The sequence below is a fragment of the Massilia sp. 9I genome (assembly GCF_902506415.1).
Taxonomy (GTDB): Bacteria; Pseudomonadota; Gammaproteobacteria; order Burkholderiales; family Burkholderiaceae_D; genus Telluria.
The window spans coordinates 3,256,622-3,314,292 of sequence record NZ_LR733275.1 but is presented as its reverse complement, the minus strand read 5'-3'; the positions used below and the strand labels follow the sequence as shown (position 1 = coordinate 3,314,292).

The window sequence follows — 57,671 nt, the reverse complement described above, 5'->3', positions numbered from 1 at the left end:
CGCGCTGCAGTCGCAGCTCAAGGCCGAAGCTGCCCAAAAAGCGGGCAAGTTCAAGGACGAGATCATCCCGGTCGAGATTCCGTCGAAAAAAGGCCCGACCATCTTCGATACCGACGAATATCCGAAGCACGGCTCGACCCTGGAAGCACTGTCCAGCCTGCGCCCGGCCTTCAACAAGGAAGGCACCGTCACCGCCGGCAACGCCTCCGGCATCAACGACGGCGCCGCCGCCGTGATCATGATGAGCGCCTCCAAGGCCAAGGAACTCGGCCTGACCCCGCTGGCGCGCATCAAGGCCTACGCCTCGGCCGGCCTGGACCCGTCGATCATGGGCATGGGCCCGGTCTCGGCTACCCAGCTGTGCCTGAAAAAGGCCGGCTGGACCCACCAGGACATCGACCTGATGGAAATCAACGAGGCGTTTGCCGCCCAGGCCATCGCGGTGAACAAGGAAATGGGCTGGGATACGTCGAAGATCAACGTGAACGGCGGCGCGATCGCGCTGGGCCACCCGATCGGCGCCTCCGGCTGCCGCGTGCTGGTCAGCCTGCTGCACGAGATGGTGCGCCGCGACGCCAAGCGCGGGCTGGCCAGCCTGTGCATCGGCGGCGGCATGGGCGTGGCGCTGGCGGTCGAGCGCGACTGAGGTCTGCAGGGGCAGCCGGCGCGGCTGCCTTGTTCTGAGCGAAGTGAAGACAATAAAACTGGAGAAGACAATGGCACGAGTAGCATTGGTAACGGGCGGCATGGGCGGCCTGGGCGAAGCGGTGTGCATCAAGCTGGCCGCCTTGGGTTACAAGGTTGTCACGACGTATTCGCCGGGGAACAAGAAGGCGGAAAGCTGGCTGGGCCAGATGAAAGAGCAGGGCTTCGACTTCCGGGCCTATCCCTGCGACGTCTCGGACTACGATTCGGCCCAGGCCTGCGTGCGCCAGGTCGAGCAGGAAGTCGGCCCGGTCGACGTCCTGGTCAACAACGCCGGCATCACCCGCGACATGACCTTCAAGAAAATGGACAAGCCGAACTGGGATGCGGTCATGAAGACCAACCTGGATTCCGTGTTCAACATGACCAAGCCGGTCTGCGACGGCATGGTCGAGCGCGGCTGGGGCCGGATCATCAACATCTCCTCGGTCAACGGCCAGAAGGGCGCCTTCGGCCAGACCAACTATTCGGCCGCCAAGGCCGGCATGCACGGCTTCACCAAGGCCCTGGCCTATGAAGTGGCGCGCAAGGGCGTGACCGTGAACACCATTTCGCCGGGCTATATCGGCACCAAGATGGTCATGGACATCCCGAGCGAAGTGCTGGAAACCAAGATCATCCCGCAAATCCCGATGGGCCGCCTGGGCAAGCCGGAAGAAGTCGCCGGCCTGGTCGCTTACCTGTCGTCGGAAGAAGCGGCGTTCGTGACCGGCGCCAACATCGCGATCAACGGCGGCCAGCACATGCAGTGATGGCCCTGGCCTGATGCCAGGAAGAGCACCGCTGCGGCGGTGCTTTTTTTTCGCCTGCCCCGGCCTCGGTACAATAGACGCAAGCTTCTTTCTACCCGATAAAACCATGCACACCTTGCCCCGCGACGGCCTCGCCCTGTCCAGCCTCGACGAACAATTGCTACTGCCCGGCACCAAGGGCCTGCCGATCACCGAGCCCTTGCGCCAGGGCGCGCTCGGCATCCAGGGCTGGAACGTGCTGCGCGGCGACACCTCCTTCCCGGTCGCGGTCCTGAAAGCCTCGGCGCTGCAGCACAACCTGGCCTGGATGAAGGCTTTCTGCGCGCGTCATGGCGTGACGCTGGCGCCGCACGGCAAGACCACCATGAGCCCGCAGCTGTTCGCGGCCCAGCTGGCCAATGGCGCCTGGGGCATCACGCTGGCCAGCGCCACCCAGATCCAGGTGGCGCATCGCTTCAATGTGCGCCGCGTGCTGTTGGCCAACCAGCTGGTGGCGCGCGCCGACATTGAGGCCGTGCTGGCCCTGCTGCATGAGGATCCCGACTTCGAGTGCTTCGTGCTGGCCGATTCGCTCGAGGGCGTGGCGCGCCTGGCGCAGGCGGTCACGGCGCGCGGCCTGGCGCGTCCGCTGCCGGTGCTGGTCGAACTCGGCCTGGCGGGAAAACGCGCCGGCTGCCGCACGCCGGAAGCGGCGCTGGCCGTGGCGCGCGCCATTGCCACTGCCGATGGCCTGGTGCTGGCCGGCTTCGAAGGCTACGAAGGCTTGCTGGTGACGCAGGACCGCGAAGCCGATATCCGCGCCGTCAAGGCCTTCCTGGCCGAGCTGGTGGACCTGGTCGAAGTGGCGGACGCCGAAGGCCTGTTCGGCGCCGCCGAGATCCTGCTGACGGCCGGCGGCTCCGCCTACTTCGACCTGGTGGCGCGCGGCTTCGCCGGCGTCGAGGGCCTGTCGCGCCCGGCGCGCGCCGTGCTGCGCAGCGGCTGCTACCTCACCAGCGATCACGGCTCTTATAAACGCCTGCTGGCCCAGCTGGATGCGCGCGAGGCGCACGACGCGCATGCCGAAGGCCTGCGCCCGGCGCTGGAAGTCTGGAGCATCGTGCAGTCGCGTCCCGAGCCGGGCCTGGCCATCCTCACCATGGGCAAGCGCGACGCCTCCTATGACGAAGCGCTGCCGACGCCGCTGTTCTCCCACCGTCCCGGCAGCGATGGACTGCCAAGAGAGCTGCCGCCCGGCTGCGAGATCGTCAAGATGAACGACCAGCACGCCTACCTGCGCCTGCCGGAGGGCGACATCCGCGACAGCCTGCAGGTCGGCGACCTGCTCGGCTGCGGCATCTCGCACCCCTGCACGACCTTCGACAAGTGGCAGCTGCTGCTGGCGGTGGACGACGGCTACACCGTGCTCGAAGGGCTGAACACCTTCTTCTGAAACGGCGTAATGGTAGGCTACAATCGGCTTCTCACCCCGACCGAGTAGAGTCCCATGCCCGCCACGCCGCCGTCGCTGTTCCCGCCGATCCAGCCCCTCCGCCACGGCATGCTCGCCGTCGACGAGCTGCACACGATCTACTGGGAAGAAGTCGGCAACCCCAACGGCATACCGGTCCTGTTCCTGCATGGCGGGCCGGGCGCCGGCCTGTCGCCGCAGCACCGCCGCTTCTTCGACCCGAGCGCCTACCGCGTGATCCTGTTCGACCAGCGCGGCGCCGGCAAGTCGACGCCCCTGGGCGAATGGCGCAACAACACCACGCAGCTGCTGATCGAGGACATCGAGCGCCTGCGCCAGATGTTCGGCATCCGGCAGTGGCTGGTGTTCGGCGGCTCCTGGGGCTCGACGCTGGCGCTGGCCTACGGCCAGGCCCATCCCGAGCGTTGCCTTGGCTTCGTGCTGCGCGGGATCTTCCTGTGCACGCACGCCGAGGTCGACTGGTTCATCAACGGCATCAAGTGGTTCTACCCGGAGCTGTACGAGGAATTCGTGGCGCCGATTCCGGTGGCCGAGCGCGGCGACCTGCTCAAGGCCTACGCCGAGCGCCTGCTATGCGCCGATCCCGAGGTCTACTGGCCGGCGGCGCGCGCCTGGAGCCGCTTCGAGGGGCGCCGCGTGTTCCTGCTGCCGCAGCCGGACGAACCCTCGTCCGATGCACTCGACCTCGGCGTGGGACGTCTCGAGTCGCACTACATGCTGCACGGCGCCTTCCTGGAAGAAGACCAGCTGGTGCGCGACATCGGGCGCATCGCCCACCTGCCGGCCACCATCGTGCAGGGCCGCTACGACGTGATCTGCCCGCCGCTCTCGGCCTGGCGCCTGCACCAGGCCTGGCCCGGCGCGAAGCTGCACATGATTCCCGACGGCGGCCACGGCGCCCTGGAAACCGGCATCGCGCGCGCCCTGGTGAACGCGACCGAGCAGTTCAAGCGCCACGGCCGCTTTGATTGAGGGGCGCGGGGTGCCGGTCGCGCGCCGCGGCTGCTACACTATGTCCAGACCTACAACAAGACTTCAGCACCCATGAATATCCAGATCAGCGACATCGGCCACGTCATCCAGCTGGCGATCGCGCCGGTCTTCCTGCTGACTGGCGTGGCAACCAAGCTGACCGTGCTGACCAACCGGCTGGCCCGCATCATCGATCGCACCCGGGTGCTGGAAGACCGCCTCAAGGTGCGGCCCAACACCGAGGAATCGGCCGAACTCGAAACCCTGTACACCCGCTCGCACCTGATCAACACGGCGATCACTTCCAGCACCGGCTGCGGCCTGATGGTCTGCCTGGTGATTGCGATGCTGTTCCTGGGCGACACCACCAACCTGCCGCTGGACCAGTACATCGCCGGCCTCTTCGTGTTCGCGATGATGGGCCTGATCAGCAGCTTCGTCTACTTCCTGCGCGAGATCCTCATTGCCTCGCGCTTCATGCGCATGCAGCACACGCTGTCCCTCCAGCAGCCGCGCCAGCCTGCGCCCACCGAATGATCGAGTACAGCATGCACGACTACCAACGCCCTCCGACCCTCCACCGCTACGCGCAGCGCGCCGAACTGGAAGCCGCGCTGCGCGGCCAGTTCCGCCTGGTGCCCGCCGGCTTCTTCCTGACCGTGTCGTTTTCGACCGTCTGGGACAAGCGCCTGTTCGACGTGCTCGGGCCCGCCGACAGCTGCCTGGTGATCCACAACACCGAACTGTTCGGCGAACGCCTGCACCGCGCGGTGCAGCGTACCCTGCCTGACTGGGCCGGCATCGACGGCCCGGTCGAATACGGCGAGCGCTCGCGTCTCGGCGCCGCCTTTACCAAGGGCACCGCCCAGGCCCAGGAACAGGAATGGCAGTTCGCCTGGCGCTCGATGTCGCCGAACGCCGTCCTGCGCCCGGTCACCGTGAACATCGGCAGCATCGAAGCCTTCGCCGAACTGCGCGATCGCGAAAGCCACCTGGTCTGAACGCAGCAGCCAGCGTTTAGAACCACGCCTCCACGAAATCACGGTGTAATGCCGTGATGACGCATCCACTTTATCCTCATCTCCTCGCACCGCTCGACCTCGGGTTCACCACGCTGAAGAACCGCGTGATCATGGGCTCCATGCACACCGGGCTCGAAGACCGCTTCTACAACTACGGCAAGCTGGCCGCCTTCTACCGCGAACGCGCGCGCGGCGGCGCCGGCCTGATCGTCACCGGCGGCATCTCGCCAAATCGCCAGGGCTGGCTGCTGCCTTTCGGGGGCACCCTGAACTTCCTCGGCGACGTGCCCAACCACCGGCGCGTTACCCGCGCCGTGCACGAGGAGGGCTGCAAGATCCTGCTGCAGATCCTGCACGCGGGGCGCTACGGCTACCAGCCCTTCGTGGTGTCGGCATCCAGCATCAAGTCGCCGATCTCGAAGTTCAAGCCGAAGGCGCTCGACGCCGCCGGCATCGAGGTCACCATCGCTTCTTACGCGCGCTGCGCGAAGCTGGCCAAGATGGCGGGCTACGATGGCGTCGAGGTGATGGGCAGCGAAGGCTATCTGCTGAACCAGTTCCTGTGCGCGCGCACCAACAAGCGCACGGACGACTGGGGCGGCAGCATCGAGAACCGCATGCGTTTGCCGCTCGAGGTGGTGCGCCGCATCCGTGCGGAGGTCGGCCCCGACTTCATCCTGATGTACCGCCACTCGGTGCTCGACCTGGTCGAAGGCGGCAATACCTGGGACGAGGTGGTGGCGGTAGCGAAAGCGCTGGAAGCGGCCGGCGTCACCATCCTCAACACTGGCTACGGCTGGCACGAAGCGCGCGTGCCCACCATCGTCACCTCGGTGCCGCGCGCCGCCTTTGCCCAGGTGGCGCGGCGCCTGCGCGCCGAAGTGAAGATCCCGGTGGTGGCCTCGAACCGCATCAACATGCCCGGCGATGCGGAAAGCCTGCTGGCGCAGGGCGACGCCGACCTGGTGTCGATGGCGCGGCCCTTCCTTGCCGATGCCGACTGGGTCGCCAAGGCGGCCGGCGGCCGCGCCGACGAGATCAACACCTGCATCGCCTGCAACCAGGCCTGCCTCGACCACACCTTCTCCAACAAGCGCGCCAGCTGCCTGGTCAATCCGCGCGCCTGCCACGAGACCGAACTTAGGTACCGGAAGAGCGCGCGTCCACGCCGGGTGGCGGTGGTCGGCGCCGGCCCGGCCGGGCTGTCGGCGGCGCTAGTCGCGGCCGAGTGCGGCCACCAGGTAACCCTGTTCGATGCGAGTGAACGCATCGGCGGCCAGTTCAACGTGGCCATGCGCGTGCCGGGCAAGGAGGAGTTCGCCGAGACCATCCGCTACTTCGGGCGCAAGCTGGCGTTGGCGAAAGTCGACGTGCGCCTGGGACGGCGCGTAAGCCGCGAAGAACTGCTGGCGGGTGGCTACGACGAGGTAATCGTCGCCACCGGCATCACGGTGCGTCACCCGAACATCCCCGGCATCGGGCACCCCAAGGTACTGAGCTACCTCGACGTGCTGCGCGACGGGAAGCAGGTAGGCCGGCGCGTGGCCATCATCGGCGCCGGCGGCATCGGCTTCGACATGGGCGAATTCCTGGTGCACGACCCAAAGGTGCCGCTGCCGGTGCCGGCTGCGCACTGGATGGCGGAGTGGGGCGTCGATCCCGCGTCAAGCGCGCCGGGCGGGCTGGCGTCGCCGGTGAAGCCGCATCCCCCGCGCGAAGTCTGGCTCCTGCAGCGCAAGACCACCCGTCCGGGCTCTAGCCTGGGCAAGACCTCGGGCTGGGTGCACCGCGCAACCCTGGTGCGCAACGGCGTACAGATGCTGGCGGGGGTGCAGTACGAGCGCATCGACGACGCGGGCCTGCACATCACGGTGGGCGGCGAAGCGCGCCTCCTGGCGGTGGACAACGTGGTGATCTGCGCGGGGCAGGAGAGCCTGGCGGAGCTGATGCCGGCGGAAGGGACCACAGGCGGGCCACGCTTCCACAAGATCGGCGGGGCCGCGCTGGCGGCGGAGCTGGATGCGAAAAGGGCGATTCGGGAGGGTGCGGAGCTGGCGGCGCGCCTGTGAAAACGTGCCGTCAAAATTATTTCAGATTTGACAATCTGCTCATAGAATCAGCAATTCATTAACCCGCGGCGCATGCGCCTTCCCGTCAGATGGACCTCTTTCAACTCGCTATCGTCGTCTCGTCGCTGTCGGTCACATGGCTCATCGTCCGCCTCGGCTCCGCAGCCACCGGATCGATGCGGATCCTGATGGTGCTTGGCGCCTGGCCTCTGGTCCTGGTAGCGGAGTCCATGCTCCTGATCGCCCGTCCGGGTGCAGGAGCGCTGCTGATGGTCCTGCACCTGGCCTGCATTGCCCTTGCATACGGCATCGGCAGGACACAAGCACGCATGGCGGCGGGGGAGATCGCCGAATTCCTTGGCCCGTTGGTGGCGACTGGCCTGATCGGCGCGCCGCTCGTGTTCCTGTGGTTTGCCGACCCGGAACTCAGGATCTTCGGATGGCACCACCTGTTGCAGCTGGAAGCCCTCTATTCGGCGCTGGGCAATGGCGGCGCTGACCTGGGCTATTTTGGGAAAGCGCTCTCCTATCCTTTCTTCGGTCTGCTGCCGCTGGCCGCCATCAGCAGGATGCTCGACCTGTCGCCGACCCTGACCTACCCGGCCTTCAATATTCTCTCGATCTTCGTGTGGGCGGGCAGCCTGCATATCTGGCTGCGTACGGTGAAGAAGGACAGCGGACAGTTCCAGAACGCGCTAATCATTGCATTCCTCATGCTCTCGTCCGGCGCCCTGGTGTACCTGTCCACGCTGCTCCTGCAGGAGTCGGGCCTGTACATCTACATCGAAAACCGCAGCGTTCCCCTGATTGCCAAGCACCGGCACATCGACGCGATGACCGTCGGCCTGATGTCGCTGTCGCTGCAGTATCTCTGCGTGCTGCTCCAGGGCCGCGGGAAGGAGGGTCTCCGAATGCTGGAAACCTATTTCGGCGTACAGGCCTGCGTCACCTATCCGGCACTCGGGCCGGTCGCCGTCCTGTTCAGCGGGATGATGGCGCTGCGCCAGGCCGTTCCCTTACTGCGCCAACGGCCACCCGCTGCGCTCCTCGCCTGCATCTCGCCCGTGCTCGTTGCACTGAGCCTGCTGCTGACGATGGGCTACCTTGGCGTAGACAAGGCAGGGAGCGGGCTCGGCATCCTGCTCGAGCCGAAGCGGCTGGTGATCGGCGTAATCAATGTCGGCCTGTCGATCGGATTGCTGGCGCTGTTTGCCTACGTCGCGATCAGGAAGCAACCCAGGCTCGAGTGGCTCCTGACCCTGCTGGCGCTGCTTTGCCTGGCAGTGCTGTTCGTATTGTTCAAGTTGCCTGCCGATATCCAGTACAAATTCCTGTATGGGGCGAACATCCTGCTGCTGTTTCACGCTGCCAGCGCATTGCTACCCTCGGGTCCCGATCATGCCGGCGCCTTGCGCCGCAGCTGGGCATTGTCCGCACTCGTGCTGGGGTCGATCGTGCTCGTCATCTTCCAGTTGGCAGATCGCAGGCCAAGGATGGGGGAGACGCCTGTGATGGACGAGAGCGCATTCCTTGTTCGTAGCGAGTTGGGCGAGTCGATCGACGAGATTTCCAAGCAACATGGAATCGACAAGCGTACTGTCGCTATGGTGACCAACGTGAATGAACCCGTCGTTCCCTTTATCCGGATCCCGCAATATGTTTATGAAGGGCCAGTCCAGGTAGGCTATTCGATGGATCCGGCCTTCATTGTCACCAGCGTCAAGGGATATGCCGCGCCGGAACACCGCGAGCGTCAGCGCGCGATCGCCGACATGCTGTCCACCTGCAGGGCTATGCCCAAAACAATTGAGCAGGACCTGAACGGTAAAGGGCTCATTTTCTTGCTGACGGCGCACAACCCATGCCTCGCCGATCAGTATCAAGAGCACTGGCTACCCGGCGATAACTTCCTGTATATCAAAGCCCCCGACAGGATGGCTGGTTCGTAGTCCATTTCCCGTCCAAGCGACTTGCGCCCACGGGCTGGCTTTCTATTATTTACGATTTATTGATTACTCGTAATGAAACAAGTTGCGTGACTCGACCGTGCTAGATTTGTAACTTAATTAATTTACAATTCCGGTGCGCCGACCATGCAGATCAAGCGGCTATTGATACCCCAGCTGAATACTCCTCCGAACAAAGAATTGGTGCAGGAGCTTCCCGCTGGCAAAACCATCCCACGCGTTATCCACCAGATCGGCATACGTCCGGCCTTTCAGGGACGCGAGTTACCGCCGATCCTGCAGGAGAACGTCGATCATCTGCGTGCCTTGAACCCGGAGTGGGAATATCGTTTTTACGACGACGACGATATCAGTGATTTCCTGGTCCGCCACTATCCGCCCCATGTGTTGGATGCTTTCCAGCGCATTCACCCCAGATACGGCGCTGCGCGCGCCGATCTGTTTCGGTATCTGCTCATGTACAAGATGGGCGGCGTCTACCTGGACATCAAGAGCCGAGCGACCCGGCCCCTGGACGAACTGATCCGCTCTGAGGACCAATTTATCCTGTCGCAATGGCGCACCGCGGATGGACAGTTTACGGCCTGGGGCGAATTGCACGATTTGCGCCATATCCCCGGAGGCGAGTACCAGCAATGGCACATCTTCTGCGCCCCTGGGCATCCCTTCCTCAGAGCCGTGATCGAGCAGGTCTTGTTCAATCTCGGCAAGTACGATCCGTTCTTGCACGAAGCCGGGAAGAACGGTGTCCTACGCTTGACGGGGCCAGTGCCCTACACGGTAGCCATCCAGCGTATCCTGTCGGGTCATCCGCACCGTTTCGTCAGCGGACACGACCAGCTCGGACTCGAGTACAGCGTGTATAGCGGAAACCAGCAGAGCCATGAGCAGGTGTTCAAGGAACACTACAAGTCGCAGACCGCATCGATCGTCCGCCTGGGTTTGCACAAGCAGCCCTTGAGCCAGGTGTACCGCCTGGCCCAATACTGTCACGACCGCTTGCGACGTCCCAATCCACTGCGCGCGAGTCCGAGCCACGCAGGATGAAAGCGACAGCTTACTTCTTGCGCACCACCACGCAGCCGATCGAGTAGCCGGCGCCGAACGAGCAGATCACGCCATTCGATCCCGCCGGCAGGTCGTCCTGGTACTTGTGGAACGCAATGATCGACCCTGCTGACGAAGTGTTGGCGTAGGTGTCGAGGATCACCGGCGCTTCGTTCGGCTCCGCTTCGCGGCCCAGCAGGGTGCGCGCGATCAGCTGGTTCATGTTCAGGTTGGCCTGGTGCAGCCAGTAGCGCGACACGTCCTTGATCTCGAGGCCGGCGTTCTTCACGGTGTCGGCGATCGTCTCCGCTGCCATCGGGCACACTTCCTTGAACACCTTGCGGCCCTGCTGGCGGAACAGCTTGTCCGGCGCGCCGATGCCCGCTTCGTCGAAGCGATTCATGAAACCGAAGTTGTTGCGGATGTTGTTCGAGAACTTGGTCTTGAGCTTGCTGTCCAGGATTTCCCACTGGTGGCGGCTGGTCGCGGTGTCCGCGGCTTCGACGATCACGGCGGTGCAGGCGTCCCCGAAAATGAAGTGGCTGTCGCGGTCGCGGAAGTTCAGGTGGCCGCTGGTGATTTCCGGGTTCAGCATCAGCACGGCGCGCGCACGGCCGCTGCGCACCGCGTCGACCGCGGTCTGGATGCCGAAGGTGGCCGAGGAGCAGGCCACGTTCATGTCGAAGCCGAAGCCGTCGATGCCGAGGGCATCCTGGACTTCGACCGCCATTGCCGGGTAGGGGCGCTGCATGTTCGAGCAGGCCACCAGCACCATGTCGATGTCGGACGGCTGCTTGCCGGCGCGGTCCAGCGCTTCGCGCGCAGCGGCCACGCACATCTCGGCCTGCAGCGAGACCTGCTCGTCGCTGCGTTCCGGGATACGCGCGGTCATGTGGGCCGGGTCGAGGATGCCTTCCTTCTCCATCACGTAGCGCGACTTGATGCCGGAAGCTTTTTCGATGAAGGCGCTGCTCGAATGTTCCAGCGCAGTGGCCTCGCCGGCGGCGATCGCGGCGGCGTGTTCCTGGTTGTACAGGTCGACGTAGGCGTTGTAGGCCGTTACCAGCTCATCGTTGGAGATGGAATACGGCGGCGTAAACAGGCCGGTGCCGCTGATCACGACAGGTTTCATTTTCAAACTTTCAAAGGAAATAACCGGGGTTTCCGGAAGATGCGCCGATTCTACACGCTCATGCGGGGGCTGGGAATTGGCGGAATTGACAAGCTTGACCTGTCTGCAAAGAGCTCAGTGCCCCTGCGCGAGCGTGGCTCCGGCCGCTCCCGCGCGCTTGGACAGCTGCACCTTCTCGCCCTTGAGGTGGCGCAGGGCCTGGGCCAGCTGGAAGTCGTCGGCGCTGCCGTAGTCGACCGGTTTGCGCTCGCGCGCATCGGCCCACAGGCGCATCTGCTCGTCGATGTCTTCCTGGCGCGTGGCGGATTCCTTGTCGCGGTCGTTCGACAAATGCCGTTCGAGGTCGGCTTCGCGCATGCGCAGCGCATTCAGACCATCGCCATCGGCCGTTTCGTCGACCGGGAAGTCGGGCACGATGCCGCGCGCCTGGATCGAGCGCCCGGCCGGGGTGTAGTAGCGCGCGGTGGTCAGCTTGACGGCGGCGTCGCGCCCGATCGGGCGGATGGTCTGTACCGAGCCCTTGCCGAAGGTCTGGCTGCCGAGGATGGTGGCGCGGCGGTAGTCCTGCAGCGCGCCGGCCACGATTTCGGAGGCCGAGGCCGAGCCGGTGTTCACCAGCACCACCATCGGCAGTTTCTTGAAGGCGGGCGGCAGGCTGGCCAGCGGATCGGCGCCGCTGCGCAGCATGTAGAACTCGGGGCGGCCGTAGAAGCGCTGGCGCGAGTCCGGCAGCTGGCCATTGGTCGAGACGATCTCGGCGTCCTTCGGCAGGAAGGCCGCGGCGACGCCGATCGCGCCCTGCAGCAGGCCGCCCGGATCGTTGCGCAGGTCGAGCACGAGGCCCTTCATGTCCGGGTTGTCGCGGTACAGGGCCTGCAGCTTGGCCGCCATGTCGTCCACGGTCGGTTCCTGGAACTGGGCCACGCGCAGCCAGGCATAGCCCGGCTCCACCATCTTGGCCTTGACGCTTTTCTGGACGATTTCGCCGCGCGCGATGGTAAAGCGCAGCGGGGCAGGGCTGTCCTTGCGCGCGATGGTGAGTGTGACCTTGGTGCCCGGCTCGCCGCGCATGCGCTTGATGGCGTCGTCGATCGGCAGGCCCTGCACCGGATGGCCGTCGATCTGGGTGATCAGGTCGCCTTCCTTGATGCCGGCATGCCAGGCGGGGGAGTCCTCGATCGGGGCGACGATTTCGACGAAACCGTCCTCGCTCTCGGAAATCTCGATGCCCAGGCCGACGAAGCGGCCTTCGGTGCCTTCGCGCAGCTCGCGGTAGGCGCGCGGGTCGAGGTAGGCCGAGTGCGGGTCGAGCGAGGCCACCATGCCGGAAATCGCTTCCGACAGCAGGGCGCGGTCCTCGACCGGTTCGACATAGGTGGACTTGATGACGCCATAGACGTCGGCCAGCTGGCGCAGCTCGGCCATCGGCATGCCGGCCTCGACCGGCTTCTGGGCCAGCGCCGAAAACTGCATGGTGGCCGCGACCCCGGCAATGACGCCCAGGCCGACGAGACAGGAATTCTTGAAAGTGGAGCCCATGGATCACCCGATGTGAACGCTGATGCTCTCGTCATGCCGTGGCCGGCACACATGAGATAGCGCAAGTCCAGTATAAACCCGAACGCCGAGGGCTGCTCCGAAGCAGGCCAAACCATGTGCTCATGCATACATGACAACAGCTTTTCGTAAAGGCCTGTTACGGTTTTGCTAGCTTGGTAAGCAATTGTAAGAGTCGAAGCGAACGCGGGGGCTGGAACCTATAGTGAATTCCAGTTTTTCTCTCTCTCCACTTTTGAAGTGGTCTTTGCCCGCGGCCCCCTCCGCGGGCTTTTTTATTCCCGTCGATTCTACATTCCTCGAAGCAATAGGGCCCTGGCACAGGCGCGCTTGTTGTGACGTACCAACACATGCATACGTGATATCGCCCTGTCCGCATGTATCGAAAAGTAAAAAAGCCCTCCAGCCCCTACCCACCCCTTGCGCAGCCGCTAGAATGGGGTCGGCCCCTACCGTCGAGAACGGCGGGGCGGGATGTCAGGCAGAACATTATAAGAATGAAGAAATCGACTCTCTCGTCCGCGCGGCCATGCCGGGCCGGACTCCTGCGTTTTTCCGCCAGCACGCCTTTGGGCGTGTTCGGCTCTCACCTGCTGGCGCAGCACCACGACACGGCGCATCCCGTCACCGTGCCTGAGGTCTACACGGCAATCCAGGCGCGTACCCGCGCGACTGTCGGCGTGACCATGGAGCTGACGCTCTGATGGCGCACATCCTGAAGACCGGCCACAAGCCGGCCGCTTTTTCACAAACCCCAGCAATTCCCTAGCATTCGAGGACCATTCCGTGAAGCGAATCCTTTTGAGCACCCTGACGCTGTCCCTGATGGCAGCTTTCGCCAACGCCGCCGATAACGCCCCGGCCAAGCCGTCCGGCGCGCCGGTCTCGGGCATCGACACCCAGTTCATCGACACCAGCGTGCGCCCGCAGGACGATTTCTTCACCTACCTGAACGGCAAGTGGCTGAAAGAGACCGAGATCCCGAGCGACAAGGCGAGCTGGGGCACCTTCATGAAGCTGCGCGACGACACCACGCCGCAGATCAAGTCGATCATCGAGGCGGCGCAGGCCGACAAGTCGGCCAAGCTTGGGTCCGAGACCCAGAAGATCGGCGACCTGTACGCCAGCTACATGGATGAAGCGCGCCGCGAAGCCCTGGGCACCAAGCCGCTCAACGGCGAGCTGCAGAAGATCCGCACCCTGAAGGACAAGAAAGGCCTGCCGACCCTGGTCGCGCACCTGTCGAAAATCGGCGTGTCGACCCCCTACGGCATCTACGTCAGCCAGGACATGCGCAAGTCGACCGAGCATGTCGTGTACATCTCGCAGAGCGGCCTGGGTATGCCGGACCGCGACTACTACCTGAAGCAGGACGACGCCAAGCTGGCGGAAGTGCGCGCCAAGTATCTGACCCACGTCGAGAAGACCCTGGCCCTGGCCGGTGAAAAGGACGCAGCGGCCCAGGCCAAGGCCATCGTCGATTTCGAGACCGAGCTGGCCAAGGTGCAGTGGACCCGCGTCGAGAACCGCGACCCGGTCAAGCGCTACAACAAGATGAGCGTGGCCGAGCTGGGCAAGCTGGCACCTGGCTACGACTGGAAGGCGGCGCTGGGCGCGTCGGGCATCGGCAACAAGGTCGACACCGTCATCGTCAACCAGCCGAGCTACTTCCAGGGCCTGAACGAGGTGCTGGCCAAGACCGAGCTGTCGACCCTGAAGTCCTACTTCGAGTGGCAGCTGCTGCGCGAATTCTCGCCGCTGCTGTCGAAAGCCTTCGTGGACCAGAGCTTCTCGTTCTACGGCACCGCCCTGTCGGGCGTGGCGGAGCAGGCCCCGCTGTGGAAGCGCGGCGTCGGCACGGTGGAGAGCGCACTGGGCGAAGCCGTCGGCAAGCTGTACGTGAAGGAGCACTTCCCGGCCGAGCGCAAGGCGCGCATGGAAGAGCTGGTGAAGAACCTGATCGTCGCCTACGGCCAGTCGATCGACAACCTCGAGTGGATGAGCCCGACCACCAAGAAGGAAGCCCGCGCCAAGCTGGCCAAGTTCACCCCGAAGATCGGCTATCCGGATAAGTGGCGCGACTACTCGAAGCTGTCCATCAAGCGTGACGACCTGGTCGGCAACGCGATGCGCACCGCGACCTTCCGCTACAACTACCAGCTGAACAAGCTGGGCAAGCCGGTCGACCGCACCGAATGGGGCATGACGCCGCAGACCGTGAACGCCTACTACCGCAGCACCACCAACGAGATCGTGTTCCCGGCCGCCATCCTGCAGCCGCCGTTCTTCGACATGCGCGCCGACGACGCGGTTAACTACGGCGCGATCGGCGCTGTGATCGGCCACGAAATCGGCCACGGCTTCGATGACAAGGGCAGCCAGTCTGACGGCGACGGCAACCTGCGCGACTGGTGGACCGATGCCGACCGCGCCGCGTTCAAGACCCGCACCGACAAGCTGGTCAAGCAGTTCAACGGCTTCTCGCCGCTGCCGGGCTATAACGTCAACGGCGAACTGACCCTGGGCGAGAACATCGGCGACAACGCCGGCCTGTCGATCGCCTACAAGGCCTACAAGATCTCGCTGCACGGCCAGCCGGCCCCGGTGATCGACGGCTTGAGCGGCGACCAGCGCTTCTTCATGGGCTTCGGCCAGGTGTGGCGTTCGAAGATGCGCGAAGCGCAGCAGATCAACCAGGTCAAGACCGACCCGCACTCGCCGGGCCAGTTCCGCGCCAACGGCACCGTGATGAACATGCCGGAGTTCTACGAGGCCTTCGGCGTGAAACCGGGCGACAAGATGTACCTGGCGCCGCAAGATCGCGTGCTGATCTGGTAATCACCTGGCAGGTCCACGGGCCGGCGCTTCACAGTGCCGGCCCGTTTCACTTATAACGACAACAACGACAGACATAGAACGAGAGAACCGCATGAAACGACATCTCCTCAGCGCCGCGGCGCTGATCCTGGTCGCCTCGATGGCCCAGGCCGAATCCACCAAGAACGCCGCCGGCGGCGCCAAGGCCAAGCCTCTGGCGGCGGGCATCGCGCTCGAATACGTCGAGCCGGGTGTGCGCGCCCAGGACGACTTCTTCGAACACCTGAACGGCAAGTGGCTGAAAACCGTCGAAATCCCGTCCGACAAGTCGAGCTGGGGCGCCTTCCACAAGCTGCACGACGACACCCAGCCGCAGCTGCGCGCCATCATCGAGAAGTCGGCGGCGACCAAGAACGCCCGCGCCGGCTCGGAACAGCAGCTGATCGGCGACTTCTTCGCCAGCTACATGGACGAAGCGCGCCTCGAGCAGCTGGGCATCACCCCGCTCAAGGGCGAACTGGCGAAAATCGCCGCCATCAAGGACAAGGCCGAACTGCCGGCGACCTTCGCGCGCCTGGGCCGCATCGGCGTCACCACGCCCTACGATTTCTACATCCACCAGGATGCCAAGGACTCGACCAAGTACGTGGCCGACCTGGTGCAGACGGGCCTGGGCATGCCGGACCGCGACTACTACCTGAAAACGGACGATGCCAAGCTGGCCGACACCCGCGCCAAGTACCAGCAGCACGTCGAGAAGATGCTAGCGCTGTCGGGCGACCAGAACGCCGCCGCCAACGCAAAAGCCATCGTCGAGCTGGAAACCGAACTGGCCAAGGTCCAGTGGACCAAGGTCGAGAACCGCGACCCGGTCAAGACCTACAACAGGGTCGAGCTCACCAAGCTGAACGAACTGGCGCCGGGCTTCGCCTGGGACGCCTGGCTGACTGAATCGGGCATCAAGGGCAAGACCGACTATGTCATCGTCAGCCAGCCGAGCTACCTGAAGGGCGTGGCCGAGGTCGTGAACCGCGTGCCGCTCGAGACCTGGAAGGCCTACCTCCAGCTGCACCTGGTCAACGGCTATGCCAACTACCTGTCGAAGCCATTCGTCGACCAGCGTTTCGCCTTCCACGGCACCACGCTGTCCGGCGCGCCGAAGCTGGAACCGCGCTGGAAGCGCGGGGTGTCGACCATCGAAGGTTCGCTGGGCGATGCGGTCGGCAAGCTGTACGTGAAGGAGCACTTCCCCGCCGAACGCAAGGCGCGCATGGAAGTGCTGGTGAAGAACCTGCTGGAAGCCTACCGCCAGTCGATCGATACCTTGGACTGGATGAGCCCCGCCACCAAGAAGGAAGCCCAGGCCAAGCTGGCCAAGTTCACCCCGAAAATCGGCTACCCGAACAAGTGGAAGGATTACTCCGCCCTGACCGTCAAGCGTGACGACCTGGTGGGCAACGTGATGCGTTCGCGCACCGTCGAGTCGAACCGCGAGCTGAACAAGCTGGGCAAGCCGATCGACCGCGACGAATGGGGCATGACCCCGCAGACCATCAACGCCTACTACAACCCGGAACTGAACGAGATCGTGTTCCCGGCTGCGATCCTGCAGCCGCCGTTCTTCGATGCGAAGGCCGACGACGCGGTCAACTATGGCGGCATCGGCGCCGTGATCGGCCATGAGATCAGCCACGGCTTCGACGACCAGGGTTCGCAGTACGACGGCGATGGCAACATGCGCAACTGGTGGACCGAGGAAGACGGCAAGCGCTTCGGCGAGAAGACCAAGGTGCTGATCAAGCAGTACGCCGGCTACAGCCCGCTGCCGGGCTACAACGTCAACGGCGAGCTGACCCTGGGCGAGAACATCGGCGACAACTCGGGCCTGGCGATCGCCTACAAGGCCTACAAGCTGTCGCTGAAGGGCAAGCAGGCGCCGGTGATCAAGGGCCTCACGGGCGACCAGCGCTTCTACATGGGCTGGGGCCAGGTGTGGCGCGCGAAGATGCGCGAACCGGCGGCGATCGCCCAGGTCAAGACCGACCCGCACTCGCCGGCCCAGTTCCGCGCCAACGGCACCCTGAAGAACCAGCCGGGCTTCTACGAAGCCTTCGGCGTGAAGGCAGGCGATAAGATGTACCTGGCGCCGCAGGAGCGCGTGATTATCTGGTAAGCACCGGAACTAAAACGAAGCAAAAGGGACGCTCATTGAACTGACCTCGAAATTTGACAGTTGAGTTCTCGGGCGGCCGAGCCTGAGTCCTGTAATAAACGGGACTCAGGCCATCAGTTTTGATCTTACTTCGGTTTTGATTTATAGCGAATATAGCTAACCATGCACCGCGTAACTTGGTGGCACTACCGAAGATTTTCTGGCAGGCGACTTGATTTAGGCATAGCGAAGAAGCTTTCTACTGCCAGACTGTCGAGCAATTGTGCTTCGGAGACATGCCATATCTGTATCGCAGGCCTGCGTGACGCCAATGTACAACTATCCAGCGACTGTTCGGACAAAACTAGGTTAGCAACCTTGTTACCTTGGTCGCGTGATGCTTGCGCAGCCATAGCATAGATTGCAACAAGGCAAAGAAGAAGATGACGATCAGGGTAATCAAACGTCCTGCATGTTCAGCCGGTAAACCCTCCCAATGCAGTTGAACCTCGTGGTGCCCAGGTTGCAGAGTCACCAACACCAAGCCAGTATCAGGATCTAACACAAGCGCTTGTGCTTGGGAGTCTACAGTTATCCCCCAAGCAGGGTAGGCGAATACAGGTAAGCGCAGAGTTATTGCGCGATTGGTATCGATCGTTGCTTGGAACCCGTGGGTGCGTTGTACGGCAGGCTCCTCGCAACGGATACTGAGTCTTGCACATTCCCCAGTCAACTTGCCATCTTTGATGTATTGCTCCCAATGTGGACCTCGAGATGCAAGCAAATACTCGCTCTGGCCAACCCGACTGTTTGCAAACCATGCAATCTCATGCAGGCGTTGGCCATGCTGGTATAACTTCCATTGCACCGCGAATGCTTGGACGCCGTAGAGCACTAACAACAAAGTAATTACTACGCGTCCCGCTTTGCTCCAGGATCGCCACGAGACCTGACCAAAATGCAGTACCAACGCGAGGCTTGCCAATATTGCTGCCAGCGGCAGGTAGCGATATGGGAATTGAAGTTTTTGCATCGGCGGTACTAGTAAATATAGCGGGAATGCAAGTTCGCTTCCCAATGCCAGTGCCACTAGGGCTGCGACAGCCAAGCAATAGGCAGGACCCTTTCGTCCGACGATGCCTCGTCCGCGTTCACCGACCACGACTATGACCGCCATTCCAAGTACGACCACGGGTAAAAACCATTGGAAAGTGAGCCAGCGGGGGCCAAACAAGGCCGCAGTAAAGGTGGGGAAAAGCATGGCACTGCGCCAGTCGAAGGTTTTGTGAGCAGTCCAACCGTCTGGGTTGATGAGGTGCAGCTGTGTAAGTGCCGGATAGAGAAAAAAGGCCGTCAGACCCAGGCCCCCCACAATGGCAAGCCCCCAGCCAAGATTCATTTGCAGAGATTGTCGGCTGAGTCCATGGATCAAGAGCCGGGAAAGGAATGCACAAGTTAACGCGATCAGTGCGCTGAGCAAATGTGCGAGGACCGTAAAGCACAGCAGAATGGCCAAGTACATTATGCGCGGCTTTGGACGCATGCTTTCGATAACAAACATTGCACTCAAGGGTATTCCGAGCATCCATGGGAAAAATCCCATGGCAAACGCAACGAACAACAAGGATGGGGATAGAATTACGAAAACAGACCCCACCAGAGCCCAACGCTGTGTGCAATAGTCGGCAATAAGGCGATAGCTCATCGTTGCGAGGAGTCCGTGAGCCACGAGCGCCGTCAACAGCAGAGCATAATGCGAATTTGCACCTAAGAATTGGAAAACGCTGTCAATATAGTAAAACAGTGGCTGGTAGTATACGAAGGTCGGATCGCCTAATCCATCGAAGCTCATTGGAGCCCACCGCGGCATTAAAATCCCTTCCGACAAGGCCGAATAAAACTGATCCGCCCATAACAGGTGCATGTAAGCATCACTTGGGTGGAGACGCAATGTCAACAGCGGTTGCAGCCACAGAAGAATGATCACAGTGCTAAGCAACAAAGTGCTGAACACGAAGGAACGTAGTGCAATCATGCTGCGTTGTCCGTCGTTCCTGCGCAGGATCCGGGCAGCGTGGAGTCGAGTCGACGGTTGACGAGATACAGCGGCCGGCGTTTTACTTCATTAAAGATGCGACCAACATACTCGCCCAGTAAACCGACCGATATCAATTGTACGCCGCCAAGAAACAAAATCACTGCCATCAACGATGGATACCCGCGCACCGGGTCGGAATATATTAAGGCCTTCCATATCACGAAGGCTGCGTATATCAGGGACAGGACCGCGACGAGCAGGCCGAGATAGGTACTAATCTTGAGTGGAGCAACTGTAAATGAAGTAATTCCCTCGATCGCGAAGTTCCAAAGCTTCCAATAGTTCCATTTCGTTTCCCCAGCCGCACGTGGATCGCGCCGGTAAGGAAGCGCCTTGGAAGGAAATCCGATCCAGGCAAACAAGCCCTTCATGAACCGATGTTCCTCGCGCAGCCTCGACAGCGAAGCAACGGCTCGACGTGACATTAGTCGAAAGTCCCCAGTATCTTTCGGGATGTCGACTCGGCTGACCTTCTTGATCAAACGATAAAAGTAATTAGCTGTGGTTTTCTTAAACCACGTCTCACCGTCGCGCACGGTACGCGTTCCATATATGACGTCATAGCCTTGGCGCCAGAGGTCAAGCATTTGTGGAATCAGCTCTGGCGGATCCTGCAAGTCGGAATCAAGAACAACCACGACTTCGCCCTTAGTATGGTCTAAGCCTGCGCTTAGTGCGATCTCTTTGCCAAAGTTCCGTGACAGATCAACGACCGTAACACGCGGATCTTGTGCGTGCAAGGCGTGCATTAGTGCCAAGGTTTGATCGCGGCTGCCATCGTTGACTAATACGATTTCATACTCACATCCCAAACCGGATAGAACGGCAGCTACCCGGCGATAAAATTCACCAAGTACCTCTTGCTCGTTATAGGCGGGAGCGACTACCGAAACAGTAGGAATCAAGCCTGCTGACCGGGGCGTCAGACCAGGATACTGAAGGCTGTTCGCCATGGATGCTACCGGAAGATCCATATCTTACTCACGATGAAATTAATGATCAAAATAATGATAGACACCATAAATTGCGATAACAAAAAATTGATGCCGAGGCTGCTCAACATGCCAACCGCTATGCCATTCGACAAGGCGCCGATAAAGGCCAATGCAATGAAGCGTGGCAGGGCCGTAAGGTGGGGGGGGGAACTAGCGAAGGTAAAGCGGCGATTCAAGGAATAGACGATGCACGCACCGGCTGCAGCACCTACGAATGCAGCTGGGCCAGGTGTAATACCCAGCATAGATACGAGCGCGGCAAATATTAAATAGTGCAATGCTGTTCCAGTACCCCCAGCGAGAAGGAACTTGGCAAACTGTGCCCCACCGTAAGGCATGAAACGATTCTTGGATTGGCCGATATTATTACTCCTAATGCTCTCAGCAGAATAATTGCAAATTTGCAACAATATGATCACCGCTATGCATTTCTCGTGAACTATGGGCAAGTAAATCGAAGCGTTGTCAACAAAATTTAAAGATAAATGTTGTTGTTTTATTGCACTAAAGCAAACAGCTATACTAACAGTTTGCATTGCTGAGTAACAGGATTGTGCGCAGATGCAACACTCGTTGCAAGTTTAGAGGCTCAAGTGCGCATGGATAGCCTACGAAGAAGCAGCACAGGTGATTTTCGAGAGTTGTCTAGCGCATGTGCCTGTGACTGGCGAGTATGAGCCGCAGCGAGAAGGAGCAAATTCCCTGTAGGCCAAATCTCCTGCACAGTAGAAGCTGTGCTGGGTCTAGCGAGGGCATCGTGTAACCGTCTAGTTTTCAAGCCCGAAAAGACATGTAGGCAACCGTGCAAGGTAGCCGAGTCTGCGTATGACGAGTACGCTTTCCGCCTAGGAGAAGCCAGACCGCTGCTCCAAGCAGCTAGGTTACCGACCTGATCCGCACTAATGATCGTGCCTTGGGAGACGGGGACCAGCCAAATGGCGAATAGGAGGGCTAGCGGGCAGACAAAAGCAGACGCCGGTTACGAGGTTTCACTGGCGTGGAGCTGCTAATCGATAACGATATAGATGGCTATGCAGGAACGAATTGCTGTCAGGTCGAGCGCAGTCAAAGAGCGTATAGCTGAGTGACGTTTGAAAGACGAATCACATGAGCTAAAAGAGTAAAGGGTGGAACACATTTGCGGTCCACCCTTATTACATTCAGACCGTAAAACAGAAGCAGCGCTTCGCAATAGCCTGGTTTAGCGAGACAGCTTACAGTGCTGATTCATAGGCGCCGATGTCCAACGTGCCCACCTGCGGACGGCTCACGCCCGAGGCGCGGTGGCGATACTCCGCGCCCGGCTTGAGGCCCACGCCGCTCGGCGCATAGCCCGGCACCGATGCTGCGCCGATCACCAGCGGATTAGCAGTCGGACGCAGGTCCCAGGCGGCGCGGCTGACGAAGCCCGGCGCAAGCGCGCGGTAGTTGGTCTTTTCGATGGCGCCGACCTGGGTGGTCAGGGCGCCGGTGCCGCCGAAGATGTTGTTCTGCAGAAGGGCCTTGCTGGTCACGCTGGAACCAACCAGCACGAAGGTACCGCTCGAGCTGTTGTCGTTCAGGAAGGTGTTGTTGACCACGTAGAGATCGTGGCCCGGGTTGCTCGCGCCTTCTTCGCCATAGGCCAGCAGGGTCGGGTTCTCGTTCGCGGCCGGCTGCTGGATCACGTTGCCGATCACGTAAGAGGTGCCGGCGTTCGGCAAGTCGATCTCGTAGCTCGGCTTACCGGCTGCGGTGGTGCCGGTTTCGCCGGCGTTCAGGCTGGAAAAGCGGTTGTACGCGATCATGTTCAGGCGGGCACGCGACTTCAGGTTGTGGCCGACGTGGGCATCGTGCGAGTAGTTGTAGCGGAAGGTCAGGCTGCCGATGTTGCCGATGTACAGGTTGTGGGTATAGCCGGTGCCATAGCCATTGTGGCCGAACTCGCTGTATTCAATCAGGACCTTGCTGTTCAGGTTTACGCCCGTCAGGATCCCATTCTCGTTGTCGTGCAAGAAGGCCGAACGCAGGGTGAAGTTGGTGCCCTCCAGGCGCAGGGCCGCGCCATTCTGGTCAGGCACTTTCGCGCCGTACATCTCAACGTTTTCCACGACCACGTCATTGCCTGCCACGACCCAGGTGCCTTTGCCTTGGGCATTCTTGCCGGCGGCGTCGATGCGCGGACGGCCATTGACGCCGCGGATGGTCAGGTTGCTGGCGTAAATGGTGCAGACGTCGCCGCTGTAGGTGACGTTGCCGGCGATTTCGATCAAGTCGCCGGCCTTGGCGACAGCGATGGCGCGGCAGGGCGTTGCGTAAGTCTTGCCCGGGCCGACAGACAGGGTGGCGGCGGAAGCGCTGGCGGCGAAGCCCAGCGACAGGAGGATGAAGGGGGTAAGGCTGGCAGGTCGCATGTGTGATTCCGAAAGGCAGTGGTTAGATTGTTAACTACAGAAATTTCCTGCGAAACATTTCCCAAGCTTAAGCTAAATGCGGTCGGGAAAGAAGTAACCAATTGTAAGAATTCAGAACTTAAACACTTGTTTCTCAGTCGGAGAGTCAAATTCGTAAGTCTTTGATAAGAAAGAGTAATTTTCTAAGTGCTAACAAATTTAGATAGTTATCGGTATTCACTATCAGTTGATAACCTCCGTGAATAGAGAACGTTGACGTTCGAAAGAGCGTTGGCTGAAGTCGTGGGCAATAAAGCCTGTGCATGAGATGCGACGCTTTTTGGTTTTTTTTGAGAAGCACACTCATCGGTTGCCTAACGCGACAATATTGGACGGCGGGCATCTAGGTATTTAGGCCAAGACCGTAGTGCAGAACTGTTAAATCCTGAATACGACACTCCCGAAAATTTTGCTTGTAGGACAATTAACAGCTAGTTAAACTAGCTAGAGTACCAGGCTCATCATCCGCTAAAGGTGTCTGCATTCCATATTTGGATTGCCGCGCTCCCATCAGCGCCACATCTAAGGCGTGCTTCGCAATCAGTGATTTTAAGAAACAATATGACTTCCGACACCAATGCAACATCGATCTACGCCACGCTGACCGAGATCCTGCGCGACACTTTTGACAACGATGACCTGGAAGCGACGCCGAGCCTCAATGCGGCGCAGGTCGAGGGCTGGGACAGTATGGGAAACGTGCGCTTGTTCCTGTCGATCGAACAAGAATTTGGTGTGCGTTTCAACGCCAGCGAAATCAGCGGCATTAAGAACGTGGGTGAACTGGTCGCCCTGCTACAGCAAAAGACTGCCTGATTTATTCCCGGGACATAGCATGAAGTTGAAAGACCTTCCGTGGCTGCCTAGGCCAGCGGACGATTTTCGCGCGCGCGTGCGCGCTCTGCGCCAAGCGGAAACCGTTGGCGAGGCTGAGATTCGCACACTGTCCGCCCTGGCACTGAGCCAGCCACAGCTGGAGCTGCTGGCCAAGGCCGTGTCGAGGACGAGCTTATCGGCGGGCACAGACTGGCTCAAGCTGTCGGTGCTGTCGAACGCCACCGTAGACCTCGTGCTGCCGGCGATCGTCGCTAGTGCTCCCCGACATGGCATCTGGGTCGACGCTAAAAGCGCGCCTTTCAACTCCTTCATCAGCGAAGCTCTCAACCCGGACTCCGAAACGCACCAGCGCCGTAACCACGTTGTTGTGCTGGCGCTCGACTACCGGGCCTTCGATCTGGCACCCTGTCCGGGAAACGCTGAGCGCGCCGACGAACTTGTGCGTACGGCGCTACAGACCGTACTCCAACTGGTCCAGGCCTTCCAGGCAGCGAATGGGGCTATCGTCGTCGTGCAGACTTTGGCACCGCCAGTTCATACCCTGTTCGGGAGCCTTGATGCCCAATTGCCCGGCACGCAGATGTGGCTGGTCGAGCGATTTAACGCACTGCTCAGGAGCACCCAGGCCCCCGGCATGGTCCTGCTAGACGTGGCTCATCTCGCCGCCTCTGTCGGCTTGGACGCTTGGCACGATCCTATTCAATGGAACATCGGTAAGTTTCAGTACAGTCATGAAATGCTGCCCTTGTATGCGGATGCTCTTTGCAGGGTTGTCATGGCAGCCAAAGGCAAGGCGAAGAAGTGCCTGGTGCTCGACCTCGACAACACGCTGTGGGGTGGTGTCATTGGTGACGATGGGATGACCGGAATCGTGCTCGGTCAGGGCGACGCGGTCGGCGAAGCCTACTTGGCCGTTCAACGCACGGCGCTGGCCTTGCGCGCGCGCGGCATCGTGCTCGCGGTGTCGTCCAAAAACGATGAAGCCGTAGCGCGTCAAGTGTTCCGCGAGCACCCGGAGATGCTGCTGCGCGAAGAACATATTGCCGTCTTCCAGGCCAACTGGAAAGACAAGGCGAGCAACCTGCGCGCCATCGCCGAGACCCTGAACATCGACGTTAGCGCACTTGTCTTCCTCGACGACAATCCCGCCGAGCGTCAGCAGGTACGGCTGGCGCTACCTGAAGTGGGTGTGCCGGAATTGCCGACGGCGCCAGAATATTACCCCGCCATGCTACTGGCTGCCGGCTACTTCGAGTCGGTGCAGTTCACGGCTGAAGACCGCGTGCGTGCAGCCCAATACCAGGAAAACGCGGCACGAACGGTCGCGCTCGGCGCCGCTTCCGATATGGGTGCTTACCTCCAGTCACTCAACATGAGCGCGCACGTGGCGCGCTTCGATGAAGCAGGCCGTGCACGCATCGCGCAGCTGATCAACAAGACCAACCAATTCAATCTAACCACCCGCCGCTATAGCGAAGCGGAGGTGGCAGCCCTGGAAACCGATCCGACAGTCCTCGGCCTGCAGGTCCGCCTGCAGGACCGCTTCGGCGACAATGGCATGATCAGTGTCCTGATCTGCAAGCGGGAGGCCGATTCTGTTCTCATCGACACTTGGCTGATGAGTTGCCGGGTACTGAACCGCCGTCTCGAGGAGCAGGTGCTGAACGTGCTGCATGCCTGGGCGCATGCGCAGGGTGTGCGTCGGCTGGTCGGTGAATACCGCCTCAGCCCCAAGAACGGTATGGTGAAGGACCATTACCGCAAGCTCGGCTTTACCCTCGTGGACGAGACCGAGGAAGGCGCGCTATGGGAGCTGGATGTCGCTGCCTACGAGCCACGCTCCGTCCCGATTGCCCTGAGCGCAGGCGCCGACCTCGAGGATGTCGTGCACGCGGTCACGGAGGCACGTACCAGAGCGATCATTGATGATGTCGGACGTGAGCTCACTGGGCTGCATGCGACGTCGGCTGATACCGCCCCAGCTATCACTGACTAGGCCACCGATGCTGTTCAATTCCTACTCTTTCATTTTCGTCTTCCTGCCGTTGACCGTGCTCGGCTACATGGCGATCAATCGTTTCGAATCGCGTGCGGCCAGCCTCGGTTGGCTTGTGGCATGCTCGCTACTGTTCTACGGGGTGTGGAACCCGGTCAACCTAGCGATCATCCTGCCTTCCGTCGCCGTCAACTATGTGCTCGCGCTGGGTATTCGGGCTCAACTCGCATACAGCACGCCGCGCGTGCGCGTTGCAAACCTGCTGGTGGCGATAGGCGTCGTCGCCAACCTGTGTTTCCTCGGCTACTTCAAGTACAAGAACTTCTTCCTTGGGTCGATCAATGACTTGGCTGGAACTCAGTACGCCCTGACCTCGGTAATCCTGCCCTTGGGGATTTCCTTCATCACCTTTCAGAAGATCGCCTTCCTTGCCGACGTGCGTTCGGGTGCGATCCGCGACTTCGATCTGTTCGACTTCCTGATCTTCGTATTCTTCTTCCCCCAGCTGATCGCTGGACCGATCGTGCATTACCGCGAAATGATGCCGCAGTTCGCCAAGATCGAAAGCCGGCTGAACCCGGAGAATGTCGCTGTCGGCCTGTCAATCTTCGCAATCGGCCTGTTCAAGAAGGTAGTGCTGGCAGACGGCATCGCTCCCTACGTGCCAGCCACCTTTACCGCGGCCATCAACGGCGAGCCGATTTCCTTCTTCCAGGCCTGGATTGGGGCACTCGCCTACACCTTCCAGATCTACTTTGACTTTTCCGGCTATTCGGACATGGCGATCGGCCTGGCGCGTATCTTCGGAATCAAGCTTCCGATGAATTTCAATTCGCCGCTCAAGGCATCGAGCATTATCGAGTTCTGGTCGCGCTGGCACATCACCCTGACCCGATTCCTGACGGCTTATGTATACACGCCGATCGTGATGTCGCTGACCCGCAAGCGCATGGCAAAGGGGCTTCCCGTGATCGGCCGCAAGCGCCCGACCGTCGGCGCCTTCATTACGCTGCTGGCCTGGCCGACCATCTTCACGATGTTCCTGTCCGGCTTCTGGCACGGTGCCGGCTATACCTTCTTGGCATGGGGCATCCTGCACGGTGTGTACCTGACCATCAACCACGCTTGGCGTCAATGGCGTCCCAAGTGGGACAAGGCAGCCTACGAGCGCATCATGAGGCCGGTGGGCTTTGTCATCACCTTCGTTGCGGTCGTTGTGGGACTGGTATTGTTCAGGGCCACCACAATTGAATCGGCATGGCGCGTCCTGCGCGGCATGGCCGGTCTCGACGGGATCTCGGTGCCGCTGGCCATCCTGAACCGTGCAGGCCCGATCGCGCAGTGGGTGCAGAACCTCGGTATCGGCGGCGACATGACATCGGGCGCAACCTTTACCGCTGCGGTCATCTGGATAGTTGTACTGTTCCTGATCGCCACTGTCATGCCGAACTCCCTCGAGATTATGCAGCGCTACCAACCAGCCTTGTACTTCGAACCAAAGGCCAAGCAGCCGGTTGCAGCCGCATCTGCGGCCAGCGTATCGGTCCGGAGACCGATGGTGCTGACGTGGAATACGCGCTGGGCTTTCATCATCGCGGCATTGTTCATCTTTGGTACGCTCGGGCTGAGCCGTCCGAGCGAATTCCTCTACTGGCAGTTCTAAGTCATGACCCCATCGCGTTATTGCCTCGTTTTCGGCGTCGCTGCGGCTGGTATCGCTGCCGCGATTGCCGCCTTTAACTATATTACCGACCCATATCTGGTGTTCGATGCGCCCAGGACCACAGGCTTCAATTCGCTCAAACCTGCAGTCGAAACGCGCGAACGTATGATGAAGGCCTATCAGGCGGAACGCATCAGCGCGCGCACCATCGTGCTCGGCAGCTCGCGTACTGACCTCGGCATTGATCCGGCCGCCCCTGGCTGGCCAGCAACCGCCAAGCCGGTCTATAACCTGAGCCTGGTTGGTACGACGGCAGGGGATAGTCTCAATTATCTGCGCCACCATGTCGCTTCGCGATCTGGTGCGGCCCCACAGATGGTCGTGATTGGCCTCGACTTCGAGAGTTTTCTGTATCGCCCTGACCAGTCCGACGCACCGACCGGAGAAGTGGACGAGGTACTGCAACGTCTGGTCGTAGGACCGGATGGCCAGCCGAATGAAGCGCGCCGTCTGCGCGTACTGACCGACCAGGCGCTGGCATTGCTGTCGCTCGATGCAAGCTTCGATAGTATCCGAACCATTGCAGGTAACCGCTCCGGCCGCGTGGTCAACCTCAAGCCGGACGGTGGCATGTCGGATACAGCCTTGCGCGCGACTGCTGCGGCCGACGGCTTCGCGCTGCTGTTCGATCAGAAGAACGTGGACACCGTGAAGAATTATGGACGCCCGCGCCGCCTTCTTTCCGATACGCCAGTCGGACCGATTCGCCGGATGCAGGCCGTGACCGAGCTGCTTGCCTTCGCTAAGGCGCACCGGATAAATGTTGTGTTGGCGATTCAACCAGCGCATGTGTCACGTCTTGAACTGCTCGATAGAATGGGCTATTGGAGTGATTACGAGCGGTGGAAACGTGAATTAACCACATTGGTGGCAGGCGCCAGTAAGGACCAGGACATTGCCTTATGGGACTTCGGCGGTTACGAAGACCCGGCACAGGAACCGGTCCCGGCGAAAGGTACAAGCGCTGGTATGAAATGGTTTTGGGATCCAGTGCACTACTCGACTGCCTTGGGCGCAAGGATGGTTGCACGCATGTTTGATCGCGAATCGAATGACCAGTACGGCGTGCAGCTAACGCCATTGAACATCGATGAGCAACTTGCGCGTGTCAGGCGCGACCGCAATGTGTTCCGCGCTGCCCAACCAGCGGAAACGGCACGTCTCGTGAAGCTTGCCTGCGGCAACGAACCTTGTCCGGACCCTGTTAAGCCTTTGACAGTATCGCGCTGAACGCTTCTGCAATCGCCGGCATCGCGCCGGCATTTTTCATCTCACCCAAGCGTTCGCATGGCTGTATATTTTGCAAGAATCACGCGCGCAAAACGCATGAAAGCTTTGGCTGGTATAGGACCGGATTGAAGCTGCGTTTGCTTGCAATTCCTGCATTTGTCTTTTAGCCGTGACAGTCCTGTTCGGTTACTCGAAACCAATCCTGCAGAGATCTAAGCCGCTGCTTGGAGATCGCGCAATGGCCACCATCCAGAAAAACACCCTACGAGCTTGGTAACTGGGCAGCGCCACGCACGGTGAAATGAAAAAAAGCCCGGTGGAATACACCGGGCTTTCTAATGACAGGTAGCCTGGGCTGCCTGGAAACGGATTATCGAGGAACGATGTCGAACTGCGGACCGAAACGGTAATCTGGTTTCACGCTACGCGACATGAAGACCTGCCACGCCTTGGCACCGTCGGCGCCGCCGACGTCAGCCGCGTAGGCCAGAGCTGGTTGCATGTTCGACGGGTAGCCGGCATAAGCGCCCGAGTAGCCGGTCATTTCACCAACCTTGAGGTTCAAGGCCGTGGCCATCGCCGCGCTGCCGCACTGCAGACTAGAGAAGGTCGAACCCAATTCCAAGTCATCGCTTGCCTTGAAGGCCTGGCCAATCGTGGTATAGAACGGGCTGGTTTCGCTGTCGCGTACGATCATCGAATACATCGCGCCGCGAATGTAGCAGGTACCAGCACCCACCATACGCTGGATCGGGAAATTGGCCTTCCACTTCAACAGCGAGGTCGCTTTCGTAAAGCCGAGATCATGCACATGACCGACTGCAGCGGTGAAGAAGTCGTCCATCCACGGAGCCATGCCGCGGTTGTTCGAGTACCCGAGAGCGTAACCGTTGACGATGATGCCCAGCTTGTTTGCGTTCGGGTTGTTTGGATACTCGTTGTTGTACCAGTCCAGGTTGCTGTCCAGGATACGGTTGAAGTGTTCCTTCAGTCGATCGTTGTCGGGAGTGATGTAAGCGACTTCAGCCAAAGTGCGCAGCGCCCAGGCCTGGCCCCGCACCTGTTCCGGCTTCAGCAGGCCCTTGATGTTGTCACGATAGCCCGGGTTCGAGTTGAACACGTTATAGGTGCCCCAGAACTGCAGCTCTTCCAGGAAGAAGTGGTCACCCGTCAGCATATATGGCAGGTAGGCGAATGCCGGCTGGTGCGAGACGTCAGGGGTGTATGGCGTCTTGCACGCAGCGGCGCTGGCACAGGCCGGGAAGGTCTCGACCTTCTTGGTAACAGGGTTCGTCGCGTCGCCCGGGGTACCTACCAGAGTCATGTACGGGTAGTCGATCAGGCTGACCGGCTGGTCGGTATTCTTGTCGCGGTAGTGGGCCGGATAGCTGCCCGCCAGTTCCGCAGTGCCGAGGGTGACATCGCGGGCGCGGCGGTCCATGCTCAGCAGGTAGACAACGGCCCATTGCGGCAGCATGCCGATGTCGTCGCGACCGCCGGTGGTCGGCATGTAAGGCACGGCCAGGCCGGTGGCCATCGGTTCCGAGTTCGCGGTGAAACGCGTTTTCAGGTCGACCAGCACGCTTTCCGGGATGCTCAGGGTCTGGTTGTAGTTCGGCAGGGCGCGGCTGGCGATTAGGTAGGCCGTGTCGTGTTTGACGTTGACTTCCGGCGCGCTACCGTTCCACCAGAAAGTCTTGCGCCAGCGCGCATGGTGGTAATGCTCGAGGGACGGCTTAGCATAGACCGCTTTGCCCCCAACCAAAATTTCAGCGTTGTAGGTAAAGTTTTGTGGCGCTGCTTCGTATGCCCAGTTGTTTTCAACCACGACATCAACGCGAGCCTTCTTGACGGCTTCGTACCAGCGCACCGAGAAGCGCGCAGTCAGGTGCGGGTGGGCGGCGCCGGCGCTGTTCTTCAGCGGCGCCGACACTTCCCATTCGTTGGCGGTCGAACCGCTCAGCCAGGCCTTGGCCACGTTCTTGCGGATCAGCTCATCGGCCGAAGCGGTATAGCGCACGCCGCCCACGGTGGCGTTGAACGAGGTGGTGAAGCCGGCGCCCAGCAGGGAGGTGGTGCTGCCGGCGCTGCCGGCTGCCGCCGTGCCGCGGTCCAGGTTCATGCTGACGACCTGGCCGGCGCCCAGCGAGGGCAGGATGGCCGAGATCACGGCGTGGCGCACCGAGCCGTCCGGGTGACGTGCCTTGACGTCGAGCTGCAGCGGCACTGCAGTGCCGTTGGCGAGGTGGCCGACCAGCGCAGCGCCGGCGGCGAGGTGGCCCGGCGCGAAGATCTGGCCGAAGGTCACGGGAACATTGCTTTGCGCTGAAGCCGAGCTGCTTTCAAAACGCACGCTGGTCACGGTGGCGGCGCTGGTACCGCCGGTGGACGGCGTGTTGGTGGGCGGGGTGGGCGTAGTGGTAGCAGTGCCGCGGCTTTGCGGGACATAGGTGCTGCCGGAGAGAGTAGCGTTGCCCTGGCTTGCGCTGCTGCCGGACATGGATGCCGATTGCTCGGTCAGGGTATTGCCGCCGCAACCTGCGAGGATTGCGCCGGTCAGAATCGTGGCGGTTTGAAGTTTCGAGAAGTACATGGAAGTTTGTATGAAATGCGGTGTAGTCATACGCTCTGTCAGGACCCGAGGATTCGCCAGAGCAGCGAAGGAATGTTGTAGCGGACGGGCAGGGCCGCGGCCGATGTGCATTCACTAATTTTTGTGTCTTATAGGAAATTTCCTGCGACACACTTTCCCCAGCATATACGATGCGAACAGGAAAGTACATAACCAATCGTAAGAATTTTTCCCAGAAACACGGTTTTTCACTCTGAGAGAAAGCGAAAAATTTATTTTGAACTGCGGCGATCAGCGCGCTAAAAGCGGACAATGTCGGCGATTTATCGTAGCTTCTTGCCAAGCTTGCGATTTGATGAGTAACTTTTGGTTATTTGATAACACCTCCCGCGTCGCTATGTGCGTGGGAAAAGAGTGACGGCAGGTAACTGGGCAGCACAACGCGCGGCTGAAATGAAAAAAGCCCGGTGGAATCACCGGGCTTTCGAATGGCAGGCAGCCTGGGCTGCCTGGAAACGGATTATCGAGGAACGATGTCGAACTGCGGGCCGAAGCGGTAATCTGGTTTCACGCTACGCGACATGAAGACCTGCCACGCCTTGGCACCGTCGGCGCCGCCGACGTCAGCCGCGTAGGCCAGAGCTGGTTGCATGTTCGACGGGTAGCCGGCATAAGCGCCCGAGTAGCCGGTCATTTCACCAACCTTGAGGTTCAAGGCCGTGGCCATCGCCGCGCTGCCGCACTGCAGACTAGAGAAGGTCGAACCCAATTCCAAGTCATCGCTTGCCTTGAAGGCCTGGCCAATCGTGGTATAGAACGGGCTGGTTTCGCTGTCGCGTACGATCATCGAATACATCGCGCCGCGAATGTAGCAGGTACCAGCACCCACCATACGCTGGATCGGGAAATTGGCCTTCCACTTCAACAGCGAGGTCGCTTTCGTAAAGCCGAGATCATGCACATGACCGACTGCAGCGGTGAAGAAGTCGTCCATCCACGGAGCCATGCCGCGGTTGTTCGAGTACCCGAGAGCGTAACCGTTGACGATGATGCCCAGCTTGTTTGCGTTCGGGTTGTTTGGATACTCGTTGTTGTACCAGTCCAGGTTGCTGTCCAGGATACGGTTGAAGTGTTCCTTCAGTCGATCGTTGTCGGGAGTGATGTAAGCGACTTCAGCCAAAGTGCGCAGCGCCCAGGCCTGGCCCCGCACCTGTTCCGGCTTCAGCAGGCCCTTGATGTTGTCACGATAGCCCGGGTTCGAGTTGAACACGTTATAGGTGCCCCAGAACTGCAGCTCTTCCAGGAAGAAGTGGTCACCCGTCAGCATATATGGCAGGTAGGCGAATGCCGGCTGGTGCGAGATGTCGTCGACATACGGCGACTTGCAGGCGGTCGTGGTCGCGCACTTGGGGAAGGTCTCGACCTTCTTGGTAACAGGGTTCGTCGCGTCGCCCGGGGTACCTACCAAGGTCATGTACGGGTAGTCGATCAGGCTGACCGGCTGGTCGGTATTTTTATCGCGGTAGTGGGCGGAATAGCTACCTGCCAGTTCGGCAGTGCCGAGAGTGGCATCGCGGGCGCGGCGGTCCATGCTCAGCAGGTAGACAACGGCCCATTGCGGCAGCATGCCGATGTCGTCGCGACCGCCGGTGGTTGGCATGTATGGCACGGCCAGGCCGGTGGCCATCGGTTCCGAGTTCGCGGTGAAACGTGTTTTCAGGTCGACCAGCACGCTTTCCGGGATGCTCAGGGTCTGGTTGTAGTTCGGCAGGGCACGGCTGGCGATCAGGTAGCCGGTGTTGTGCTTGATCATGACTTCCGGCGCCGTGCCGTTCCACCAGAACAGCTTGCGCCAGCGCGCGTGGTGGTAGTGCTCGAAGGCCGGCTTGGCATACGCGGGCTTGCCGCCAACCAGGATCTCGGCGTCGTAGGTGAAGTTCTGCGGCGCGGCTTCATAAGCCCAGTTGTTTTCGATGACGACGTCTACGCGGGCCTTCTTGACGGCTTCGTACCAGCGCACCGAGAAGCGAGCGGTCAGGTGCGGGTGGGCGACGCCGGCGCTGTTCTTCAGCGGCGCCGACACCTGCCATTCATTGACGGTGCTGCCGTTCAGCCAGGATTTCGGTGCAGCTGCCTTCATCAGTTCGTCCGCCGAGGCGGTATAGCGCACGCCGTTGACGGTGGCATTGAACGAGGTCGTGAAGCCGGCGCCCAGCAGCGAAGCGACGTTGCCCGCGGGGTTGGTGGCCGCCACGCTGCGGTCCAGGGTCATGGTGCGGACTTCGCCGGCGCCCAGCACTGGCAGCACGCCCGAGATGACGGCGTGGCGCACCGAACCGTCCGGATGAAGTGCCTTGACGTTCACTTGCAGCGGGACGATGGCGCCGCTGTCGAGGCGGCCGACCAGCGAGGCGGTGGCCGCCAGGTGGCCCGGCGCGAACACGTGGGCGAAGGTCACTGGCACATTGGTCTGTTCGGCACTCGAGGTGCTCTCGAAGCGAATGCTGGTGACAGTGCCGGCGGTGGTGCTGCTGTTGGTCGTGCTTGCGGTTCCGCGGCTTTGCGGAATATAGGTCGCGGTGGCAGCGCTGCTGCTGGTGCTCATGGCGCGTGCGCCGTCCATGCTGACCGGCGAGTTTGCGACGGTCGAACCGCCACCGCAGGCAGCGAGGACGGCGCCAGCCAGGGCAGTGAAGACGCTGCGGAGCTTCAGGGATTGCATAGAAAGTGTCATTTGGGTTCTCTTCAGGAATGCGGACGCATCGAAGTACGCCCTGTCAGACCAAAAGGTTACGCCATGGAAAAATAAATTCCTAGAGGAATCACAAATTCCGTTCAGAATTATTCCCAAATGCAACACAACATTATTCGTCTTCTAACGAACATTATTTGGCAGCAATCGTTTTCTGCCTGATTTTCCGTGCAGTTTTGCTAAGCGGTGATGCTTCCCGGCAAATATTGCCGGGAGCAGAGAGGGAGGGAAATGCGGGGAGAAGCGAGTTACTTGGAGGAAGCGACCATGAAGTCGACGGCGGCTTTCACGTCGGCGTCCGGTGCAGTCGAGCCGCCCTTCGGCGGCATGACGCCGGCCTTGCCCTGGAAGCCCTTGAGAGCGTGTTCATACAGCACCGGGGCGCCTTGCGCCAGGCGTGGCGCCCAGCTGGCCTTGTCGCCGACCTTCGGCGCACCGGCGATGCCGGCACCGTGGCAGGCCACGCAGGCGCTGTTGTACAGGGTCTTGCCGGCATCGGCAGACGCTACTGCCGGGGCTGCTGCGGGTGCGGCTGCTGCCGCAGGGGCCGCGGCAGGTGCTGCAGCCGGCGCGGCTGCCGGGGCGGCAGCGGCATCGACAGCCGCCGCTGCCGGGGCCGCTGCCGCAGGAGCAGGAGCTGCCGGTTCCTTGAACGAGGCGCCACTCTTGTTGGTCATGTAGACGACGGCGCGCGCCACTTCGACGTTGTCGAGGTCGGGATTACCGCCCTTGGCCGGCATGGCGCGGATGCCTTCGATGGCGTGCTTGAGGAGGGTGTCGTAGCCTTGGGCGATGCGTTGCGACCAGGAGGCGTTGTCGCCCAGTTTCGGGGCACCGGCGGCGCCGCTGTCGTGGCAGGCCGCGCAGACGGCGGCGTAGACGGCATTGCCGGCTTGCAGCACGCGCGGTGCGCTGGCGTCGACCAGGGTGAAGCCTTCTTCGGCCACCGGGCGCACGCGCGCGGCCACGGCTTCGGCGCTCTGGCTGTTGGTGCCGGCGCCGGTGAGACGATCATTGGTGGCGAAAATCACGAGCAGGATAATGCCGATGACGATGACCAGGAAAAACCCCGCAACCGCTACGATGAGCTGTTTTGGCGTACTGATCAGGGATTGGTGTTCGTTGTGTGCGTCGCTCATGATTTCCTTAATTCTATTAAAAAAACCTGCCACCCCGGCGCTTGCATCAGATGCTTTTTTGCAAATGCCAATAATCGAGCGATTATAGTCATAAAGCTGCTGTAATGTAACGAAATTCCTGAGCGCAGCACGGCCTGCCCATGGACGTAGGGGGAGAAAGACTGTATCCTTCGCATCACTTTCTGCCACACCAACGCGGCTGTAGCTCAGTGGATAGAGTATTGGCCTCCGAAGCCAAGGGTCGTGGGTTCGATCCCCGCCAGCCGCGCCATGATCATCTCTTCGTCACATCTCCCATGACGAGCGTCGCAATCAGCTGATCAGTTGTACTCTGTGTCACGTTGCCAACTATCCACACAGGCCGCGTCGACCATAATGTCGTCCCCGATAGTTCTCACGCCGCAGGAAATAGAAGCGGTCTCGAAGCCAGCACAAGCCAGTACGGCCGACCTTAGCCGGAATTTTTCGTTCGCCAAGGTTCTCGCCATCCTCACTGTCACGACCGGCCACTGGTTCACCGGAACTATCCTGTGGATTCCTGGGCAGGCCCCGGATCGCCTGTCGGCGCTGGTGTTCCGGGAGCGTCCCATCCGCCGCCGGGCGCGCTAGGCAACCCGCGCTTCGCGGGCGCCGAACAGCAGCTCGGGGGCGCGCTCGGCCGCCGACCAGTCCTGCGGCGCGCGCATCCGGCGCGCAGCGCGCAGGCGCAATGGATTCTTGATATAGAGGCGTCGCGCCTCGTCGGGGTGAGCATCGATCCAGCCCAGCACCAGTTCGCGGATCGTTTTCGGAAATTGATTGAGCGGCAGGCAGCGTACCGCCAGATGGTCGCGCGCGGCGCGGTTCTCGAGATCCCCCTGGGCCTGGCGCTGGCGCCGCTTGAACTGCGCCACGATGTTCTTTATCGTCAAGTCGGATTGGCCCGGCACGTCCCAGGTGGCGTCGCCGTTGACGATGACCCGGCCCGGCTGCCACTGGTAGGCGGTTGGGTCGAGAGCGAACATCAATACCGAGCCGATCAGCGAATCGGTGCGATACAGCCCCAGCGGCAGGCGGAAGCCGCTGGCGCGCAGGCCGGTCATGGCATGGGCGGGAATTGCATTCATATTCCCGTGGAAACCACCGCCGCGCAGCATGGCTTCGCGTAGCGCCGTCGCCGAGCGTCCGCTGGTCGGCACACCGGTGGCGCCGAAGGCGTCCGGGGCCTGCGCCAGGCTGGCTGCCAGCTGCGCCAGGCCATCGCTGTGCGCCCGCGCATAGCCATCGAGGAAGAAGGCAGTGCTTCCCGCCGGCCAGATCCGGTGCACGTACTCGTTCCAGGCATGCGCCTTGTCCCCCTGGGCGATCGACCACACCCGCAGCCCGCATGTGCCGCGCCAGTTGCCGGCCCAGTCCGCCGCTGCCTTCGCCAGTCCCGGATTGCCGTTCACCAGCACGTCGATGACCGCCTCCCGGCCCGCCGTGGCGGCCGCGGCTGCTTCAATGGTCGAGGTCAGGGTGTCGAGGCTCTCACGGGCGGCGATGATGGCCACGGCCCAGTTGGTATTTGCAGACATGATTTCGCTCAGCACTTGTAATTTGGGCATTTTAAGGTAATCGTAGCTGCCTGTGGTCAAGGCTTTTCTGGTGGATGAAGGGTGCGCACGATTGGATGAGCAAGATACTTGAAAACAAGAAAATGCTAAAATGCTATTCATTGCACCGGTGAAATAAGTGCAGCTGCAAGGCATTGTTAGTAGAGGCTGACGCCGAGCGAGGAAGTTGCAATGATATAAATAGTATTGCGAAGTTTTCGCAAAGAAATCTCAACGCGACCCTGTATTCAATGTCTTTTAGATATCAATTTCAGGTATTTGTTGTTGCGTTGCGCCAAATCTTGGTGCGTTGTTGAGTACCGCTGAGCTTCCGTGATATATTGGAAGTTAGCATAATAGCAAAATCTAATTCTTGAACGGAATCCGATAATGAAAGCAGATGAAGTAGTCGCCGTAGTAGGACTGGGATATGTCGGCCTGCCGTTGGCAGTCGAGTTCGGCAAAAAAGGCCGCACCATCGGCTTCGACCTCTCGACCGCCAAGATCGAGAACTACAAGCAGTTCGTGGATCCTACCGGCGAAGTCGCTTCCGATGACCTGCGCGCGGCGCGTCACCTGGAAGTGACCACCGACCCTGCGGCGCTGGCCCAGGCCGACTACATCGTCGTCGCGGTTCCGACCCCGGTGGACATCGCCCACAACCCGGATTTCACCCCCCTGATCGGCGCCAGCAAGTCGGTCGGCAAGAACATGAAGCGCGGCGCCGTGGTCGTCTACGAATCCACTGTCTATCCGGGCGCCACCGAAGAAGTCTGCATCCCGATCCTGGAAAAAGAGTCTGGCCTGAAATGGAAGCAGGACTTCCACGTCGGCTTCTCGCCGGAGCGCATCAACCCGGGCGATAAGGAACACACCCTGACCACCATCCTGAAAGTGGTGTCCGGCGACGACGAGGAATCGCTCGAGCGCATCGCCCAGCTGTATGAATCGGTGGTCACCGCCGGCGTCTACCGCGCGTCGAGCATCAAGGTGGCCGAGGCCGCCAAGGTCATCGAGAACACCCAGCGCGACCTGAACATCGCCCTGATGAACGAACTGGCGATCATCTTCGACAAGGTCGGCATCGACACCCTGGAAGTGCTGAAGGCGGCGGGCACCAAGTGGAACTTCCTGCCCTTCCGTCCGGGCCTGGTCGGCGGCCACTGCATCGGCGTCGATCCCTACTACCTGACCCACAAGGCCGAGATGGTCGGCTACCACCCGCAGGTGATCCTGGCCGGCCGCCGCATCAATGACGGCATGGCCAAGTTCGTGGCCGAGAAGACCGTCAAGTCGATGATCTCGTCGGGCTTCCACGTCAAGGGTTCCAAGGTCAACGTGATCGGCCTGACCTTCAAGGAAAACTGCCCCGATCTGCGCAACTCGAAAGTGGCCGATATCGTCCACGAACTGGAAAGCTATGGCTGCGACGTGCACGTGTTCGACCCGCAGGCAGACGCCGAGGAAGCGCAGCACGAATACGGCATCAAGCTGGAAAGCTGGGAGTCGCTGCCGCCGGCCGACGCCGTCGTGGTGGCCGTGCCGCACAAGGAAGTGCTGGCCCTGTCGCTGGCCGATTTCCAGTCCAAGCTGAACCCGAGCGGCTGCTTCATCGACGTCAAGTCGCAATTCGACCCGAAGGCCCTGCAGGAAGCCGGCTACTGCGTCTGGCGTCTCTGATCGCCGGATTGGTAACAGGACCGCCGCGCCGTGCGCGGCGGACGACGCCAACACTGGCGTGACCGTGAAAGTGTCTGAGAGTGAACAAGTTTCAAGAAATCCAGCAGCACCTGTTGCAGCATCGCTACCACTGGCTCGTGACCGGTGCGGCCGGCTTCATCGGTTCGAACCTGGTCGAGGCCCTGCTGAAGCTGGACCAGCGCGTTACCGGTCTCGATAACTTCGCCACCGGGCACCGCCATAACCTGGAGCAGGTGAAAGAATCTGTCACGGAAAACGCCTGGATGAAATTTAATTTCATCGAAGCGGACATCCGCGACGACGCCGCCTGCCAGGCCGCGTGCCAGGGCATCGACTTCGTGCTGCACCAGGCCGCGCTGGGCTCGGTATCGCGCTCAATCGACGATCCCCAGACCACCAATGCGACCAACATCGACGGCTTTTTGAACATGCTGGTGGCTGCGCGCGACGCCGGCGTCAAGCGCTTCGTCTACGCCGCCTCCAGCTCGACCTACGGCGACCATCCGGACCTGCCGAAGGTCGAGGACCGGATCGGCAACCCGCTGTCGCCGTATGCGGTGACCAAGTACGTGAACGAGCTGTACGCCAACGTGTTCGGCCGTACATACGGCACCGAATCGATCGGGTTACGCTACTTTAACGTGTTCGGCCCGCGCCAGGATCCGCACGGCGCCTACGCCGCCGTGGTGCCGCAGTGGATCGCCGCGCTGGTGCGCAACCAAGCGCTGCGCATCAACGGCGACGGCGAGACCAGCCGTGATTTCTGCTACATCGACAACGTGGTCCAAGCGAATGTGCTGGCGGCGCTGGCCGGCAAGGACGCGGTGAACCAGGTCTACAACGTGGCGCTGGGCGAACGCACCACGCTGAACCAGCTGCACGCGATGATGGTGGCGGCCCTGTCGGCGCGCTTCCCACACGTGGCCGGGCACCAGCCGCAGTACGTCGACTTCCGCCGCGGCGACGTACGCCATTCGCAGGCCGACATCTCGCGCGCCAGCGCGCTGCTCGGCTACCAGCCGACGCACCGCATCGGCGACGGCTTGAGCCAGGCGCTGGACTGGTACGTCCGCAACCTGGCGGAATAAAGTAACGATCTGATAAACATGCATACCCAGAAAAGAAACAAGAAACCCGGAGGCTACCGTGTTCAGGATCTCTAACCACTACGTGTCGAAGATCGTCTTTCTCCTGCTGTTCGTGGAGGTGCTGGTGCTGCTGGGCGCAGCCTACATCGGTGCGGCGGTACGCATGCTCGAGTTCGGCGACGTCGCGACGGCGGCCCACCTCGACCACTTCTTCACCTCGGCGGTGGCCTTCACAGTGGCGATCATTTTCAGCATGAGCGCGATGGGCATGTACCAGCTCGACTTCGACGAAGGCCTGCGCCATCCCTTCTTCATGAAGCTGATGCCGTCCTTCCTGATGGGCTTCGCAATCCTGGCGCTGGTGTTCTACATGGCGCCGGAACTGTCCTTCGGCCGCGGCACCATGGCCCTGGTCTTCATGCTGGCCGGTACCGGCATCTTCCTGGCGCGCATGGCCTTCTTCAAGTCCTCGGAAGCGCGCTTCCTGCAGTCGCGCATCATGTTCCTCGGCGGCGGTCCGCTGGCCAAGGAATGCAGCGACCTGGCCGCCCGCAATTCGAACTACCACCGCTACGAGATCGCCGGCTTCATCCCGACCCCGAGCGAAGAACTGTGCGTGCCGCCGGCCAGCGTGCTGAAGGTGCGCGACGGCGATTCCCTGGTTTCGCTGGTGCGCCAGCACAACGTGTCGGAAATCGTGGTGTCGGTCCAGAACCGCCGCGGCGGCTTCCCGATCAAGGAACTGCTCGACTGCAAACTGCAGGGCATCCGCGTCACCGACGCCGCCACTTTCTTCGAGCGCGAGACCTGCCAGATCCGCGTCGATTCGCTGCAGCCCTCGTGGCTGGTGTTCGGCGGCGGCTTCGACCAGAGTTTCGTGCGTACCTTCATGAAGCGCAGCTTCGACCTGGTGTGCAGCATGATCATCCTGGTGCTGGCCTTCCCGCTGATGCTGCTGGCGGCCATCGCCGTCAAGCTGGAAGACGGCGGTCCCGTGTTCTACTCGCAGGAACGGGTGGGCAAGGATGGCAAGACCTTCCGCGTGCACAAGTTCCGCAGCATGCGCACCGACGCCGAAAAGGCCGGCAAGCCGCAATGGGCGGCGCAGAACGACCCGCGCGTCACCCGCTTCGGTAACTTCATGCGCAAGACCCGTATCGACGAGCTGCCCCAGATCCTCAACGTGTTCAAGGGCGAGATGTCCTTCGTCGGTCCACGTCCGGAGCGTCCGTATTTCGTCGAGCAGCTGATCGAGGTGGTCCCGTATTACAACGTGCGCCACAGCGTCAAGCCGGGCATCACCGGCTGGGCCCAGGTGCGCTACGGCTACGGTTCCTCGGCCGAGGACGCGCTGCAGAAACTGCAGTACGATCTGTACTACGTGAAGAACAACAGCCTGTTCCTGGACGTGCTCATCCTGATCAACACGCTCAAGGTCGTGCTGTTCCGCAGCGGACGCTGATTCCGAACGGGGCCTGGCCCCGTTCGGCCAATCCGTCCAGGCTCCCCCTACCCGCCGCGCCGCCACCGTCGACTCCATGGAAGTTTCCCTGACCAGCATCGCGGCCTACAGCTACGCGCTGGTGGCCGCCTGTTTCCTCGTGCTGGGCGCCCCGCTGGCGGTGCGCCAGCGCCGCCGCCACGACGTCGCGCTCGGCCTGGCCTGCCTGGCCAGCGTGCTGTGGGGCGCGAGCCTGGCGTGGGAAGCGGCCGAAGGCATCACCGGCGCGCCGGTGGCCGATTGCGCCGAACTGCTGCGCAACGCCGCCTGGTCGGTGTTCCTGCTGGTCCTGCGCGGCCACTTCACCGATCCTGCCAGCCGCATGCCAATGCGCCTGCAGCCGGTGCTGGTGCTGGGCGGCCTTGGCTACCTCGCCTGCCTGGCGGCGGCCGCCGGCGGCTGGTGGAGCCTGGCGGACAGCGCCGATACCGGTGCCCTGCCGATCGCGGTGCGGGTGGCGATGGCGGTGTCGGGCATGCTGCTGGTGGAGCTGGTCTACCGCAACCGCACCCTGCACGAGCGCTGGGCCGTGAAGTTCGCCTGCCTCGGCATCGGCGCCATGTTCGCCTACGACTTCTACCTGTACAGCCACGCGCTGCTGTTCCGCAGCGTCGATAGCGACATCTGGGCCGCGCGCGGCCTGGTCAACGCGCTGACGGTGCCGCTGATCGCGGTCTCGCTGGGACGCAGCAAGCTGTGGTCCTCGCCACTGGCGGTGTCGCGCCGCGCGATGTTCCACTCGGCCACCCTGTTCGGCTCCGCGCTCTACCTGCTGGCGATGGGCTCGGCCGGCTACTACCTGCGCTACTTCGGCGGCAGCTGGGGCACGGTGATGCAGGTGACCTTCCTGTTCGCCGCCGTCATCCTGCTGGCCGGGGTGCTGTTCTCGGGCAGCTTCCGGGCGCGCCTGAAGGTCTTCATCAGCAAGCACTTCTACCGCTACAACTACGACTACCGCGAAGAGTGGATGCGCTTTACCCGCACCCTGTCCAAGCCGGGACCGGACCTGGGCGAGCGCGCCATCGAGGCGGTCGCCACCCTGGTCGAGAGCCCGGGCGGGGCGCTGTGGCAGCGCGGCGAATCGGGCCGCTTCGAGCCGGTGGCGACCTGGCAGGCGCCGCAGCTGGCGGCCTCCGAGCCGGCCGACTCGGCCTTCTGCCAGTTCCTCGAGAGCAGCCAGTGGGTGGTCGACCTGCACGAATACGCGCACAGCCCTGGCAAGTACGATGCCCTCGTCCTGCCCGCCTGGCTGGCCGAGTATCCGCGCGCCTGGCTGGTGGTGCCGCTGATCCTGCACGAGCGCCTGTTCGGCTTCGTGCTGCTGCAAAACCCGCGCAGCCCGGTCAAGCTGAACTGGGAAGTCATCGACGTGCTCGAGATCGCGGGCAGCCAGGCCGCCAGCCAGCTGGCGCAGCAGGACGCCGCCAATGCGCTGATGGTGGCGCGCCAGTTCGAATCCTTCAACCGCATGTCCACCTTCGTGGTGCACGACCTGAAGAACCTGGTGCTGCAGCTGTCCCTGATGAACGCCAACGCGGCCAAGCACAAGGACAATCCCGAATTCCAGGCCGACATGCTCGAAACCGTCGACTACTCGGTGCAGAAGATGAAGATCATGCTGCAGAAGCTCAGCCGCCTCGACAACGCCGAGCAGCCGCTGGCGCTGGCGCTGGACCAGGTGGTGGCGCAGGCGGTGGCGCTCAAGGCCGCGTTCGAGCCGCGCCCCGAGCTGGCGGTCGAGGATCCGCAGCTGCGCGTGCTGGCCGACCGCGAGCGCCTCGAGCGCGTGGTCGGGCACCTGATCCAGAACGCGATCGAGGCCACGCCGCGCACCGGCCGCGTCGCGATCCGCCTGCTGCGCCAGGGCGAGAACGCCGTGATCGAGATCCTCGATACCGGCGAAGGCATGAGCGAAGAGTTCATCCGCGAGCGCCTGTTCAAGCCCTTCGACTCGACCAAGTCGGCCGGCATGGGCATCGGCGTGTTCGAAAGCCGTGAATACATCAACGAACTGGGCGGCAGCCTGGAGGTGAGCAGCACGCCCGGCGCGGGCACCACCTTCCGGGTCCTGCTGCCGCACCATCAACAGGAAACGCCGGCGGAGCAGGGCGCACAGCGCGCCCGCCGCGCCGCCTGAACGAGGAACAACGTGAGCCAGACCAAACCGAAACTCTTGATCATCGAGGACGACCCCGGGGTGCAGAAACAGCTGCGCTGGAGCCTCGACAACTACGACGTCGTGGTGGCCGGCGACCGCGAAGCGGCGCTGGCCCAGATCCGGCGCCACGAGCCGGCCGTCTGCACCATGGACCTCGGCCTGCCGCCCGACCCGGACGGCTCGACCGAAGGGCTGGCGACCCTGCAGCAGATCCTGGCGCTGGCGCCGGACACCCGCGTCATCGTCCTGACCGGCAACCAGGACCACGCCAACGCCGTCAAGGCGATCGGCATGGGCGCCTACGACTTCCACCACAAGCCTTGCGATCCGGAGGTGCTGAACCTGGTGATCCAGCGCGCCTTCTTCCTGCACAACCTGCAGATGGAAAACCGCCGCATGCAGCAGTCGCAGGCCGATTCGCCGCTGTCGGGCGTGATCTCGCGCGACCCGGGCATGCTCAAGGTCTGCCGCAACATCGAGAAGGTGGCCCCGACCTCGGCTTCGGTGATGCTGCTGGGCGAATCGGGCACCGGCAAGGAAGTGCTGGCGCGCGCGCTGCACCAGCTGTCGCCGCGCGCCAAGGAGCGCTTCATGGCGATCAACTGCGCGGCGATTCCCGAGAACCTGCTCGAATCCGAACTGTTCGGCTACGAGAAGGGCGCCTTCACCGGCGCAGCCAAGCAGACCAAGGGCAAGGTCGAACTGGCGCACGGCGGCACCTTCTTCCTCGACGAGGTGGGCGACCTGCCGATGGCGCTGCAGGCCAAGCTGCTGCGCTTCTTGCAGGAGCGCGTGATCGAGCGCGTCGGCGGCCACGAGGAAATCCCGGTGGACGTGCGCATCGTCTGCGCGACCCACCAGAAGCTCAAGGAACTGTGCGCCCAGGGCCGCTTCCGCGAAGACTTGTATTACCGCCTGTCGGAAATCGTGGTGACCATTCCGCCGCTGCGCACGCGTGAAGGCGACGCGGCGCTACTTGCCCACCACTTCAAGAACAAGTTCTGCGCCGCCGAAGGGCGCGCTTCCCTGCATTTCGCGCCGGACGCGATCGCCGCCATCGAGGGCTACACCTGGCCGGGCAACGTGCGCGAGATGGAGAACTACATCAAGCGCGCGGTCATCATGGCCGACGGGAACACCATCGTCGCCGACGACCTCGGTCTGCCGGGCGAGGGCGCCACCGAAGAACCGATCAACCTGCGCCAGGTGCGCGACGAAGCCGAGTACAAGGCGATCGTGAAAGTGCTGGCGCGGGTCGACGGCAACATCGTCAAGGCTTCCGAGGTCCTCGGCGTGAGCCGGCCGACGCTGTATGACCTGATGGGCAGGCACGGCATCAAGAGCAGCGCATGAGCCGTAGAATCCTTTGGTTGGCCGCCGTGCCGGCCGCCTTCGGGCTGGCCGTCGCCGGCGCCGCTTTGTTCTGGCTGCAGGGCGAGGGCGTGACGCCGCGTGCGCTGGCGCCCTACCTGCAGCAGCGCGCCGCCGGACACAATCCCCTCATCACCGGCACCGGGGACTGGATGGCGGAGAGCCTGCGCAGCATCGACCGCGGCGCCGAAGACCTGTACGTGCCGGCGAACCTGGTGATCGGCGCCCAGCCTCTGCCTGCGGGCAGCGCGGCCGGCGCGCCGCGCCTCGTCACATCGACCGAGTCGGCGCGCCAGGCCTTCGCCGCCGCAAGCCCCGGCGACACCATCACCTTCGCGCCGGGCAGCTACCGGATCCGCGGTTCGCTGGACGCGCGCCGCCCCGGCCTGGCCGGCAGCCCGATCGTGGTGCGCGCGCAGCAGCCCGGCACCGTCGTGCTCGAACTCGACGCGGTCGAGGGCATCGTCGTGGCCGCCCCGTACTGGCGCTTCGAGAACCTGGACATCCGCGGCGCCTGCCAGCCGGCGGCCAGCTGCGAGCACGCCTTCCACGTGGTCGGCAAGGCGCGCGGCTTCGCTGCCGTCAACAATACGATCACGGACTTCAACGCCCATTTCAAGATCAACGGCAACCAGGACGGCTTCCCGGACGCCGGCTTGATCGAACAGAACACGCTCACCAATAGCGCGCCGCGCCGCACCTCCAATCCGGTGACGCCGGTCGACCTGGTGGCCGCCAGCGACTGGGTCATCCGCGCCAACCTGATCACCGATTTTATCAAGGCCGACGGCGACCGCATCAGCTACGGCGCGTTTGCCAAGGGCGCGGCGGCGCGCACCCGCTTCGAGCGCAACGTGGTGGTGTGCGAACAGCGCCTGCGCGGCTTCCCGGGCGAACGGGTCGGCCTGTCCTTCGGCGGCGGCGGCACCGGCAAGCCCTATTGCCGCGACAGCCGCTGCATCACCGAGCACGACGCCGGTGTCATGGAGTCGAACCTGATCGCGTCCTGCTCGGACGCGGGTGTCTACGTCAACAGCAGCGCCGGCACGCGCCTGCTGCACAACACCGTCCTCGATACCGCAGGCGTGCAGGTGCGCTTCCCGGAAAGCAGTGCGGAATTGGATGGCAATTTGATCGACGGCGCGGCCGTCACCCGCAATGGCGGACAGCTGCGCCTGGGCGACAACCGCGAGAGCGCGATCGCCGCGCTCTACCTGGGCTGGCATCCGCAGCGCAGCCTGTTCGCCGATGCGTCGCGCCTGGATTTGCGCTGGGATGGCGCCGCGCCGCGCCGCGTCGCTGGCGGCGAGGGCGTCGACCTGTGCGGCGCCAAGCGTCCGGCACAGGCGGCCTATGGCGCCTTCGAGGATTTCTCGGCCTGCCTGGCCAAGGCGCGCTGAGTCTTTACCAGCTGCCCAGCCACGCCACTGTCCACGCCACCACCTGATCGTGCCATTCGCGGCGCGAGAAGGTATGGTCGGCCTGGGGCAGGGTACGGCATTCGGCGCGCGGGCCATCCAGCAGCGCGCGCCATTGCGGCGCGCGCGCCGTGTCCGCGAATTCCTGCGCGGTCAGGTCGGCGCCGGCCAGCAGCACCAGGATGCGGCCAGTGAACCCGGCCAGGTTCGCGTGCAGGCGCTCCGGCAGGGCCGCGCCGCATGCTTCTTCCGGTTCTGGGGGCGTGGGCGTCAGCGCGCTGCGCACCACCCCGAGCATCGAGCGCAGCGAGCCTGACAGGTCGAAGCGTCCCGCGGCCACCTTGCGCCACAGCGCCGGGTCGCGCAGGCGCCCGCCGTAGTAATGCTTGAGCGTGGCGCGCGCGGCGCCCTGTTCGGTGCGCACCCAGGGATTGAGCAGCACCACGCCCGCTACCCGCGCATCCTGTGGCGCATAGAGGGCGGCGGCGGAGGCGCCGTCGCACAGGCCCCACAGCACCACCTCGCGCAAACCGGGCGCCTCCAGCATGAAGCGGTCGATCGCCGCGCGCAGGTCCTCGGCCACGTCCTCGAAGCTGCGCGCCGCACCTTCGCTGTCGCCCATGCCGCGGTAGTCGAAGCGCATCACCGGGGTGCCGGCTGCGGCCAGGCTGCGCGCCAGCAGCGTAAACTGGCGGTGGCTGCCCGCGCGGTACTGGGGACCGCCGACCACCACCACCACGCCGCGCGCGCGCGGCTGCGGCGGCAGGTGCAGGATGCCGACCAGGGTGTCGCCGCCGCAGGGGAAGGCGAGGGCGCGTTCGCCGGCACTCATTGCGTTTCTCCTTGCGCTTCTCCTTGTGCCGGCGCGAAAACCGCGAGCGTCGCCGCCAGCAGGCCTGGGGCTTCCTCGATCTCTTGCGTGTTCCAGAACTGGGGCGCGGCGACCGTCTGCGTGTGCAGGTCGACGCCGAGCGCGCGCAGGTGCCAGGCGGTGCGCGCGGTGGCCGGCGCCAGCGGGCGTTCGCTCGATGCCACGACCTCGAACCAGTCGACCTTACAGCCGGTAACCGCCATGCGCGACACGTCCAGCCCGTCCAGCGCCAGCGCCAGCTTCGGCGCCAGCTCGTAGCCGGCGATGTCGAGGGTCTGGCCGGCACGCAGATCCTCGCGCAGGGCCTCGGTGCCGCCGCGCGTGCTGGCGCCTTCCTGCAGGATGGCATTGGCCAGGCGCAGGCGCAGGAACTGGGTCAGGAAGGTGGCGCCGGAGGCGACGGGCTGCCACAGCAGCAGGCGGGCAACGGGCGCGCGCGAGGCCGCGTAGTCGAGCGCCAGGGTGGCGCCCAGGCGCAAGCCCCACAGTCCGACCGGCAGGCCGCTCTTGTCGGCGAGCCAGGCGCAGGCAACGGCCGTGTCGTCCAGCCAGCCGTCCCAGCTGGCGTCGACGAATTCGCCGCCGCTGTCGCCGCATCCCCCCACGTCGATCTGCAGCACCGCCACGCCGTTTGCTGCCAAAGCACGCGCGGTGCATGCCACGGCGCGGCGCGACTTGTTCAGCTCTTCGGCGAAGGGATGCAGGTAGACCAGGGCCGCACGCGGCGCCTCGGGCGTCGCGTGATACAGGCAGAATCGCGCGCCGCCCGGCGCGTCCAGGAACAAGGGTTCGGGCGGCGGCAGCCTGTGGGCAGCCATCAGGCGGCTTTTTGCTCGACGAAGGCGGCCAGGCTTCCCAGGGTTGAGAAGGTGCTGGCGCTGATGTCGTCGTCGTCGATGGCGATGCCGAAGTGCTCTTCGAGCGCGCCGATCAGGCTGACCACGGCCATTGAATCGAGTTCCGGCAGGCTGCCGAGCAGCGGCGAATCGGCCGTCAGGGCATTGGCGGCAGGGCCGAGGTTGAGTACCTCGCCCAGGATGGTTTTGACTTGTTCGAGATACATAAAAGGCTCCGCGGGGGTCATGGCGCCCCCGAACGGGCCGGATCGGCGGCGCGTGCCTGCGACGGGCGCGAAGCCAGCATCGCACGCAGGCGGCGCAAGCCCGGCCAACGATAATAATTGATATGGTACATAGTGCGCACCTCGTCCGTCCAGCGCAGATGCCATTCCATCACGCGTCCGTAGAACTCGATGCGCGCCAGGCGTCCTTCCTCGAACAGGCGCCGGGTCGCTTCCTCGCGCATCAGGAGCGCCGGCGAGAGGCCGTCCGCGGCCGATTCGTCGTAGCTGGTCTTGAGCACCACGATGCTGCCGGCGTCTTCGACGCACAAGTCCATCGCGACCAGGCGCTCGCCCAGGTAATAACGGCAGACGCTGGCGGCGCTGCGCGCAGCCAGGCGCTCCAGCATGGCGCGGTAGTAGCGGCCCTGGGCATTCGCGGCCTGCACCGCCGTGCCCTGGCCGGCCTTCCAGCCGCCCTGTTCGAGCCGGCCGTAGTCCTCGACCGCGCGCGCCATGTCCTGCGGGTCGCGGCCCACCTCCAGGCGCGGTACGATGCCATCGCGGGCGAGGCGGGCGCGCTGCTTCTTGAGGTTGGCGCGCAGGTTCTTGCCGCGTCCCTGCCAGTAGGTGTCGAAGTCGCCGGTCAACGTGACCCGCGCGGTGTCGATGTAGTCGAGGGTGCCGAGGGCGGCGCTGTCGTCCGGACGCGGCGCCAGCGCCGGGTCCATCTGGGTCAGGGCGAACACCAGCGGGAAGCCGGGCAGGGCGCGCAGCAGGCCGGCCAGCAGTGCTTCCAGCGGTTCCCCGCTTGCCTGCAGCCACAGTCCGAGCGGGGCCTGGGGCGGCTGGAAGGTGCTCCAGGAGGCGCGTCCCGAGGGCGCCACCAGCGCCATCGCCACCACCTGGCCGTCCTTTTCGCACCAGGCCAGCAGTTCGGCGCCACTGCCCATCTGTTCGACCAGCGGCGCCACGAATTCATACGACAGGGGCACCGGCGCGCCGCAGGCGGCGTGCAGTGCGCGCCAGGCCGGCGCATGCTCGGACAAGCGGGCGGCGGGAATGGTATGCCAGCTCATGCGCTCGCCACCTTGCGCACGGTGGCGATCAGCCAGTCCAATTCCTGCGCGTGCAGCTCCTGGTGGCAGGGCAGGGCCAGCACGCTGTACGACAGCTGCGCCGCGTTGGAGCAGGTGGCGGCATCCACGCCCTGCCACAGGGGCCGGCCGAAGCGGGTCACCGGCACCCCGGCCGCGGCCAGGCGCGCCGCCAGGGCGTCGGGTTCCGCGGCCACCAGCGGGTAGACCCAGGGGCAGACGCCGTCGGGCAGGGCGGCAAACAGGGGGCGCAGGCCGGGCAAGCCGCGCAAGGCCTCGTCCAGGCGCAGGTAGTGGGCGCGCCGCAGCGCGGCGATGCGCCCCGGGGAGGCCAGGCGCAGCACGCTGCGCGCGAACAGCGAGGAACGCTTGTCGATCCAGTGCGGATCGAAATCGAAGCTGCTGTCGGAGGAGTCGGGGGCCAGCGCCGGCGCCGCCGTGCCGGCCGGGCGGCGCGCCTTGAGCAGGCCCCAGGCCAGGTCCTTGAGCTTGAGCGGCAGCCACAGGGCGGCGCGTACGGCCGGCAGGCGGCCATAGGCGAAGCCGCGCTCCAGCGAATTGAGAAACGCCTTGGTTTCGAAGCCGGGACCGGCCGACTGCAGCGCCACGCCATCCAAGGGGGCGCGCGCCGAGACCAGCACACCACCCTCATAGACCGGGAAGAATTTCATGCTGCTGGCGATGGCGTAGTCGCCGTAGGAGCCGAGCGGGCGGCCGCGGTATTCGCCGATGAAGGCGTGGGCGCAGTCTTCCAGCAGCTTGAGTCCATGGGCGTCGCACAGGGCGCGCAGCGCGTCCAGGTCCTGGTGGAAGCCGAAGTAGTGCGTCGCCATCAAGACCCGCGCGCCCTCGAGCTTGGCCGCGATGTCGGCCAGGTCGGCCCCGCCGTCCGGTCCGACCCGGTAGAACACCGGCGTCGCGCCGCGCCACAGCACCGGCGGGACCATCGACGGGCTGTGCCAGGCCGGCACCAGCACCTTGTCGCCCGGGCCGACGCCGAGCTCGCGCAGGGCCAGCGCAATGGCCACGCGCCCGCTCGTCACCAGGCGGACCGCGCCGGCGTCCAGCACCGAGCGCACCGGCTGGGCGGCTGCGCGCCGGAACGAGGCGGCCGACAGCACCGGGGCAATCGGGACCAGGGGGCGAAGGGGGGAAGAAGCCGGCAGCATCCAGCGAGTATAAACGGACTGGCGCGAATGTCACCACGCATGGCTTCGCCGCCGGGAGCAGCAAGGCGGACCTGCAAACTGATAAGATTGCGCCCTGCGCCAGCTACGCGTCCGCTTATCCAGATTGCTACCACTATGTCCGACCTGATCCACGATGGCCTCTTCGCTTCCGCGCGCCGCACGCCTGGCGCCGAGGCGCTGGTGTACGGCGCGCAGCGCCTCGACTATGCCGCGCTGGCGGCTGCGGTCGAGCACGCCGCCGGCGCGCTGCTGGCCGCAGGCGTGCAGCGCGGCGAGCGGGTCGCCATCTACTTGGAAAAACGCGTCGAGAACGTGGCCGCGATGTTCGGCGCCGCCGCCATCGGCGCCGTATTCGTGCCGGTCAACCCGCAGCTGAAGGCAGCCCAGGTCGGCTACATCCTGGCCGACTGCAATGTCCGGGTGCTCCTGACCTCGCCCGAACGCCTGGCCCAGCTCGGGGAGCTAGCAGGCAGCCTGCCGGACCTGCATACCGTCTACCTCACCGGCGAGGCGCTGCCCGCCTCGACGCTGCCGGCGCAATCCTGGCAGGAGGCCCAGCAGCCTCCCGCACCTGGCGAGCTGGCGCGCTGGCGCCCGATCGACGCCGACATGGCGGCCATCCTGTACACCTCCGGCAGCACCGGCAAGCCCAAGGGCGTGGTGCTCTCGCACCGCAACATGGTAGCCGGTGCACGCAGCGTCGCCAGTTACCTGGAAAACAATGCGCAGGACCGGATCCTGTCGGTGCTGCCGCTGAGTTTCGACTACGGCCTGAGCCAGCTGACGACCGCCTTCCTGGCGGGCGCCAGCGTGGTCCTGCTGAACCACCTGTTCGCCAAGGACATCGTCAAGGCCGTGGCGGACGAGCGCATCACCGGCCTGGCCGCGGTGCCGCCGCTGTGGATCCAGCTGGCCGCGCTGGACTGGCCGCGCGACTGTAGCCTGCGCTACCTGACCAATTCCGGCGGGGCGATGCCGGTCGCCACCGTCAAGGCGCTGCGCGCCGTCCTGCCCGCGGCCCGGCTGTTCCTGATGTACGGCCTGACCGAGGCCTTCCGCTCGACCTACCTGCCGCCGTCCGAGCTCGAGCGCCGCCCCGATTCGATGGGCCGCGCGATTCCGAATGCCCAGGTAATGGTGGTGCGTCCCGACGGCACACCGTGCGCGCCGGGAGAACCGGGCGAACTGGTGCACCGCGGGGCCCTGGTCTCGCTCGGCTACTGGAACGACCCGGCGAAGACCGCCGAGCGTTTCCGCCCGGCCCCCGGCCAGGACCCGGCCCTGCCATTGACCGAGATGGCGGTGTGGTCGGGCGACACCGTGCGCATGGACGACGAAGGCTACCTGTACTTTATCGGCCGCAGCGACGATATGATCAAAGTCTCCGGCTACCGCGTCAGCCCGGCCGAAGTCGAGGAAGTCGCGCATGCGAGCGGCCTGGTGCAGGAAGCCGTGGCCTTCGGCGTGCCGCATCCGGTGCTGGGGCAGGCCGTAGTGCTGCTGGCGGTGCCGCTTGATGCCGGCCTGGCGCCCGCGGAACTGCTCAAGGCCTGCCAGCGCCAGCTGCCGGCCTGGATGGTCCCGGCCCACATCGGCTTCTCCAGCGAGGCCCTGCCGCGCAACCCGAACGGCAAGTTCGACCGCAAGTTGCTGCAGCAAGCCCATTCCAGCCTGTTCGAATGAAAGCTCCCCTGAATATGACCAGCCCCAGCCCCGCCGCCAAACCCGTGCATGCGGCCCAGACCCTGTTCCCGATCGTCGACAACTGCCTGCAGGTCGGCGGCATTCCCCTGACCCGGCTGGCGCAACGCGTCGGCAGCACGCCCTTCTATGCCTACGACCGCGGCCTGGTCACGCAGCGGGTGCGCGAACTGCGCGCCGCGCTGCCGGCCCAGCTCGAGCTGCACTATTCGATCAAGGCCAACCCAATGCCGGCGCTGGTGCAGCACCTGGCCGGCCTGGTGGACGGGCTCGACGTCGCCTCCGGCGGCGAACTGAAGGTCGCCCTCGACACCGGCATGGCGCCCGAGCGCATCAGCTTCGCCGGTCCCGGCAAGTCGGAAGCCGAGCTGGCCCAGGCGGTGGCCGCCGGCGCCTGCGTGCATGCCGAATCCGAGCGCGAGATCCGCCTGCTGGCCCAACTGGGCGAGCGGCTCGGCATCGCGCCGCGCCTGGTCCTGCGCATCAATCCCGATTTCGAGCTGAAGGGCTCGGGCATGCGCATGGGCGGCGGCGCCAAGCAGTTCGGCATCGACGCCGAAGACGCGCCGCGCCTGCTGGCCCTGGCCGGCACGCTGGGCCTGGAGGTGCTGGGCTTCCACATCTTTAGCGGCTCGCAGAGCCTGAAGGCAGCCGCCATCGTCGAGGCCCAGGCCCAGACCTTCGAGCTGGCGCTGCGCCTGGCCGAGGCCAGCCCCTCACCAGTGCGCATGCTGAACATCGGCGGCGGCTTCGGCATTCCCTACTTCCCGGGCGAGGCGCGCCTCGAGCTGGCGCCGATCGGCGACGCATTATCCGCGGCGCTGCCGCGCATGCAGGCGGCCCTGCCGCAGGCCGCGTTCTCGATCGAACTGGGACGCTACCTGGTGGGCGAAGCCGGCATCTACGTGGCGCGCGTCATCGACCGCAAGGTCTCGCGCGGCCAGGTCTTCCTGGTGACCGACGGCGGCCTGCACCACCACTTGGCGGCGTCGGGCAACTTCGGCCAGGTGATCCGCAAGAATTATCCGGTTGCGATCGGCAACCGCATGGAGGCAACGCAGCGCGAGGCGGTGTCCGTGGTCGGCCCCCTGTGCACGCCGCTCGACCTGCTGGCCGAGCGCATGGACCTGCCGGCCGCCGAGGTGGGCGACTTGGTGGTGGTGTTCCAGTCCGGCGCTTATGGCCTGAGCGCCAGCCCAGGTGGCTTCCTGAGCCATCCAGGAGCCTCAGAAGTCCTGGTGTGACGTAATGAGCGCGGTCGCTTTTACGCTTGAGATAACATGGGGCTACTATGACGACCCCGCCGACGATCAGACCGCGCGCACCGCTTGTTTCACAAGCGACGTTCAGCGTTATTATTCCGACTTACAACAACGCACTCACCTTGGCGCGTTCGCTCGACTCTGTGCTGGCACAGACTTATCCTGCGCACGAAATCTTCGTGGTGGACGACGGTTCGATGGATGGCACACGCGAGGTGGTAGCCGCCTATGGCGACCGTGTCATCTACCATTACCAACCGAATGCAGGGGTATCCGTAGCGCGCAACGTCGGCGCGCGCATGGCGACCGGCAGTTGGCTCGCTTTCCTGGATGCCGACGACACCTTCGCGCCAGATCGCTTGGCCCTGCACGCCGAGTGGATTGAACGTGATCCGGACCTCGATTTTCTGTTGGGCGACCAGGATTTTCTCAAGCCTGATGGCAGTTTCACGCATGCTGCAATTACGTCGAGCGCATTCGGGCGCGCACTGCAGAAACGCCATCCGAACGCACATGAGATCGTACTCGAAGAGGACGACTTCGGCCCGCTGATTGCAGACGGCTTTGCCGAAATCCGCACCTTATCCCTGTCACGTGCCACTTTCCACCGTCTTGGCGGCTTTCCGGTCGGGACGAGGATCGGAGAGGATTTGCAACTGATCGTGCGCTTGTGCGCTGCCAGCCGTCGGGCTGGAGTCGTCATGCGCACGCTGGCGCACTATTATATTTATCCATCTAGTGCGATTCGCAAGGATGCCTTGGGATCGCAACGCGCCTTTGTCGCCACGCTCGAAGAGCTGGCTGGGCAGATGAACGCGTCGCAACCGGGACTCCGTAGTGGTCTGCGCGAAAAAATCCGGCAGGCGCGCCTCAGTTTGGCGTACATGTATTTGCGTCAGCGTTTGCGTCGCGCTGCCATCGGTAGCGTACTTCCAATGCTGCGGCCAGTACCGAGCTTGACGGCGATACGTGACGTCCTGTCGGTGGTGCGCGGTATCCGCTGATCGGATCATACCGCTGTCGGCTCAGTGCCACAGGTGTCTGCGGGAGCAGCAGTAAAGACTTTCATTAGAACAATTTCTTCATTTAATCATGTAAGATGTTGTTCCGATATCGTCGTGCTGCTAAGACTATTCCTCCATGCAAACGTCTGCTCCCAAGTTTTCGGTCATCATCCCGAATTACAACAATGGCGGCACGCTGGCGCGTGCGCTCGATTCCGCACTCGCCCAGACTTATGCGGCGCACGAAATCATCGTCGTGGACGACGGCTCAGTCGACGATTCGCAAGCCATTGTGCGGGCCTACGGCGACCGCGTCACGTATATATACCAGCAGAATGCAGGCGTGTCCGCAGCCCGCAATGCGGGTGTGCACGCGGCCAGCGGCGACTGGCTGGTATTCTTGGACGCCGATGATACCTTCAACCCAGAACGCTTGGCCCGGCACGCCGACTGGATTCAACGCGATCCGGATCTGGACTTTCTCCTCAGCGATCAGGAGTTTCGCGATCCTGAAGGTCGCTTTCTGCACCATTCGATCGACTCGACCAGGTTTGGACGAGCGCTACTGCGGCGTCACCCTGGCAAGAGTGAAATTGAGCTTGGCGAGGACGATTTGGGACACTTGGTTGGTGATGGTTTCGTCGAAATCCGCACACTATCAATGCCGCGTGGCACCTTTCTGAGCTTGGGAGGGTTCCCGGTTGGAAAAAAAATTGGCGAAGACCTGCACCTGATCGTGCGCCTCTGCGCGGCCAGCCGGCGCGCAGGCGTAGTGACGGAGTCGCTGGCCAACTATTACATCTATCCGTCCAGCGCCATGCGCAAGGACGTGGGAGCTTCCCAGCTGGCCAACGTCGAGATAATCGAGGAACTGGTGGCGCAACTGGCGCATGCGCGGCCTAGCCTCCGGCGCGGTCTACGCGAGAAGCTGCGTCAGGCACGTTTGAGCCTTGCCTATGTCAATCTGCGCCAAGGGAAGCGCCGCGCAGCCCTCGACAGCGTGCTTCCATTGCTGCGGCCGTTGCCGCGTTGGAGCGCTATTCGCGACGTGATGTCAGTAGTGCGCGGCATCCGGTGAACTAGTCACGAAACTTTAGCCTTGCGCCCGTCTTCCTGACCCCTGGACCAATAGTGGCAATATACGCTCGCGGTCTTGATCAGGTAACTGTAGTCGCGCACGCCCAGGGCGGTCAATAGGCTTGCCAGGCGCAGGGTGCCGCGACTGATCAGGCGGTCCGGAAAGCGCGGGGCAGCCAGCATCTGATAACCATTCTTCGCTTGTGTACGGCGCATCTGCGCATACATCTTCTTGTCGTAATAGACGTCCCACTGGTACTTCAGGCCCGGCGGGCTGGGCAGGGTGCAGGGGATATGGCCCGGATAGGCCTGCCACGGGATCGAGCTCAGGGCATTCGGGAAGTGTTCCATCCAGTCCATGTAGAAGCGGTGCGCCATCAGCCAATCGTTCGGCAGGCGCAGCACACTGTCGAGGAAGTCGGCATCGAAGAAGGGCAGGTGGAACTCGATGCGCTCGCGGTCGATGTCCTCGAAATGCTTGGCCAGGTGGCGGCGCTGGTCGTTCAGCATCAGGAACAGCTGGAAGCGCCGGCCCTGGTCCGGCCCCTCGATCGCGGCCAGCTCTTCGGTCACGCCCTGGAAAGTGAGGTTCGCAATCTGGTCGAGCGCAGAACGGCGGAAGATCCGTTGCGGCACGCCGCGGGTAAACAGGTTAATGGCCTCACCCGTCGCGCCGCGCTCCATCGCGGCCACGATCTGCGGCGTCATGTAGACGTAGCCCAGGCCCACGCTGCCGCCGTCGCCCGACCACAGCACCGGCGCTTTGCCGGCTGCGAGCAGCTCCGGGAATGTCTGCCGGATCCAGGCGTTGACCTCGTCCTTGCGGTAGCCCTGGCCGACGTTGGTGGCATTGGTTTCGATCTGCTTGTGCGCCAGCTGCAGCTGGTCGGCGACCAGCTGGGCGAAGACCTGGTCCTGGCTGCCGTCGGGTGCGTAGTTCACGGTGTGCACATCGTTGCCGAGCGCCGCCAGGCCACCCACGATCACGCGCGAATCGAGTCCGCCGCTCAGGAAAGCCGCCGCCACGCCGCGGGTGCGCTGGCGCCGCCCGATCGCGTCGATGAAGGTATCGTAGGCGCGGCGTGTCGCCGCCTCGTAGCCGATGTCGTCGAGCGGGCCGTCCCAGCGCCAGTACAGCTCGCGCTGCACGCTGCCGCCCGCCAGGCGCAGGGCTTCGCCGGCGCGCAGCATGGCGATATTGCGGAAGGGCGTGCGGTCGCCCAGCGCATAGCCGAGCGCGGCGATCTCGGTTACGCCGCGCATGTCGAATTCCTTGGGAACCGCGGCCACCGCCTCGAGGATGCGCAGGGCGCTGGCGAAGACCACGAACTGCGGCCCCGCCCACACGTAAACCGGGCGCACGCCGCACTTGTCGACGAACACCGTCATGGTGCGGCCTTCGCCATCGTAATCCACCCCGCAGAAGGTGCCCGAGGCGCGGCGCAGCGCGGCATAAGGCGTGGCGGAGCGCAGGGTGGCGGAAATGCGCACCAGGTCCATGTCGCGCCGGCCGCCGTTCGCATCCTCTCCGGTCAGCAGCGGTTCGCCCGCCAGTACCGCGAAGCCGCCGGCGCCGTGGTCGATGCTGCCGCTGCCGGCGAAGGCCTGGATGTCGACGCTGGCCACGTAAGCGCCCTTGCCATGGAACTCGAGCGGTCGGTCGGCTGGGAAACGCGAAACGTGGGTGCGCAGGTCGTCGAGCAGCGCCTGAGGCAGCTCGTGTCCGGGGAAGGCGTAGGCGCCGCAGAAGATCGTCATGGTCGTATCGTGAAGGTGCTTGGGTTCAGGTGAGACTGGCCGGCGCGGGTTTGCGGATGCCGGCCATGGCCAGCAGCTCGCGCAGCATGGCGCGGTTCAGCAGCCAGGTTGCGGCAAGGTAGGCGGCGGCGCCCAGCAGCGCCAGCACTGCCAGCAGGGCGCCGTGGCCGATGCGCGCCGCCAGTCCGATCCCGGCCAGCAGCAGGTCCAGGCCCGCTACCAGCGCGAACATCAGGGCGGTGGCGGCGATGGTCGGGGCCAATTCGCGCAACAGCGCCGGCACGCGCAGGCCGATCAGGCGGAAGGGAATCGCCAAGTTCGGGTAGAGCAGCAGCAGCGAAGTGAGGGTGAAGCCGGCGGCCACGCCATTGATGCCCCATTTCAGGCCTGCTGCCAGGCCGGC

Annotated in this window: 43 protein-coding genes and 1 tRNA gene (2 of these 44 running past the window's edge); 27 read left to right on the top strand and 17 right to left on the bottom strand. The window is 63.2% G+C overall.

Features of this window, described 5'->3' with window-relative positions; all coding sequences use genetic code 11:
• The 9 genes from GV068_RS14760 to GV068_RS14720 form a co-directional block, all read left to right on the top strand.
• Window positions 1-646, top strand: partial view of an acetyl-CoA C-acetyltransferase gene (locus GV068_RS14760; RefSeq protein WP_159699130.1) — the 3' portion only. It extends 533 nt beyond the left edge of the window; only the last 646 of its 1,179 coding nucleotides appear in the window; the start codon falls outside the window, past its left edge; it ends in the stop codon at window positions 644-646.
• 70 nt (window positions 647-716) lie between these two features.
• Window positions 717-1,457, top strand: a complete 741-nt coding sequence (locus tag GV068_RS14755; protein ID WP_159699127.1) for a beta-ketoacyl-ACP reductase — start codon at window positions 717-719, stop codon at window positions 1,455-1,457.
• 106 nt (window positions 1,458-1,563) lie between these two features.
• A complete protein-coding gene (locus GV068_RS14750; protein ID WP_159699124.1) occupies window positions 1,564-2,889 on the top strand; it encodes an amino acid deaminase in 1,326 nt (441 codons plus the stop codon).
• 54 nt (window positions 2,890-2,943) lie between these two features.
• Complete coding sequence (pip, locus tag GV068_RS14745) at window positions 2,944-3,900, top strand: prolyl aminopeptidase (protein ID WP_159699121.1); 957 nt, start codon at window positions 2,944-2,946, stop codon at window positions 3,898-3,900.
• Between the two features lie 72 nt (window positions 3,901-3,972).
• Window positions 3,973-4,437: a DUF2721 domain-containing protein gene (locus tag GV068_RS14740; protein ID WP_159699118.1), complete on the top strand. Its 465-nt coding sequence runs from the start codon at window positions 3,973-3,975 to the stop codon at window positions 4,435-4,437.
• An 11-nt stretch (window positions 4,438-4,448) separates the two neighbouring features.
• Window positions 4,449-4,901 (top strand): hypothetical protein, encoded by a 453-nt coding sequence (locus GV068_RS14735; protein WP_159699115.1) that lies wholly within the window; start codon window positions 4,449-4,451, stop codon window positions 4,899-4,901.
• Between the two features lie 56 nt (window positions 4,902-4,957).
• Window positions 4,958-6,991: an NADPH-dependent 2,4-dienoyl-CoA reductase gene (locus GV068_RS14730; protein WP_159699112.1), complete on the top strand. Its 2,034-nt coding sequence runs from the start codon at window positions 4,958-4,960 to the stop codon at window positions 6,989-6,991.
• A gap of 89 nt (window positions 6,992-7,080) precedes the next feature.
• Complete coding sequence (locus tag GV068_RS14725) at window positions 7,081-8,940, top strand: hypothetical protein (RefSeq protein WP_159699109.1); 1,860 nt, start codon at window positions 7,081-7,083, stop codon at window positions 8,938-8,940.
• A gap of 144 nt (window positions 8,941-9,084) precedes the next feature.
• Window positions 9,085-10,005, top strand: a complete 921-nt coding sequence (locus GV068_RS14720) for a glycosyltransferase family 32 protein (RefSeq protein ID WP_159699106.1) — start codon at window positions 9,085-9,087, stop codon at window positions 10,003-10,005.
• A gap of 10 nt (window positions 10,006-10,015) precedes the next feature.
• On the opposite strand, the gene GV068_RS14715 is transcribed toward GV068_RS14720, so the two are convergent.
• Window positions 10,016-11,137, bottom strand: coding sequence for a beta-ketoacyl-ACP synthase III (locus GV068_RS14715; protein WP_159699103.1), 1,122 nt, complete (start codon window positions 11,135-11,137; stop codon window positions 10,016-10,018).
• 114 nt (window positions 11,138-11,251) lie between these two features.
• Complete coding sequence (locus GV068_RS14710; RefSeq protein WP_159699100.1) at window positions 11,252-12,676, bottom strand: S41 family peptidase; 1,425 nt, start codon at window positions 12,674-12,676, stop codon at window positions 11,252-11,254.
• Between the two features lie 515 nt (window positions 12,677-13,191).
• Between GV068_RS14710 and GV068_RS14705 the strand changes: the two genes are divergently transcribed.
• From GV068_RS14705 to GV068_RS14695, 3 genes are all read left to right on the top strand, one after another.
• On the top strand, window positions 13,192-13,398 hold the full coding sequence (locus GV068_RS14705; protein ID WP_159699097.1) for a hypothetical protein: 207 nt from the start codon (window positions 13,192-13,194) through the stop codon (window positions 13,396-13,398).
• Window positions 13,399-13,519: 121 nt separating this feature from the next.
• The gene (locus GV068_RS14700; RefSeq protein ID WP_201303387.1) at window positions 13,520-15,532 is read left to right on the top strand and encodes a M13 family metallopeptidase; all 2,013 of its coding nucleotides are present in this window, start codon (window positions 13,520-13,522) and stop codon (window positions 15,530-15,532) included.
• A gap of 91 nt (window positions 15,533-15,623) precedes the next feature.
• Window positions 15,624-17,684: a M13 family metallopeptidase gene (locus GV068_RS14695; RefSeq protein WP_159699091.1), complete on the top strand. Its 2,061-nt coding sequence runs from the start codon at window positions 15,624-15,626 to the stop codon at window positions 17,682-17,684.
• A gap of 343 nt (window positions 17,685-18,027) precedes the next feature.
• On the opposite strand, the gene GV068_RS14690 is transcribed toward GV068_RS14695, so the two are convergent.
• The 4 genes from GV068_RS14690 to GV068_RS14675 all read right to left on the bottom strand — a co-directional run bounded on the left by GV068_RS14690 (window position 18,028) and on the right by GV068_RS14675 (window position 23,149).
• Window positions 18,028-19,698 (bottom strand): 6-pyruvoyl-tetrahydropterin synthase-related protein, encoded by a 1,671-nt coding sequence (locus GV068_RS14690; RefSeq protein ID WP_159699088.1) that lies wholly within the window; start codon window positions 19,696-19,698, stop codon window positions 18,028-18,030.
• Window positions 19,695-20,714: a glycosyltransferase family 2 protein gene (locus tag GV068_RS14685; protein WP_159699085.1), complete on the bottom strand. Its 1,020-nt coding sequence runs from the start codon at window positions 20,712-20,714 to the stop codon at window positions 19,695-19,697. The genes GV068_RS14690 and GV068_RS14685 overlap by 4 nt, the downstream gene beginning before the upstream one ends.
• A 5-nt stretch (window positions 20,715-20,719) precedes the next feature.
• Window positions 20,720-21,292 (bottom strand): GtrA family protein, encoded by a 573-nt coding sequence (locus GV068_RS14680; protein WP_159699082.1) that lies wholly within the window; start codon window positions 21,290-21,292, stop codon window positions 20,720-20,722.
• Between the two features lie 678 nt (window positions 21,293-21,970).
• Window positions 21,971-23,149: a hypothetical protein gene (locus tag GV068_RS14675; RefSeq protein ID WP_229464220.1), complete on the bottom strand. Its 1,179-nt coding sequence runs from the start codon at window positions 23,147-23,149 to the stop codon at window positions 21,971-21,973.
• A gap of 600 nt (window positions 23,150-23,749) precedes the next feature.
• Here GV068_RS14675 and GV068_RS14670 point away from each other — a divergent pair.
• From GV068_RS14670 to GV068_RS14655, 4 genes are read left to right on the top strand one after another with little or no spacing between them, the layout of a single operon-like run.
• Window positions 23,750-24,004 carry an acyl carrier protein gene (locus GV068_RS14670; protein ID WP_159699079.1) on the top strand — a complete coding sequence of 85 codons (255 nt, stop codon included), beginning with the start codon at window positions 23,750-23,752 and terminating at the stop codon, window positions 24,002-24,004.
• Between the two features lie 19 nt (window positions 24,005-24,023).
• On the top strand, window positions 24,024-26,021 hold the full coding sequence (locus tag GV068_RS14665; RefSeq protein ID WP_159699076.1) for an HAD family hydrolase: 1,998 nt from the start codon (window positions 24,024-24,026) through the stop codon (window positions 26,019-26,021).
• A gap of 7 nt (window positions 26,022-26,028) precedes the next feature.
• A complete protein-coding gene (locus GV068_RS14660) occupies window positions 26,029-27,684 on the top strand; it encodes an MBOAT family protein (protein ID WP_159699073.1) in 1,656 nt (551 codons plus the stop codon).
• A gap of 3 nt (window positions 27,685-27,687) precedes the next feature.
• On the top strand, window positions 27,688-28,974 hold the full coding sequence (locus tag GV068_RS14655; RefSeq protein ID WP_159699070.1) for a hypothetical protein: 1,287 nt from the start codon (window positions 27,688-27,690) through the stop codon (window positions 28,972-28,974).
• A gap of 370 nt (window positions 28,975-29,344) precedes the next feature.
• Here GV068_RS14655 and GV068_RS14650 read toward each other — a convergent pair whose 3' ends face one another.
• The 3 genes from GV068_RS14650 to GV068_RS14640 all read right to left on the bottom strand — a co-directional run bounded on the left by GV068_RS14650 (window position 29,345) and on the right by GV068_RS14640 (window position 35,437).
• Window positions 29,345-31,567 carry a hypothetical protein gene (locus tag GV068_RS14650; protein WP_229464218.1) on the bottom strand — a complete coding sequence of 741 codons (2,223 nt, stop codon included), beginning with the start codon at window positions 31,565-31,567 and terminating at the stop codon, window positions 29,345-29,347.
• Window positions 31,568-32,066: 499 nt separating this feature from the next.
• On the bottom strand, window positions 32,067-34,268 hold the full coding sequence (locus GV068_RS14645) for a hypothetical protein (RefSeq protein WP_229464216.1): 2,202 nt from the start codon (window positions 34,266-34,268) through the stop codon (window positions 32,067-32,069).
• A 278-nt stretch (window positions 34,269-34,546) separates the two neighbouring features.
• A complete protein-coding gene (locus tag GV068_RS14640) occupies window positions 34,547-35,437 on the bottom strand; it encodes a cytochrome c5 family protein (protein ID WP_159699067.1) in 891 nt (296 codons plus the stop codon).
• A gap of 195 nt (window positions 35,438-35,632) precedes the next feature.
• On the opposite strand from GV068_RS14640, the gene GV068_RS14635 reads away from it, so the two are divergent.
• Window positions 35,633-35,708, top strand: a tRNA-Arg gene (locus tag GV068_RS14635).
• Window positions 35,709-36,042: 334 nt separating this feature from the next.
• On the opposite strand, the gene GV068_RS14630 is transcribed toward GV068_RS14635, so the two are convergent.
• Entirely contained in the window at window positions 36,043-36,993 is a 951-nt protein-coding gene (locus tag GV068_RS14630; protein ID WP_159699064.1) for a hypothetical protein, read from the bottom strand.
• Window positions 36,994-37,401: 408 nt separating this feature from the next.
• Here GV068_RS14630 and GV068_RS14625 point away from each other — a divergent pair, with 408 nt between their 5' ends.
• From GV068_RS14625 to GV068_RS14600, 6 genes are all read left to right on the top strand, one after another.
• Window positions 37,402-38,691, top strand: a complete 1,290-nt coding sequence (locus GV068_RS14625; RefSeq protein WP_159699061.1) for a nucleotide sugar dehydrogenase — start codon at window positions 37,402-37,404, stop codon at window positions 38,689-38,691.
• Window positions 38,692-38,771: 80 nt separating this feature from the next.
• Window positions 38,772-39,800 (top strand): SDR family oxidoreductase, encoded by a 1,029-nt coding sequence (locus GV068_RS14620; RefSeq protein WP_159699058.1) that lies wholly within the window; start codon window positions 38,772-38,774, stop codon window positions 39,798-39,800.
• Window positions 39,801-39,858: 58 nt separating this feature from the next.
• On the top strand, window positions 39,859-41,262 hold the full coding sequence (locus tag GV068_RS14615) for a TIGR03013 family XrtA/PEP-CTERM system glycosyltransferase (RefSeq protein ID WP_201303293.1): 1,404 nt from the start codon (window positions 39,859-39,861) through the stop codon (window positions 41,260-41,262).
• 76 nt (window positions 41,263-41,338) lie between these two features.
• Entirely contained in the window at window positions 41,339-43,438 is a 2,100-nt protein-coding gene (gene prsK, locus GV068_RS14610; protein ID WP_159699055.1) for an XrtA/PEP-CTERM system histidine kinase PrsK, read from the top strand.
• 12 nt (window positions 43,439-43,450) lie between these two features.
• Entirely contained in the window at window positions 43,451-44,812 is a 1,362-nt protein-coding gene (gene prsR, locus GV068_RS14605; protein WP_159699052.1) for a PEP-CTERM-box response regulator transcription factor, read from the top strand.
• Window positions 44,809-46,230: a right-handed parallel beta-helix repeat-containing protein gene (locus tag GV068_RS14600; RefSeq protein WP_159699049.1), complete on the top strand. Its 1,422-nt coding sequence runs from the start codon at window positions 44,809-44,811 to the stop codon at window positions 46,228-46,230. The genes prsR and GV068_RS14600 overlap by 4 nt, the downstream gene beginning before the upstream one ends.
• A 4-nt stretch (window positions 46,231-46,234) precedes the next feature.
• Here the strand turns inward: GV068_RS14600 and GV068_RS14595 are convergent, their stop codons facing one another.
• Genes GV068_RS14595 through GV068_RS14575 form a run of 5 tightly spaced genes read right to left on the bottom strand, consistent with a single transcriptional unit; the run spans window position 46,235 to window position 50,445 of the window.
• Window positions 46,235-47,080 (bottom strand): hydrolase 1, exosortase A system-associated, encoded by an 846-nt coding sequence (locus GV068_RS14595; RefSeq protein ID WP_159699046.1) that lies wholly within the window; start codon window positions 47,078-47,080, stop codon window positions 46,235-46,237.
• Window positions 47,077-47,937 (bottom strand): hydrolase 2, exosortase A system-associated, encoded by an 861-nt coding sequence (locus tag GV068_RS14590; RefSeq protein WP_159699043.1) that lies wholly within the window; start codon window positions 47,935-47,937, stop codon window positions 47,077-47,079. The genes GV068_RS14595 and GV068_RS14590 overlap by 4 nt, the downstream gene beginning before the upstream one ends.
• Complete coding sequence (locus tag GV068_RS14585) at window positions 47,937-48,182, bottom strand: acyl carrier protein (RefSeq protein ID WP_159699040.1); 246 nt, start codon at window positions 48,180-48,182, stop codon at window positions 47,937-47,939. The genes GV068_RS14590 and GV068_RS14585 overlap by 1 nt, the downstream gene beginning before the upstream one ends.
• A gap of 17 nt (window positions 48,183-48,199) precedes the next feature.
• Window positions 48,200-49,258, bottom strand: a complete 1,059-nt coding sequence (locus GV068_RS14580; RefSeq protein ID WP_159699037.1) for a GNAT family N-acetyltransferase — start codon at window positions 49,256-49,258, stop codon at window positions 48,200-48,202.
• Window positions 49,255-50,445 (bottom strand): DegT/DnrJ/EryC1/StrS family aminotransferase, encoded by a 1,191-nt coding sequence (locus GV068_RS14575; protein WP_159699034.1) that lies wholly within the window; start codon window positions 50,443-50,445, stop codon window positions 49,255-49,257. The genes GV068_RS14580 and GV068_RS14575 overlap by 4 nt, the downstream gene beginning before the upstream one ends.
• A 135-nt stretch (window positions 50,446-50,580) precedes the next feature.
• Between GV068_RS14575 and GV068_RS14570 the strand changes: the two genes are divergently transcribed.
• The 4 genes from GV068_RS14570 (at window position 50,581) to GV068_RS14555 (ending at window position 55,511) form a co-directional block, all read left to right on the top strand.
• Entirely contained in the window at window positions 50,581-52,149 is a 1,569-nt protein-coding gene (locus GV068_RS14570; RefSeq protein ID WP_159699031.1) for an acyl-CoA ligase (AMP-forming), exosortase A system-associated, read from the top strand.
• The gene (locus GV068_RS14565; RefSeq protein WP_229464214.1) at window positions 52,146-53,411 is read left to right on the top strand and encodes a pyridoxal-dependent decarboxylase, exosortase A system-associated; all 1,266 of its coding nucleotides are present in this window, start codon (window positions 52,146-52,148) and stop codon (window positions 53,409-53,411) included. The genes GV068_RS14570 and GV068_RS14565 overlap by 4 nt, the downstream gene beginning before the upstream one ends.
• Window positions 53,412-53,458: 47 nt before the next feature.
• Window positions 53,459-54,433, top strand: coding sequence for a glycosyltransferase family A protein (locus GV068_RS14560; protein ID WP_159699028.1), 975 nt, complete (start codon window positions 53,459-53,461; stop codon window positions 54,431-54,433).
• Window positions 54,434-54,569: 136 nt separating this feature from the next.
• A complete protein-coding gene (locus GV068_RS14555) occupies window positions 54,570-55,511 on the top strand; it encodes a glycosyltransferase family 2 protein (protein WP_159699026.1) in 942 nt (313 codons plus the stop codon).
• A gap of 5 nt (window positions 55,512-55,516) precedes the next feature.
• Here GV068_RS14555 and GV068_RS14550 read toward each other — a convergent pair whose 3' ends face one another.
• Both GV068_RS14550 and GV068_RS14545 read right to left on the bottom strand, forming a co-directional pair.
• Window positions 55,517-57,268, bottom strand: a complete 1,752-nt coding sequence (locus GV068_RS14550; RefSeq protein WP_159699023.1) for an asparagine synthetase B family protein — start codon at window positions 57,266-57,268, stop codon at window positions 55,517-55,519.
• Window positions 57,269-57,293: 25 nt separating this feature from the next.
• Window positions 57,294-57,671, bottom strand: partial view of an MOP flippase family protein gene (locus tag GV068_RS14545; protein ID WP_159699020.1) — the final stretch only. It continues 1,098 nt past the right edge of the window; 378 of the gene's 1,476 nt are visible here — the last part of the coding sequence; the start codon falls outside the window, past its right edge — the gene reads right to left on this strand; the stop codon is at window positions 57,294-57,296.

What these genes read in the sequence shown, in the direction of transcription:
- GV068_RS14665 (WP_159699076.1), top strand. Translation starts at nt 24,024, where the DNA reads ATGAAGTTGAAAGACCTTCCGTGGCTGCCTAGGCCAGCGGACGATTTT.
- GV068_RS14650 (WP_229464218.1), bottom strand. Translation starts at nt 31,567, where the DNA reads ATGTACTTCTCGAAACTTCAAACCGCCACGATTCTGACCGGCGCAATC.
- GV068_RS14710 (WP_159699100.1), bottom strand. Translation starts at nt 12,676, where the DNA reads ATGGGCTCCACTTTCAAGAATTCCTGTCTCGTCGGCCTGGGCGTCATT.
- GV068_RS14550 (WP_159699023.1), bottom strand. Translation starts at nt 57,268, where the DNA reads ATGACGATCTTCTGCGGCGCCTACGCCTTCCCCGGACACGAGCTGCCT.
- GV068_RS14675 (WP_229464220.1), bottom strand. Translation starts at nt 23,149, where the DNA reads ATGCGACCTGCCAGCCTTACCCCCTTCATCCTCCTGTCGCTGGGCTTC.
- GV068_RS14585 (WP_159699040.1), bottom strand. Translation starts at nt 48,182, where the DNA reads ATGTATCTCGAACAAGTCAAAACCATCCTGGGCGAGGTACTCAACCTC.
- GV068_RS14685 (WP_159699085.1), bottom strand. Translation starts at nt 20,714, where the DNA reads ATGGCGAACAGCCTTCAGTATCCTGGTCTGACGCCCCGGTCAGCAGGC.
- GV068_RS14720 (WP_159699106.1), top strand. Translation starts at nt 9,085, where the DNA reads ATGCAGATCAAGCGGCTATTGATACCCCAGCTGAATACTCCTCCGAAC.
- GV068_RS14755 (WP_159699127.1), top strand. Translation starts at nt 717, where the DNA reads ATGGCACGAGTAGCATTGGTAACGGGCGGCATGGGCGGCCTGGGCGAA.
- GV068_RS14575 (WP_159699034.1), bottom strand. Translation starts at nt 50,445, where the DNA reads ATGCTGCCGGCTTCTTCCCCCCTTCGCCCCCTGGTCCCGATTGCCCCG.
- GV068_RS14735 (WP_159699115.1), top strand. Translation starts at nt 4,449, where the DNA reads ATGCACGACTACCAACGCCCTCCGACCCTCCACCGCTACGCGCAGCGC.
- GV068_RS14690 (WP_159699088.1), bottom strand. Translation starts at nt 19,698, where the DNA reads ATGATTGCACTACGTTCCTTCGTGTTCAGCACTTTGTTGCTTAGCACT.
- GV068_RS14750 (WP_159699124.1), top strand. Translation starts at nt 1,564, where the DNA reads ATGCACACCTTGCCCCGCGACGGCCTCGCCCTGTCCAGCCTCGACGAA.
- GV068_RS14640 (WP_159699067.1), bottom strand. Translation starts at nt 35,437, where the DNA reads ATGAGCGACGCACACAACGAACACCAATCCCTGATCAGTACGCCAAAA.
- GV068_RS14725 (WP_159699109.1), top strand. Translation starts at nt 7,081, where the DNA reads ATGGACCTCTTTCAACTCGCTATCGTCGTCTCGTCGCTGTCGGTCACA.
- GV068_RS14700 (WP_201303387.1), top strand. Translation starts at nt 13,520, where the DNA reads ATGGCAGCTTTCGCCAACGCCGCCGATAACGCCCCGGCCAAGCCGTCC.
- GV068_RS14730 (WP_159699112.1), top strand. Translation starts at nt 4,958, where the DNA reads ATGACGCATCCACTTTATCCTCATCTCCTCGCACCGCTCGACCTCGGG.
- GV068_RS14560 (WP_159699028.1), top strand. Translation starts at nt 53,459, where the DNA reads ATGACGACCCCGCCGACGATCAGACCGCGCGCACCGCTTGTTTCACAA.
- GV068_RS14695 (WP_159699091.1), top strand. Translation starts at nt 15,624, where the DNA reads ATGAAACGACATCTCCTCAGCGCCGCGGCGCTGATCCTGGTCGCCTCG.
- prsK (WP_159699055.1), top strand. Translation starts at nt 41,339, where the DNA reads ATGGAAGTTTCCCTGACCAGCATCGCGGCCTACAGCTACGCGCTGGTG.
- GV068_RS14625 (WP_159699061.1), top strand. Translation starts at nt 37,402, where the DNA reads ATGAAAGCAGATGAAGTAGTCGCCGTAGTAGGACTGGGATATGTCGGC.
- GV068_RS14630 (WP_159699064.1), bottom strand. Translation starts at nt 36,993, where the DNA reads ATGTCTGCAAATACCAACTGGGCCGTGGCCATCATCGCCGCCCGTGAG.
- GV068_RS14555 (WP_159699026.1), top strand. Translation starts at nt 54,570, where the DNA reads ATGCAAACGTCTGCTCCCAAGTTTTCGGTCATCATCCCGAATTACAAC.
- GV068_RS14680 (WP_159699082.1), bottom strand. Translation starts at nt 21,292, where the DNA reads ATGCAAACTGTTAGTATAGCTGTTTGCTTTAGTGCAATAAAACAACAA.
- GV068_RS14570 (WP_159699031.1), top strand. Translation starts at nt 50,581, where the DNA reads ATGTCCGACCTGATCCACGATGGCCTCTTCGCTTCCGCGCGCCGCACG.
- GV068_RS14655 (WP_159699070.1), top strand. Translation starts at nt 27,688, where the DNA reads ATGACCCCATCGCGTTATTGCCTCGTTTTCGGCGTCGCTGCGGCTGGT.
- GV068_RS14660 (WP_159699073.1), top strand. Translation starts at nt 26,029, where the DNA reads ATGCTGTTCAATTCCTACTCTTTCATTTTCGTCTTCCTGCCGTTGACC.
- GV068_RS14595 (WP_159699046.1), bottom strand. Translation starts at nt 47,080, where the DNA reads ATGAGTGCCGGCGAACGCGCCCTCGCCTTCCCCTGCGGCGGCGACACC.
- GV068_RS14740 (WP_159699118.1), top strand. Translation starts at nt 3,973, where the DNA reads ATGAATATCCAGATCAGCGACATCGGCCACGTCATCCAGCTGGCGATC.
- GV068_RS14580 (WP_159699037.1), bottom strand. Translation starts at nt 49,258, where the DNA reads ATGAGCTGGCATACCATTCCCGCCGCCCGCTTGTCCGAGCATGCGCCG.
- GV068_RS14715 (WP_159699103.1), bottom strand. Translation starts at nt 11,137, where the DNA reads ATGAAACCTGTCGTGATCAGCGGCACCGGCCTGTTTACGCCGCCGTAT.
- GV068_RS14565 (WP_229464214.1), top strand. Translation starts at nt 52,146, where the DNA reads ATGAAAGCTCCCCTGAATATGACCAGCCCCAGCCCCGCCGCCAAACCC.
- GV068_RS14705 (WP_159699097.1), top strand. Translation starts at nt 13,192, where the DNA reads ATGAAGAAATCGACTCTCTCGTCCGCGCGGCCATGCCGGGCCGGACTC.
- GV068_RS14590 (WP_159699043.1), bottom strand. Translation starts at nt 47,937, where the DNA reads ATGGCTGCCCACAGGCTGCCGCCGCCCGAACCCTTGTTCCTGGACGCG.
- pip (WP_159699121.1), top strand. Translation starts at nt 2,944, where the DNA reads ATGCCCGCCACGCCGCCGTCGCTGTTCCCGCCGATCCAGCCCCTCCGC.
- GV068_RS14600 (WP_159699049.1), top strand. Translation starts at nt 44,809, where the DNA reads ATGAGCCGTAGAATCCTTTGGTTGGCCGCCGTGCCGGCCGCCTTCGGG.
- GV068_RS14645 (WP_229464216.1), bottom strand. Translation starts at nt 34,268, where the DNA reads ATGCAATCCCTGAAGCTCCGCAGCGTCTTCACTGCCCTGGCTGGCGCC.
- GV068_RS14670 (WP_159699079.1), top strand. Translation starts at nt 23,750, where the DNA reads ATGACTTCCGACACCAATGCAACATCGATCTACGCCACGCTGACCGAG.